Annotated in this window: 46 protein-coding genes, 2 tRNA genes, 1 pseudogene and 1 riboswitch (1 of these 50 running past the window's edge); of the genes and pseudogenes, 24 read left to right on the top strand and 25 right to left on the bottom strand. The window is 57.0% G+C overall.

Features of this window, described 5'->3' with window-relative positions; translation table 11 throughout:
- The 3 genes from AC2FEE_RS18530 to AC2FEE_RS18520 form a co-directional block, all read left to right on the top strand.
- On the top strand, positions 1 to 1,355 hold the 3' portion of the coding sequence (locus AC2FEE_RS18530; RefSeq protein WP_496866816.1) for a dehydrogenase E1 component subunit alpha/beta. The gene continues 838 nt to the left of window position 1, outside the view; 1,355 of the gene's 2,193 nt are visible here — the last part of the coding sequence; its start codon lies beyond the left edge, outside the window; the stop codon is at positions 1,353 to 1,355.
- Positions 1,352 to 2,386, top strand: coding sequence for an ACP S-malonyltransferase (locus AC2FEE_RS18525; RefSeq protein ID WP_496866815.1), 1,035 nt, complete (start codon positions 1,352 to 1,354; stop codon positions 2,384 to 2,386). The genes AC2FEE_RS18530 and AC2FEE_RS18525 overlap by 4 nt, the downstream gene beginning before the upstream one ends.
- A 78-nt stretch (positions 2,387 to 2,464) precedes the next feature.
- Positions 2,465 to 3,697 carry an NAD(P)/FAD-dependent oxidoreductase gene (locus AC2FEE_RS18520; protein ID WP_496866843.1) on the top strand — a complete coding sequence of 411 codons (1,233 nt, stop codon included), beginning with the start codon at positions 2,465 to 2,467 and terminating at the stop codon, positions 3,695 to 3,697.
- A gap of 10 nt (positions 3,698 to 3,707) precedes the next feature.
- Here the strand turns inward: AC2FEE_RS18520 and AC2FEE_RS18515 are convergent, their stop codons facing one another.
- Positions 3,708 to 4,610, bottom strand: coding sequence for a LysR family transcriptional regulator (locus tag AC2FEE_RS18515; protein WP_496866814.1), 903 nt, complete (start codon positions 4,608 to 4,610; stop codon positions 3,708 to 3,710).
- A 75-nt stretch (positions 4,611 to 4,685) separates the two neighbouring features.
- Here AC2FEE_RS18515 and AC2FEE_RS18510 point away from each other — a divergent pair, with 75 nt between their 5' ends.
- The 5 genes from AC2FEE_RS18510 to AC2FEE_RS18490 all read left to right on the top strand — a co-directional run bounded on the left by AC2FEE_RS18510 (position 4,686) and on the right by AC2FEE_RS18490 (position 11,862).
- Positions 4,686 to 7,898: a reductive dehalogenase gene (locus tag AC2FEE_RS18510; protein WP_496866813.1), complete on the top strand. Its 3,213-nt coding sequence runs from the start codon at positions 4,686 to 4,688 to the stop codon at positions 7,896 to 7,898.
- 128 nt (positions 7,899 to 8,026) lie between these two features.
- On the top strand, positions 8,027 to 8,893 hold the full coding sequence (locus AC2FEE_RS18505; protein ID WP_496866812.1) for an FAD binding domain-containing protein: 867 nt from the start codon (positions 8,027 to 8,029) through the stop codon (positions 8,891 to 8,893).
- Complete coding sequence (locus AC2FEE_RS18500) at positions 8,890 to 9,369, top strand: (2Fe-2S)-binding protein (RefSeq protein WP_496866811.1); 480 nt, start codon at positions 8,890 to 8,892, stop codon at positions 9,367 to 9,369. The genes AC2FEE_RS18505 and AC2FEE_RS18500 overlap by 4 nt, the downstream gene beginning before the upstream one ends.
- On the top strand, positions 9,369 to 11,624 hold the full coding sequence (locus tag AC2FEE_RS18495) for a xanthine dehydrogenase family protein molybdopterin-binding subunit (RefSeq protein ID WP_496866810.1): 2,256 nt from the start codon (positions 9,369 to 9,371) through the stop codon (positions 11,622 to 11,624). The genes AC2FEE_RS18500 and AC2FEE_RS18495 overlap by 1 nt, the downstream gene beginning before the upstream one ends.
- Positions 11,617 to 11,862, top strand: coding sequence for a MoaD/ThiS family protein (locus tag AC2FEE_RS18490; RefSeq protein WP_496866809.1), 246 nt, complete (start codon positions 11,617 to 11,619; stop codon positions 11,860 to 11,862). Before AC2FEE_RS18495 ends, AC2FEE_RS18490 begins: the two co-directional genes overlap by 8 nt.
- On the opposite strand, the gene AC2FEE_RS18485 is transcribed toward AC2FEE_RS18490, so the two are convergent.
- Positions 11,859 to 12,566 carry a lysophospholipid acyltransferase family protein gene (locus tag AC2FEE_RS18485; RefSeq protein WP_496866808.1) on the bottom strand — a complete coding sequence of 236 codons (708 nt, stop codon included), beginning with the start codon at positions 12,564 to 12,566 and terminating at the stop codon, positions 11,859 to 11,861. The genes AC2FEE_RS18490 and AC2FEE_RS18485 overlap by 4 nt on opposite strands.
- Positions 12,567 to 12,709: 143 nt before the next feature.
- On the opposite strand from AC2FEE_RS18485, the gene AC2FEE_RS18480 reads away from it, so the two are divergent.
- Positions 12,710 to 12,785: transfer RNA gene (locus AC2FEE_RS18480), tRNA-Trp, on the top strand.
- 696 nt (positions 12,786 to 13,481) lie between these two features.
- A complete protein-coding gene (locus AC2FEE_RS18475) occupies positions 13,482 to 14,210 on the top strand; it encodes a hypothetical protein (RefSeq protein WP_496866807.1) in 729 nt (242 codons plus the stop codon).
- Between the two features lie 2,978 nt (positions 14,211 to 17,188).
- On the opposite strand, the gene AC2FEE_RS18470 is transcribed toward AC2FEE_RS18475, so the two are convergent.
- Positions 17,189 to 17,356, bottom strand: a complete 168-nt coding sequence (locus tag AC2FEE_RS18470) for a hypothetical protein (protein ID WP_496866806.1) — start codon at positions 17,354 to 17,356, stop codon at positions 17,189 to 17,191.
- A gap of 259 nt (positions 17,357 to 17,615) precedes the next feature.
- Positions 17,616 to 17,960, bottom strand: coding sequence for a hypothetical protein (locus tag AC2FEE_RS18465; RefSeq protein ID WP_496866805.1), 345 nt, complete (start codon positions 17,958 to 17,960; stop codon positions 17,616 to 17,618).
- A gap of 137 nt (positions 17,961 to 18,097) precedes the next feature.
- Here AC2FEE_RS18465 and lptF point away from each other — a divergent pair, with 137 nt between their 5' ends.
- Complete coding sequence (lptF, locus tag AC2FEE_RS18460; protein WP_496866804.1) at positions 18,098 to 19,237, top strand: LPS export ABC transporter permease LptF; 1,140 nt, start codon at positions 18,098 to 18,100, stop codon at positions 19,235 to 19,237.
- Here the strand turns inward: lptF and AC2FEE_RS18455 are convergent.
- A complete protein-coding gene (locus AC2FEE_RS18455) occupies positions 19,234 to 20,061 on the bottom strand; it encodes a LysR family transcriptional regulator (RefSeq protein ID WP_496866803.1) in 828 nt (275 codons plus the stop codon). The two genes, lptF and AC2FEE_RS18455, sit on opposite strands and share 4 nt — an antisense overlap.
- 101 nt (positions 20,062 to 20,162) lie before the next feature.
- Between AC2FEE_RS18455 and AC2FEE_RS18450 the strand changes: the two genes are divergently transcribed.
- Positions 20,163 to 20,753, top strand: a complete 591-nt coding sequence (locus AC2FEE_RS18450; protein ID WP_496866802.1) for an HD domain-containing protein — start codon at positions 20,163 to 20,165, stop codon at positions 20,751 to 20,753.
- Here AC2FEE_RS18450 and speB read toward each other — a convergent pair.
- The 10 genes from speB to AC2FEE_RS18400 all read right to left on the bottom strand — a co-directional run bounded on the left by speB (position 20,750) and on the right by AC2FEE_RS18400 (position 31,788).
- Complete coding sequence (speB, locus tag AC2FEE_RS18445) at positions 20,750 to 21,592, bottom strand: agmatinase (RefSeq protein WP_496866801.1); 843 nt, start codon at positions 21,590 to 21,592, stop codon at positions 20,750 to 20,752. The genes AC2FEE_RS18450 and speB overlap by 4 nt on opposite strands.
- Positions 21,589 to 22,758, bottom strand: a complete 1,170-nt coding sequence (gene nspC / locus AC2FEE_RS18440; protein ID WP_496866800.1) for a carboxynorspermidine decarboxylase — start codon at positions 22,756 to 22,758, stop codon at positions 21,589 to 21,591. Before nspC ends, speB begins: the two co-directional genes overlap by 4 nt.
- Positions 22,759 to 22,837: 79 nt before the next feature.
- On the bottom strand, positions 22,838 to 24,049 hold the full coding sequence (locus tag AC2FEE_RS18435) for a saccharopine dehydrogenase family protein (RefSeq protein WP_496866799.1): 1,212 nt from the start codon (positions 24,047 to 24,049) through the stop codon (positions 22,838 to 22,840).
- Between the two features lie 22 nt (positions 24,050 to 24,071).
- Positions 24,072 to 25,961, bottom strand: coding sequence for a biosynthetic arginine decarboxylase (gene speA, locus AC2FEE_RS18430; RefSeq protein ID WP_496866798.1), 1,890 nt, complete (start codon positions 25,959 to 25,961; stop codon positions 24,072 to 24,074).
- Positions 25,962 to 26,061: 100 nt separating this feature from the next.
- A complete protein-coding gene (locus AC2FEE_RS18425; protein ID WP_496866797.1) occupies positions 26,062 to 27,144 on the bottom strand; it encodes a DUF1513 domain-containing protein in 1,083 nt (360 codons plus the stop codon).
- A 3-nt stretch (positions 27,145 to 27,147) separates the two neighbouring features.
- On the bottom strand, positions 27,148 to 28,158 hold the full coding sequence (locus AC2FEE_RS18420) for an imelysin family protein (protein WP_496866796.1): 1,011 nt from the start codon (positions 28,156 to 28,158) through the stop codon (positions 27,148 to 27,150).
- Between the two features lie 3 nt (positions 28,159 to 28,161).
- Positions 28,162 to 29,646, bottom strand: a complete 1,485-nt coding sequence (locus AC2FEE_RS18415; RefSeq protein WP_496866795.1) for a di-heme oxidoreductase family protein — start codon at positions 29,644 to 29,646, stop codon at positions 28,162 to 28,164.
- A gap of 16 nt (positions 29,647 to 29,662) precedes the next feature.
- Complete coding sequence (gene bfr, locus AC2FEE_RS18410) at positions 29,663 to 30,148, bottom strand: bacterioferritin (RefSeq protein ID WP_496866794.1); 486 nt, start codon at positions 30,146 to 30,148, stop codon at positions 29,663 to 29,665.
- A complete protein-coding gene (locus tag AC2FEE_RS18405; protein WP_496866793.1) occupies positions 30,096 to 30,389 on the bottom strand; it encodes a (2Fe-2S)-binding protein in 294 nt (97 codons plus the stop codon). Before AC2FEE_RS18405 ends, bfr begins: the two co-directional genes overlap by 53 nt.
- Before the next feature lie 127 nt (positions 30,390 to 30,516).
- The gene (locus AC2FEE_RS18400; protein WP_496866792.1) at positions 30,517 to 31,788 is read right to left on the bottom strand and encodes an imelysin family protein; all 1,272 of its coding nucleotides are present in this window, start codon (positions 31,786 to 31,788) and stop codon (positions 30,517 to 30,519) included.
- Positions 31,789 to 32,019: 231 nt separating this feature from the next.
- On the opposite strand from AC2FEE_RS18400, the gene AC2FEE_RS18395 reads away from it, so the two are divergent.
- Positions 32,020 to 32,553: a ZrgA family zinc uptake protein gene (locus tag AC2FEE_RS18395; protein ID WP_496866791.1), complete on the top strand. Its 534-nt coding sequence runs from the start codon at positions 32,020 to 32,022 to the stop codon at positions 32,551 to 32,553.
- A gap of 367 nt (positions 32,554 to 32,920) precedes the next feature.
- On the opposite strand, the gene AC2FEE_RS18390 is transcribed toward AC2FEE_RS18395, so the two are convergent.
- A complete protein-coding gene (locus AC2FEE_RS18390; protein ID WP_496866790.1) occupies positions 32,921 to 34,378 on the bottom strand; it encodes a pyridoxal phosphate-dependent decarboxylase family protein in 1,458 nt (485 codons plus the stop codon).
- 923 nt (positions 34,379 to 35,301) lie between these two features.
- Positions 35,302 to 35,505, top strand: a riboswitch (cobalamin riboswitch).
- A gap of 112 nt (positions 35,506 to 35,617) precedes the next feature.
- Between AC2FEE_RS18390 and AC2FEE_RS18385 the strand changes: the two genes are divergently transcribed.
- Both AC2FEE_RS18385 and AC2FEE_RS18380 read left to right on the top strand, forming a co-directional pair.
- The gene (locus AC2FEE_RS18385; protein WP_496866789.1) at positions 35,618 to 36,841 is read left to right on the top strand and encodes an aromatic ring-hydroxylating oxygenase subunit alpha; all 1,224 of its coding nucleotides are present in this window, start codon (positions 35,618 to 35,620) and stop codon (positions 36,839 to 36,841) included.
- A gap of 5 nt (positions 36,842 to 36,846) precedes the next feature.
- The gene (locus tag AC2FEE_RS18380; RefSeq protein WP_496866788.1) at positions 36,847 to 37,929 is read left to right on the top strand and encodes an FAD-binding oxidoreductase; all 1,083 of its coding nucleotides are present in this window, start codon (positions 36,847 to 36,849) and stop codon (positions 37,927 to 37,929) included.
- 42 nt (positions 37,930 to 37,971) lie between these two features.
- Here the strand turns inward: AC2FEE_RS18380 and AC2FEE_RS18375 are convergent.
- Both AC2FEE_RS18375 and AC2FEE_RS18370 read right to left on the bottom strand, forming a co-directional pair.
- Positions 37,972 to 38,743, bottom strand: a pseudogene (locus tag AC2FEE_RS18375) (ribonucleotide-diphosphate reductase subunit beta); the annotation flags it as partial.
- Between the two features lie 75 nt (positions 38,744 to 38,818).
- Positions 38,819 to 40,234 carry an MFS transporter gene (locus AC2FEE_RS18370; RefSeq protein ID WP_496866787.1) on the bottom strand — a complete coding sequence of 472 codons (1,416 nt, stop codon included), beginning with the start codon at positions 40,232 to 40,234 and terminating at the stop codon, positions 38,819 to 38,821.
- A 69-nt stretch (positions 40,235 to 40,303) separates the two neighbouring features.
- Between AC2FEE_RS18370 and AC2FEE_RS18365 the strand changes: the two genes are divergently transcribed.
- Positions 40,304 to 40,711, top strand: a complete 408-nt coding sequence (locus tag AC2FEE_RS18365) for a helix-turn-helix domain-containing protein (RefSeq protein WP_496866786.1) — start codon at positions 40,304 to 40,306, stop codon at positions 40,709 to 40,711.
- Positions 40,712 to 41,006: 295 nt separating this feature from the next.
- Here AC2FEE_RS18365 and AC2FEE_RS18360 read toward each other — a convergent pair whose 3' ends face one another.
- Both AC2FEE_RS18360 and AC2FEE_RS18355 read right to left on the bottom strand, forming a co-directional pair.
- Positions 41,007 to 41,762 (bottom strand): SDR family oxidoreductase, encoded by a 756-nt coding sequence (locus tag AC2FEE_RS18360; protein WP_496866842.1) that lies wholly within the window; start codon positions 41,760 to 41,762, stop codon positions 41,007 to 41,009.
- Positions 41,763 to 42,132: 370 nt separating this feature from the next.
- Complete coding sequence (locus AC2FEE_RS18355; protein WP_496866785.1) at positions 42,133 to 43,056, bottom strand: LysR family transcriptional regulator; 924 nt, start codon at positions 43,054 to 43,056, stop codon at positions 42,133 to 42,135.
- 112 nt (positions 43,057 to 43,168) lie between these two features.
- On the opposite strand from AC2FEE_RS18355, the gene AC2FEE_RS18350 reads away from it, so the two are divergent.
- The 5 genes from AC2FEE_RS18350 (at position 43,169) to AC2FEE_RS18330 (ending at position 48,387) form a co-directional block, all read left to right on the top strand.
- Positions 43,169 to 44,119 carry a glutathione S-transferase family protein gene (locus AC2FEE_RS18350; protein WP_496866784.1) on the top strand — a complete coding sequence of 317 codons (951 nt, stop codon included), beginning with the start codon at positions 43,169 to 43,171 and terminating at the stop codon, positions 44,117 to 44,119.
- Entirely contained in the window at positions 44,119 to 45,105 is a 987-nt protein-coding gene (locus tag AC2FEE_RS18345) for a DMT family transporter (protein ID WP_496866783.1), read from the top strand. Before AC2FEE_RS18350 ends, AC2FEE_RS18345 begins: the two co-directional genes overlap by 1 nt.
- Positions 45,096 to 45,473, top strand: a complete 378-nt coding sequence (locus AC2FEE_RS18340) for a nuclear transport factor 2 family protein (protein ID WP_496866782.1) — start codon at positions 45,096 to 45,098, stop codon at positions 45,471 to 45,473. Before AC2FEE_RS18345 ends, AC2FEE_RS18340 begins: the two co-directional genes overlap by 10 nt.
- A 260-nt stretch (positions 45,474 to 45,733) precedes the next feature.
- Positions 45,734 to 46,267: a hypothetical protein gene (locus tag AC2FEE_RS18335; protein ID WP_496866781.1), complete on the top strand. Its 534-nt coding sequence runs from the start codon at positions 45,734 to 45,736 to the stop codon at positions 46,265 to 46,267.
- Between the two features lie 248 nt (positions 46,268 to 46,515).
- Positions 46,516 to 48,387: an adenylate/guanylate cyclase domain-containing protein gene (locus tag AC2FEE_RS18330; RefSeq protein ID WP_496866780.1), complete on the top strand. Its 1,872-nt coding sequence runs from the start codon at positions 46,516 to 46,518 to the stop codon at positions 48,385 to 48,387.
- Between the two features lie 1,437 nt (positions 48,388 to 49,824).
- On the opposite strand, the gene AC2FEE_RS18325 is transcribed toward AC2FEE_RS18330, so the two are convergent.
- Together AC2FEE_RS18325 and AC2FEE_RS18320 are read right to left on the bottom strand one after the other, a co-directional pair.
- Positions 49,825 to 49,968: a hypothetical protein gene (locus AC2FEE_RS18325; protein ID WP_496866779.1), complete on the bottom strand. Its 144-nt coding sequence runs from the start codon at positions 49,966 to 49,968 to the stop codon at positions 49,825 to 49,827.
- 53 nt (positions 49,969 to 50,021) lie between these two features.
- Positions 50,022 to 50,195 (bottom strand): hypothetical protein, encoded by a 174-nt coding sequence (locus AC2FEE_RS18320; RefSeq protein WP_496866778.1) that lies wholly within the window; start codon positions 50,193 to 50,195, stop codon positions 50,022 to 50,024.
- Positions 50,196 to 50,321: 126 nt separating this feature from the next.
- Between AC2FEE_RS18320 and AC2FEE_RS18315 the strand changes: the two genes are divergently transcribed.
- Together AC2FEE_RS18315 and thpR are read left to right on the top strand one after the other, a co-directional pair.
- Positions 50,322 to 50,786, top strand: a complete 465-nt coding sequence (locus AC2FEE_RS18315; RefSeq protein ID WP_496866777.1) for a GNAT family N-acetyltransferase — start codon at positions 50,322 to 50,324, stop codon at positions 50,784 to 50,786.
- Positions 50,787 to 51,730: 944 nt separating this feature from the next.
- The gene (gene thpR, locus AC2FEE_RS18310; protein ID WP_496866776.1) at positions 51,731 to 52,249 is read left to right on the top strand and encodes an RNA 2',3'-cyclic phosphodiesterase; all 519 of its coding nucleotides are present in this window, start codon (positions 51,731 to 51,733) and stop codon (positions 52,247 to 52,249) included.
- 264 nt (positions 52,250 to 52,513) lie between these two features.
- Here the strand turns inward: thpR and AC2FEE_RS18305 are convergent.
- From AC2FEE_RS18305 to AC2FEE_RS18295, 3 genes are all read right to left on the bottom strand, one after another.
- Positions 52,514 to 52,590 (bottom strand) — tRNA-Met (locus tag AC2FEE_RS18305).
- Between the two features lie 83 nt (positions 52,591 to 52,673).
- The gene (locus AC2FEE_RS18300) at positions 52,674 to 53,636 is read right to left on the bottom strand and encodes an alpha/beta fold hydrolase (RefSeq protein ID WP_496866775.1); all 963 of its coding nucleotides are present in this window, start codon (positions 53,634 to 53,636) and stop codon (positions 52,674 to 52,676) included.
- A gap of 1 nt (position 53,637) precedes the next feature.
- The gene (locus tag AC2FEE_RS18295; RefSeq protein WP_496866774.1) at positions 53,638 to 55,110 is read right to left on the bottom strand and encodes a flavin-containing monooxygenase; all 1,473 of its coding nucleotides are present in this window, start codon (positions 55,108 to 55,110) and stop codon (positions 53,638 to 53,640) included.
- Between the two features lie 595 nt (positions 55,111 to 55,705).
- Between AC2FEE_RS18295 and AC2FEE_RS18290 the strand changes: the two genes are divergently transcribed.
- Positions 55,706 to 57,529, top strand: coding sequence for a BCCT family transporter (locus tag AC2FEE_RS18290; protein WP_496866773.1), 1,824 nt, complete (start codon positions 55,706 to 55,708; stop codon positions 57,527 to 57,529).
- The last annotated feature ends 142 nt before the right edge of the window (positions 57,530 to 57,671 follow it).

Here is a 57,671-nt window from a genome sequence, read left to right as displayed (position 1 = left end):
TACGCCTTTACGGCCATGCCGGTGCGGATGTGCCGACCACTTACCTGTCGAAGGTCGAAGTTGAGTCTGACGAGGCCAATGACCCTCTGCTTCATAGCGTGAGCTTGCTGGATCAGGCGGGTGCCTTGTCGCCTGCGGAAGCGCTGAAAATTTATGAGGATACCTGCGCCCGCACGGATCGTATCGCGACCGAAGCGGCCACACGCCCGCACCTGGTCAATGCCGCTGAGGTGATGGCCAGCCTGATCCCGCCAAAACGTGCCTGCAAACCTACCAATGGCCCCAGCGCCGAGGCCCGGGCCAAGGTCTTTGGCGGAGATATGCGCGCGATGGAAGACCCTCAACCCATGAGTCGCCTGATCAATTGGGCACTGACCGATCTGATGCTAGAGCATGGTCAGATTGTCTGTATGGGTGAAGATGTTGGCCGCAAGGGAGGCGTCTACGGTGTGACCCAGAAATTGCAGCAAAGGTTTGGGCCGGACCGAGTGATTGACACGCTATTGGACGAACAGTCCATTCTGGGGCTTGCCATCGGCATGGGGCATAACGGGTTCATTCCGATCCCCGAGATTCAGTTCCTCGCCTATCTGCACAATGCCGAGGATCAGATCCGGGGCGAGGCCGCGACCCTGCCGTTTTTCTCGAACGGGCAATTCACCAATCCGATGGTGCTGCGGATTGCCGGGCTGGGGTATCAGAAAGGCTTCGGTGGGCATTTCCACAACGACAATTCTCTGGCGGTGCTGCGGGACATTCCGGGTGTGATCATTGCCTGCCCCTCCAACGGCACGGACGCGGTGCAGATGCTACGCGAATGCGTGCGACTGGCGCGCGAGGAGCAGCGGGTGGTGGTATTTCTGGAGCCAATTGCCCTCTATCCGATGCGGGATTTGCATGATGCGCAGGATGGCGGGTGGATGACCACTTATCCCTCGCCAGACCAATGCATCCCGCTGGGTGAGGTTGGTGTGCACGGGGACGGTACCGATCTGGCCGTCGTGACCTACGGCAACGGACACTATCTGTCTCAGCAAGCACTGCCCGTACTGGAGGCCGCTGGCGTCAAGACGCGCATTATCGACATGCGCTGGCTGGCGCCTTTGCCAGTCAATGCCCTGCGCGAGGCCACCAAATCCTGCGCGCATGTTTTGGTGGTTGATGAATGTCGCCGCACCGGCAGCCAATCCGAGGCGCTGATGACGTTCTTCGCCGAAGAAAACCCCGATATCCCAACCGCTCGCGTCGTGGCCGAAGATAGCTTTATTGCCACTGGCCCGGCCTATGCCGCTCCGTTGCCGTCGAAGGATGGCATTATTGCCGTCGCGCTGGCCCTGACCGGAGGCCGCTCATGACACGCACTGCCGTTGTGATCTGCCCGGGGCGGGGGACCTATAACAAGCCCGAACTGGGCTATCTGCGCCGCCATCACGTGCAACGGACAGACCTGTTCCACAGCTTTGACGCCATCCGCGCCGAGGCGGGACAGGAGGCTGTGACAACACTGGATGGCGCAAGCCGTTACACCGTCAGCAAGTATTCTCGCGGTGATGTGGCATCACCCCTGATCTATGCGGCTTCTCTAGCCGACGCACAGGCTGTAGCCGAAGACATCGAAGTGGTCGCGGTCACAGGCAATTCTATGGGTTGGTATATCGCCTTGGCCGCAGGTGGTGCCTTGTCATCGCAGGACGGGTTCCGCGTGGTGAACACGATGGGCACGCTGATGCAGGACCAGTTGATCGGCGGTCAACTGGTTTATCCGTTCGTGGGTGAAAACTGGGAAAACGACACCGCCCGCAAGGCAAAATTTTTGGCCGATGTCGTACGGATCAACGCGTCTGACGGGTGTGATCTCGCGCTGTCCATCGATCTGGGCGGGATGCTGGTTTTGGCGGGAAATGAGGCGGGTCTTCAGGCCTTTGAGGCCGCGTGCCCCACAATTGAGGACCGCTTTCCGATGCGGCTTCCAAATCACGCGGCCTTTCACACCGCGTGGCAGGCCCCGGTTGCGGCTGAGGGACGGGCTCGATTGGGCGTCGGTATGTTTGGCCAACCCAAATACCCCATGATCGACGGGCGCGGCAAAATCTGGTGGCCGGGTGCGACAGACACACAGGCGCTGTGGGATTATACGCTGGGACATCAGGTGACAGAGGCCTATGACTTTACTCGCGCGATCCAGACCGCGGCGCGCGAGTTCGCACCTGACCTGTTCATTGTAACAGGCCCCGGTGCGACTCTGGGTGGGGCCGTGGCGCAATCGCTGGTCCTGGCCGACTGGCGCGGCATGTCCGACAAGGCATCATTTCAGAAACAACAGGACGCGCAGCCTTTCTTAATTGCGATGGGCCGCGACGATCAGAGGACGCTTGCAACCGGCTGATCCAGCCCTGATGATCCGCGCACATTCAAGGAGCCCCGCGTGAGCGACCACAACCAGTCCCTCTGGCAGAACACCTGTATGGAGCAGTTCGATAGCCTTCCCCTGACCGACGACCTGACCGTTGATCTGGCGGTGATTGGCGGAGGCTATACAGGTTGTTCCGCAGCGCTGACGGCGGCGCAGGCCGGGGCATCGGTGTGCCTGCTGGAGGCGGAGGAGATCGGTCATGGCGGCTCGGGCCGCAATGTCGGGCTTGCGAACGCGGGGCTGTGGCTGCCGCCCGACGACATTCGTCAGCGTCTTGGGGACGATGCGGGGGTAAGACTGATTGAATTTCTGGCCGCCGCGCCCGGTGAAGTGTTTGATCTGATCGATAGGCACGACATCAATTGCGAACCCGTGCGCAACGGAACGTTGCACTGCGCGCATTCCGCCAAAGGTCTGCGGGATCTGCAGACCCGACACGCGCAGCTATCCGTTGCGGGTGCGCCAGTTGAACTGCTGTCTGTCGAACAGACGACGCATCGCGCGGGCAGTACTGCGTTCCATGGTGCTTTGTTCGATCCCCGCGCAGGTACCATCCAACCACTAAGTTACGTCCGGGGCCTTGCCCGCGCCGCTGCGAAAAACGGGGCGCAAATCGCGACCCAAAGCCCGGTGGTGTCCATGCAGCACAGCGATTGCGTTTGGACGCTGAAAACCCCTCGGGGTTTGGTGCGTGCGAAATCGGTGATTCAGGCCACCAATGCCTATCATCAGGGGCTGCAGGCATCGGCACCAGAATATGTGCCGGTTTACTACTTCCAGTTCTCCACCGCGCCGCTGTCGGACAATCTGCGCGCCAGTATTCTGCCGGGGGGAGAGGGGTGCTGGGATACCGGCCTGATCATGACCTCGTTTCGGATGGACGCCGCGGGCCGCTTGATCATCGGCGCCATGGGCGATCTGGGTCAGGTCGGCCGCGTCGCTCATACCGCCTGGATCAGGCGCAAACTGGCTGAGCTTTTCCCGCAACTGTCCGGCCAGCCGCTAATCGAGGGGTGGCACGCTCGGATTGCCATGACCGCGGACCATATTCCCAAGATCACACAGATAGGGCCCAACGCCCTGTCGGTGCATGGGTATTCCGGGCGTGGCATCGGGCCGGGCACGGTGTTTGGTCGCCTTGTGGCGGAAAGCCTGCTGCAGGATGATGCGTCGCTGTTGCCGGTTCCAGCGGTCGCAGATTACCACGAAAGCTGGCCCGGCCTGCGCCGTGCTTATTTCGAAACCGGTGCGGCACTGACCCATTTCATAAAGGCGCGGTTTTGATCGCGGTGACTCAGCCCTGCAACTTCGCGGCAACTGCAGCGATCCGGTCACGCAGCCAGCGATGGGCCGGATCGTTTGCCGAGCGCTGGTGCCAGACCATGTAGATCGAGACCGGTTCGCAGTCGAACGGCAACGGCGCGCAATCCAGCGCCGCCAAGGGCCCATGTTTCATCAGCAAAGTGTCGGTCGAGATCAGGTCGCTGCCCTTCACGAAGGACGGGATGGCATTGAAATGCGGCAAGGTGACGGTGGGAGGTCGGATCTGGCTCTGATCCACGCCCCGCATCACCGCGCGGGAATTGCGCCCGTCGGCAAAGCGCACCTCGACATGCTCGGTTTCGCAATAGCTTTGCCAACTGTCCGGCGGAGTGCGCCGCGCGGCGTCGTAGAAGATCATTAGCGGGCTGATCAGCACGCGTTTCTGGAAAATGTCCGGCCCATCGGGGGGCAGGGGGGTCAGCATCAACTGGCATCGGTCACCGCGCAGCAAGTCCGGGTCGGGGACGCCTGACGGGATGAATCCCAGCCTCAGCCTGACGCCTTCGGCCCGGAGCGTGTGCAGCAGCTGTGGAAAGATCAACTCTCGCGGCATATCGTTGGTGGCAATCTGGATGCTGATCTCTTCGGCCAGAGGGTCAAACGGGCGGTCATCGGTCAGCGACCGCATCCCGTCCAGCACTTGTTGAACTGGCTCTTTCAGGGACAGGGCGCGTTCGGTTGGCATCAGCCCCTGACCCGAGCGCACGAAAAGCGGATCACCCAGCACCTGCCGCAGCTTGGCCAGCGTATGGCTGATCGCCGACTGCGTCACGCCCAGACGGTCAGCGGCTTTCGAGACAGAGCTTTCCTCGAGGATGGTCAGAAAAGTGCGCAGGACCTTGCCGTCCAGATCGGTGAAATCAGTTTTGCTCATACCATCTATGACTAGTCATGAATCGATTTGCAGTCCACCGCGCATTAGGTGACAGTTATCATCAGGAGGCACGCGATGGGAATCCGCTTTTTCTCGGACAAAAACCGGCCGGTCCATATGGGCTCTTATCCGCTTGAGCGGTTGGCGCGGCAGGCGGTTCTGCCTGACCTATCTGCTGTGAAGCAGATGCAGACGCTCGGCTTTCATCGTGCGGATCAGCCAGAAAGCATTGTTAACGCGATGGGTGAATTCCAGGCGATGATGGACACGATCCGCGACGGGTTTGTGAACCCGGTGGTCTCAGAAATCCCTGACGATCCTTCACAGCGTGCCAATCACCTCAAGGCGTTTGGCTATTTCAATGATGCGTCCATGATGGGTTGTGGTCCCCTGCCTCCCGAAGCGATGCTATCCGAACCCCGCCGTAATCCCGATATCGACCGTTTGGCCCACGCCTTGAAAACGCGGCAGACCAAGACGCTGGCCTCGGGGATCGACCTGATCATGGCCGATCTGAAAGACAGCATGGAGGCCGCCCCCAAGCCGATGGACACGCATCGCCACGCCATCGTCTTCCTCTATGAACACAACCGCGACCCTGATCCGCATGAACCCGGCGCGGAGTGGATCATCGACGCGCAGGATCATCGCGCCTGCCTGCTCGCGACCGAGAACGCGGTGGTCATCGCCAACTATATCCGCCTGCTGGGCTTTGACGCGCGGGCGCATACGGCAATGTCATCCGAGGTTGATCTGGGCAAGCTGGCGGTGGCGGCGGGTTTAGCTTCGGTTGAGGACGGCGACATCGTGGTCCCCTGGCTGGGTAAGCGGTTCGGTCTGGCCGCCGTGACCACCGAGATGGAGATCGCCCATGACCATCCCCTGCAGCCGATGGCGCAGCAGCCGTGGTTCCGTACAGAAGGGCCCGCTTGGTGGCTGGGCGCTGGGTTTGCCAAGAATGCGCTGAACCGTGACCCCTATGCCAAACGGCGTTATGAGGACGGGGCGCATCCGTTCGAGAACCTCAGGCGGGTTGATGCGCCGACCACCTATATCGACGAGGAAAACGTCGCCCGTGTGCCGAAACGCGCCGACATGTTCGCGCGGGCGCAGTTTGGCGATATGGGCAAGCCCCTGCAGGATGCGGCGAAGGGTGGATATTACGTGCGCAAGTCCGCCCCAAGTTGTGCACAACGCCGGGCGCTGGGCGCGTTTGTATTGCTGCAGGACGGTGAGAGTGCAGATGCCGCGCGCCCCACTGATGCGGCGCGCAATGCTGCCAATATCAAGGCAGCGACGTATTTCCTTGGCGTTGATGCGGTCGGCCTCAGCCGGTGCCCGGACTGGGCATGGTATTCCCATGATGCAACGGGCGAGGAGGTTACCCCTCCTCACCATCAGGCCATCAGCATGATCATTGATCAGGGTTATGAAACGATGGAGGGCGCCAGCGGTGACGACTGGATCAGCGTTGCCCAGTCGATGCGCGCCTATCTGCGGTTCTCGCTGTTGGGTGGCGTGATTGCGCAGCAGATCCGCAACCTCGGCTACAAGGCCAAGGCGCATACTGTAATGGATGGCGAAGTACTGCAGCCTCCGCTGTTGCTGTTGTCCGGGTTGGGCGAAGTCAGCCGGATTGGAGAGGTGATCCTGAACCCCTATCTCGGTCCGCGCCTGAAATCCGGTGCGGTGACGACGGATATGCCATTGGTGCACGACAAGCCGATCGATTTCGGGCTGCAAACGTTCTGTGAAAGCTGCAACAAATGTGCGCGTGAATGTCCTTCGGGGGCGATCACCGCCGGGCCAAAACTGATGTTCAACGGCTATGAGATCTGGAAATCCGACAGCCAGAAATGCGCCACCTACCGGGTGACCACTCCAGGTGGAGCAATGTGCGGGCGGTGCATGAAGACCTGCCCGTGGAACCTCGAAGGCATATTCAAGGAACGCGCATTCCGCTGGGCCGCGATGAACATCCCTCAGGCCGCGTCTGCGCTGGCGAAACTGGATGATGCGGTTGGCAATGGTGGCCTGAACGACGTCAAGAAATGGTGGTGGGATATCGAATTGCAGTCGGATGGCGCTTATCGCCCCACCGAACACCCGCTGAACCGGCGCGGTTTGCAAACCGATCTGGACCTGAAATACGAAGATCAGACGCTGGCCGTCTACCCCGCTTATCTGGCGCCGCACCCCTGGCCCTATCCGTTTGCCATGGACCGTGAGGCCGGGATCGCTGCCTATCAGGCAATGGTCACGGCCGAAGAATACAAGACCCGAAAGGCGGCGGGCGATCTGTCTGTAATTCACTGCTATACCATCGCCGGGGATGCCCCCGTCATGCGGGTTGAGCTGACCAAGGTCGACAAGATGACGGCGGATGTGACCAAGTACGAATTCTCGGCACTTAACGGAGCGCCGCTTCCGGAATGGACTGCGGGTGCGCATCTGGACGTGCTGGTCGCTCCGGAATTCCTGCGGCAGTATTCCATGTCAGGCGATCCGTCTGACCGGACGACCTATCAAATAGGTGTGCTGCGTGAGGATGAAGGGCGCGGCGGCTCAGCGCTGTTGCATCGTATCTTCAACGAGGGGCGCAAGGTCTTCGTCTCGAAGCCGATAAACCATTTCGAACTGGATGAGACGGCGACCAAGACATTCCTGATGGGCGGTGGTATTGGCATCACTCCCATGATCGCCTTCGCCCACCGCCTTCACGCGCTGGGCAAGCCATTCGCATTGCACTATTCCGCCAGTACCTGCGACGCGGCGGGGTATATGGACGATCTGGCCGCGATGCCTTGGGCGGATCGCGTGCACTTTCATTTCTCGGATGAAGGCACGCGCGCCGATTTGGATGCGGTTTTGTCCGGCTATCAACCGGGCTGGCACGTTTATACCTGTGGGCCGGATCGCTATATGGACAGTGTGATGCAAGCCGCCAAGACGCAGGGCTTCCCCGAGGACGCGCGGCATCTGGAGTATTTCTCGGTTCCCGAACAGCCCGAATATGAAAACCATCCGTTCACGCTGCGGTTGGCTAAGTCGGGCCAGGAGTTGATCGTTCCCGCGGAGAAGGACGCTGCGCAAGTGTTGACCGACGCGGGGATTCACGTGGACGTCAAATGCTCGGACGGCATTTGCGGGGTCTGCAAATGCGGCGTGGTTTCCGGCGAAATCGAACATCGCGATTTCGTTCTGTCAAACAAACAACGCGAGAGCGCTATCATCCTGTGCCAAAGCCGGGCCGCTCGACCGGGTGGCGTGATCGAACTCGACCTCTGACACAAGGTCTGGAAACGACATCCGATAACAGAAGAATTGGTCGCTCCTGCCATGGACGCCGGGGGGTTGCTGCACTAACGTCCCCTGCGAACCCCAGTGAATCCTGATCAACAGGTACGAGGTATTTCATGGATTATCACAGCCCCGCCAGCTTTGCCGAGGCGTCGGCTCTGGCTGCAAACGCGACGGGCACCACACGGTTTCTGGCAGGCGGCACCGATGTTCTGGTGCAGCTGCGCTCGGAATTGGTGACGCCCGATACGCTGATCGACATCAAGAAAATTGACGGGGTGCGCGACATCACCCACAACGCCGACGGCAGCTGGACGCTGGGCGTCGCCGCCACGGGGGCCGAGATGAGCGAGCATCCCGATCTGGGCCGCGATTGGCCAGGCGTGGTCGAGGCGATGGACCTGATCGGCTCGACACAGGTGCAGGGACGCGCGACGTTGACGGGTAATCTGTGCAATGGCTCTCCGGCAGCGGATTCAGTGCCAGCGATGGTGGCGGCTGGCGTGACCGTCGTTGTGATCGGCCCCGAAGGGACCCGCGAGGTCGCCGTAGAAGACATTCCATCCGGCCCCGGCAAGACCATTCTTGCGAAGGGAGAGGTGATCTCGGCGGTGAATATTCCGGCCCGGGGCGAGAACGGCGGTGACGCCTATCTGCGCTTCATCCCGCGTACCGAGATGGACATTGCTGTTGTCGGCGTGGGCGTCAGCCTACGTCTGGATGGCGACACCATCACCGAGGCGCGTGTGTCTTTGGGCGCTGTCGCCCCGACCGTTTTGCTTGTTGAAGACTGCGCCAAGGCCATCATCGGCAGCACGCTGAACGAAACCGCACTGGACGCCCTGGCCGCTGCAGCATCCGCCGCCTGCAACCCGATCGATGACAAGCGCGGCACCATCGCATTCCGCACCGAGGTCGCTGGCGTTCTGGCCAAGCGCACCGCGAAAATCGCCTATGCCCGCGCCAAGGGAGAGCAAGCATGAGCAAGTTCCACGTATCCAGCACTGTGAACGGGGACGCGGTCGAATACCTGTGTGACCCGCGAGAAACCCTGCTGGATTGTCTGCGCGACAAGCTTAACCTGACCGGCTCGAAAGAGGGCTGCGGTACCGGCGATTGCGGCGCGTGCTCGGTCACCGTCGATGGCCGTCTGGTCTGTTCCTGCCTGATGCTGGGCGTTGAGGCTGATGGCAAAACCATCGAGACCGTTGAAGGCATCGCGGATGGGGACGTTCTGCATCCATTGCAGAAGAAGTTCATCGAACATGCTGCCCTTCAGTGCGGTATCTGTACTCCGGGCATTCTTGTGGCGGCCAAGTCGCTGCTGGAGAAGAACCCAAACCCGACCGAAGAGGAAACCCGTTACTGGCTGGCAGGCAATCTCTGCCGCTGTACCGGTTACGACAAGATCATTCGCGCCGTCATGGAAACGGCCGAAGAACTGCGGGAGGCTTCGTAATGGCGCTCGACAATCGTAAGTCTGAATTCACTTTTGTTGGCACCCGTCCGGACCGCCCGGATGGGCTGGAAAAGGTCACAGGCCGTGCCAAGTTCGGTGCCGACGCCTATGCGCCGGGCATGCTGCACGGTGCTATCCTGCGGTCTCCGCACGCCCATGCGCGGATCGTGAAAATCGACACCTCGAAGGCCGAGGCCATGAAGGACGTCAAAGCCGTTGTGACTCGTGCGGATTTCGCCGATGTACCGTTCAAGCCTGGATTGGAAGGCGAGTTCTGGAACGTGCTGGAAAATGTCATGGCGGGCGAAAAAGCTTTGTATGACGGGCATGCAGTCGCTGCGGTCGCAGCCACGTCAGCATTGGCGGCGCGCGACGCACTCAAGCTGATCGAGGTTGAGTACGAGGTCCTGCCTCACGTTACCGATGTGGACAAGGCGATGGCGTCGGACGCGCCCGTGATCCGAGAAGGGGCCGCGGATTATTCCGTGCCCGATGGGATGCATCCGAACGTGGTCCGTTATCATGAAAGCGGCCATGGAGATGTTGAGATTGGTTTTGCCGAGGCGGATCTGGTCATCGAAGACAGCTTTGTCACCGAGGCAACCCATCAGGGCTATATCGAACCGCACGCCTGTCTGGGCATGTTGGGCAATGATGGTAAGGGTGAGCTGTGGTGCACCACCCAAGGCCACTGGATCGCACAGAAGACCTGTGCGGCGCTGTTGGGGATCGAAACATCGCAGCTGCGCGTGACCGCGTCTGAGATCGGCGGCGGCTTCGGTGGCAAAACCACGGTGTTCATTGAGCCCGTCGCACTGGCGCTGAGCCGCAAGGCGAACCGCCCGGTCAAACTTGTCATGTCCCGGTCCGAAGTATTCCGAGCCACTGGTCCGACCGCCTCGGCCTCGATGGATATCAAGATCGGGATGAAGAAGGACGGCACCATCTCGGCAGCGCAGGGCGTGTTCCGCCTGCAGGGTGGGGCGTTTCCGGGCGCGCCGGGCGATATGACCGCCATGTGTGCGTTTGCGCCCTATAACCTGACCAATGTCAGCCAGATTGGCTATGACGTGATGGCGAACCGGCCTAAACAGGCCGCCTATCGCGCGCCGGGTGCGCCGATGGGGGCGTTTGCGGTCGAGTCGGTGATTGACGAGCTGTGCAAAAAGCTGGATCTCGACCCTATCGAAGTGCGCCTGAAAAACGCGGCATACGAAGGCACTAAGGCCAGCTATGGCCCGCGTTACGAACGCATCGGTCTGGTCGAAACGCTCGAGGCCGCCAAGGCGCATCCGCATTACTCGGCCCCGCTTAAGCCGGGGCAGGGGCGCGGGATCTCCTGCGGGTTCTGGTTCAACCACGGCGGCGAGACCTCGGTGTCGCTGGCCCTGTCCGAGGACGGCTCGGCACAGTTGATGGTCGGCACACCCGATATCGGCGGCTCGCGCGCGTCAATGGCGCTGATGGCGGCCGAAGTTCTGGGTATTCCGTACGAAAACATCCGCGTCACCGTCGCCGATACGGCGACACTGGGCTATAACGATGTCTCGCACGGATCACGGGTGACTTATGCCAGCGGATTGGCGACCATCAAGGCGGCGCGTCACGCGGTCGAAAAGCTGTGCGAACGGGCCGCAGCCAGCTGGGGTATTCCGGCTGACGCGGTGAAATGGGAAAACGGTTGCGCGGTACCATCAGGTCCCAATGCAGGTGATTTTGACCCGCGCCCGCTGGCCGATATCACCGCCCATATGGGCCAGACCGGCGGCCCGATTTCGGGCCATTTCGAAGCCACGCCCGAAGGCGCGGGCGTGTCCTTTGGAACCCATATCGTTGATGCCGAGGTCGACCCGGAAACCGGAAAAACCAGCGTCACCCGATATACGGTCATTCAGGACGCCGGTAAGGCGATTCATCCGACCTATGTGGAAGGTCAGTATCAGGGCGGTGCTGCGCAAGGCATCGGCTGGGCGCTGAACGAGGAATATGTCTATGGCGACGATGGTCGCCTGCAGAACTCGATCTTCCTCGATTACCGTATCCCGGTCGCCAGTGATCTGCCGATGATCGACACGGTGATTGTCGAAGTGCCCAACCCCGGCCACCCGTTTGGCGTGCGTGGTGTGGGTGAGACCGGCATCGTGCCGCCCCTGGCCGCCATAGCAAATGCGGTGTCGCACGCGGCGGGTGTTCGGATGCGGCAACTGCCGATGTCGCCGCCCCGCATTCTGGCGGCGCTCAAGGACAATGGCTGAGGTCCACCTCTGGTCCGGCCTCCGGTCTTTGACCGGGGGCCAGCAGGTGGTGGAGGTTGAGGCCAAAACGACCGGCGAGCTGTTGCGGGAACTGGTAAAGCTACACCCGCAGCTTCAGGGACCGATTGATGCGGGCGTGTCCATCGCCATCGACGGACGCGTCATCGCCAGCGGATTGACCGAGCCGATCCCTGCGGGCAGCGAGATTTACCTGATGCAACGTTTGCGGGGCGGTTAAGCCTCGGGCGACCACGGCTCACGTCCGACCATGCGGTCGGCCTCTGCGGTGATGTCGTTCATGTGCTGCTCAAGGCTTTGGCGCAGCTCTTCGATTTGCTCTTCGGATGCTTTTCGTGGCACGGTTTCGGTCCACTCGCGGCACAGAAATACGCCCTTGTTCCGCCAGGGACGGGGCATCAACAGGCGATCCCATGTACCCGCTTCGCTGCCATATTGCGCGGAAAAGGTGATGCCGAAAATCCGTTTTCCCGAGGTGCGGGCCCATACCAGTGGCACCGTGGAAAGCACACGCTCCGGGCCACGTGGTCCGTCGGCGGCGATGCCGATGGAAATCCCTTGCTTCATCTTGCCAAGCACTTCTCGCGAAACGGCAACGTTGCTCTTGTGTTTGCTGGCCATGGCAATCGTGTCCATACCGAACAGTTTCTGCACCCGACCCACCATGCTGCCTGCTCGTGCAGACGAAGTGATCGAGCAGATGTGTCCTTTGTCCAGCGGGAAGAAATACGGCGACTGCGCCAGCCGCTGATGCCACAGCACAACGATGACCGGTTCACCCTGTTCGGCCAGTTGGTCCAATTCCTCGTACCCGATGCGCTGCCATTTGGTGTTGCGGTTGACCATTCGGATATAGCTCGCAATCCGTCGAGCAGCCCAGTTCAGGACGGCTTCGCTGTCGGCGATCTTTTTGCGAATGCTCACGGTTGGGGTCCTTTGTTCTGACCAAACCGTGTCTTATAGAACTCGACGCCGCACGCAACTTGTTTGTCGGGGGCATTAGTCGTGCGAAATCTGAAAAAGCCTCTTGAGTCCATCGCGCGGCTGGCATATCTGAGGCGCACCTTAGGGGTATAGCTCAGTTGGTAGAGCGACGGTCTCCAAAACCGTAGGTCGCGGGTTCGAACCCTGCTGCCCCTGCCATTAAAATCAACCGCTTACATGAAGATAAGGCGCCCAGAGCGCAAAACTTTGTGCGGTTTTTTGTGCGTTATTCGAGAAAGTCCAAGAACCTGATTCCTGTGGCGGGGCGCGATCTTCGGTACAAAAAGACGCGATCTTCGGGACAACTTGACGTGGCTATTAGGAGCGTTGGGGCCACGCAGCGGACCTTCGCTGCATCCGCAGTTGTTCTTAAAACCATCGGCAAGTTGCGCGCGAAAGCTGACTTTGAAAACCGGATGAATTGTTAATTCACTGTTTGGTGCGGTTCGCACTGTTTCTACTGTTGGAATCCGGCGCCTTATACTTTTGCTAGGCTGCGAAACAGGCCGGCCTAACTACTCTCGACAAAGAGGTTTTTGTACTCTTTTGATTTAGCAATCAGGCTCGTGGCGATGATCCGCTAGAGCCGCTACGAGTTTTTTGACAAGACAGGTTGACCACATCGAACCTAAGTTCTTTATCGTGATTTATCATTCATTCGAGGCAAGTTAACTGGGAACCTCTGTCTCTTCGGAAACTAACCCGAGGAAATAATAGTGCGTCTGGATAAACCTCTAAGTGCATGTGACGTCACTGATTTTGATTGACTGCCCTGGATGTCTGCGACACCCTTTGGCGAAAATAGTAACAGATATTCTCCTCAAAATTGCAACTTAGGTCAGCGGAGTGGCTTTTATGAAGTCTTTGGTTTTCGCAATCGCAGGACTGTTGCCGACATTTGTGTCGGCAGAATACAACGGCACTGTTGCGCGTGTGCAGAACTACCTGTCGGAGTGCTTGGGTGAGCAGCATTTGACTGTTCCGCTGGTGCCGCAGTTGATGATCACACAACCCGACAAATCACTGGTGGATTTCCGTCCAATGCGAAGAATGGATGAGACAGAGATTGAGGAACTCATTGAAGCCAGCCCTTACCAAGCTCGAAGCATTCAGTATTCCACGCCTGGTTCGCGTAGTCCGGAACCACCTCTATTGGAAATTCTGACCGGCCACCGCACACCGTACAATATCACCAATATCCGGCTCTATTCGGGCTCTTGGTCCAGACTGGATGAGTGGATGCGATACTTCCCAGAAAACAGAACAACCCAATCGGAAACCCATCTTTTCGTTCCAAAAGCCGTTAGCTTTTTTGGCCAACCGATCAAAGCGACATGTTATCGAAACATACCGCAAAGCGATGATCCAAAAGCGAGATTTTGTGTACTTTCCGGACTGAGTAAAAACAACAGCATGGTCAGCTTTAGAATCAATACAGGTCACGACCTGAACGGGCATTGGCCCACAGCCGACAGCGATTGGAAAACACTCGACATGTCGGAATGGGCGGAGCCGCTGGCTGTGGTGGAACAGGCCATCACAAACCTAATCAAAAAAGGCGAAAACAAAACAAAGTGCAATTGAAGCAAGAGCAGTTCACATTTCTAAAAGCAGTGATCTACGGTGAGTTTACCAACAACATTATGTTTGAAAGTACGCCCGACGAAATTTTGCGAACAGATTGCGTCGCGCAATTTTCGCCTGACTGTCTGACATCAGCACGCATGGAACAGACTGGGTTGATTGCGTAGCGGCGCCGAAGGCAGCGTCATCCAGCGTGCTGATTGATTGACGCAGTAACTTCCTCAAACCTCGAGTTCTCGTGTGGTTTCTCATGTGCATCGACCATCGAACGAGGGGCGTTACCTGTCAAAAGCGCCAGTGGCGCTGTCGCCAGGTTGGCTTGAGGAATTTAGTTGAAAGTCTTCCTCGTTGTTTTCTCCGCAAGTGTGACACGCTTCACTGACGGCCCCGCCAAATCAGCCAAAACTGAGTACATTTAACGAGTTGGTGTACATGGTATTTTAAGAGCGCAGTATTTTTCATTATCCGCCGTGCGGACTGGGCGCGCTGAAACTATGCGCGCCCCTTCTATTTTGTGTTCAATCCATCAAGCAGGCAACACGCCCGCTGATACAGTGCGGCTACACGTCAAGCATCTGATGCCGGAACGAACGTCGCGCGTAGCTCCCGCTTCACTGGCATGGGCAAATATGTGCCGCCGGCGTAGCAAGTTTTCGCTACGTAAGCACTTGGCGACTATGCATCGCGCGAAGTTTGTTCTACTCCGAGGAAACCATTTTGATGGGGGTCAAAATGAAGCTCAACGCACTTGAAATTTGTTGCATCTTACTGGCCAGCGCAGTGGCCGTGGCCGGGTTTGTCGAAGCGGCAAACGTTGTGATTTCTGCCATTTGAACTTTTCAAACCCTAAGACCCCTGATGACGTCCCGAGGGTCAGGACCCGTTTATTTCTGTCTGGTGGCGTGATTCACCGTTCAAAAAACGAGCGGTGAACTTGCCTGATCTTTTCTGGCCGACGGATGCGCAGATGGCACGTCAGGCTAAAGCATTACGGGCTCTGGTTGAAGCTGCAATGGTGGCGCCCGTTAGAGGGTACCACCGACGGTTTGCATTCGAGAAGATACAGCGCCGGGACCTAGGATCATTGGGCGGCGACTCATGAATGGTTGGTAGGCAATATCGTTCTGCGTCGGAAAAACTGTCTGGATGACCTCAACAAAAATAGGGGCTGGACGAGGGGGTAAAGCCAGCCCCTATCTTTTTCTCAAGGGGGTGTGTGGTATTTGTGGCTCCAAAATACCCAGTTTATGCAAGGCCCGATATTGGGGGTTTCCCGTAGGGACGAGAATTCTGGCGAAACGAGTTGTTTCCGGGGTGCGAACGGTGAGTTTCACAATGAACCGTGGACACAATTTAGACACAATGCGATCTTGGTGACGTGGGCGGCGTGTCTTTATTTTAGAACGTTCTGGTTTTTCGAACTGGATTAGAGGGGGTTAGTTAGTTCGGCATGCCGCCCCACGAACGCTGTGGCTTTCTGAAGTTTGATCGAATTGCGGGTCAAAATGTTGGGGCGTCGCTGCATTCTTAATCTAAGCGTCGCAATTGGAACAATTAGCTCTGGCATCAGTTTCGAGCGGCGCGCCCGATAGGGGTTTGCGATTTCAACGAGGGGGTACGAGTTCGGCGTGTCGCACCCCAAACACGTTCAATCAAATCCAGTTGGTATCCCAGAAGAAGGTCACTCGCGCCCACTTCTGGTCCCGACTTGCGCACCCATTCGACCAAAACGGCGCATGAACTCAACGTCGGTCTCACCTTCATTTCGAGCCAAAGGGGCAGTCTAATTGGGATCTGAATGCGCGTCAGTTCATAGGACCGGGAGGGATGGTTTCCGGTTGAGTGTTCCTTGGCAATACCAAGCAAACCTGCCGAGCGCTGTGTTTTGACGGCGGTGCCAAATCGGCAGAGGTTCAAGCTGGTGTGCCAAGAGTTGGCTATTGCGGCATGGCCGAAGGGAATGTCTGGCTGCGAATGTGCCCGCGATTGGACTGACGGGCTATGAATGGACCGATGCCGTCTGCTATAAGTGGACAGCCCAGAATACTCGCAAGAGGTCGGTTAATCGCAGCCTGTTCATCGGTGGATGGAATCCGGTCTCAATTCCTCTTTTTTACACCAACCTTGAGCCTTTCCAAAGGATTGCTCCTTGTCCTTTGCTCTTCAGCACACCACGCCAAGAATGGGCGCAGCTAACTGACCGCAGCACCGGCCCGGATAGGCGACGACTTGTTGGTGACGTAAGTTCCCAGGTCTTGACCGAGATAGAAAGAAAGGTCGGGCGCCCGAGTGCCCAATGTCATTCTTTGCCCAAAACATCCCAAACAGATTGTATGTCATGCCCAGTCTGCAACTCATCCTCAAGCGCTGATTTGTTGGCGTCGAGCGAGTCTGAAACGGTTATGGTGCTATTGTCCGAGCGCATGGTATGAATTTGTTCTTTGGCTTTCTCAGGCAACTTGCGGGGTTTCTTCTCGCTGATATCCGGGAACGTGCCGAGGTGTTTACGATGGCGGCGCTAACCGGGCGGAATAACGAATTCCCAGATCTTTTGGTCGCGCTTGCCAAGCCTCAGGACCAGCCCGCGCACAGTTTTGTCCCGAACTTCGTAACCCTTGTCCTTGGATTTCAGGCCCTCTGCTTTGCTCTCGTTCAGACGGAGTTCAATATTTTTGTGCGGATTGTGCGTTAAACAGGTATGCCCTCGAACAAATCGAAATTGCCAAATCCTGCAATTCCGTACCTTTAGGTATGGGTAGATCTCTAGCGGTATTAAATTCCTGCGAACTCCAAAACCGTAGATCGCGGGTTCGAACCCCGCCGCCCCTGCCTATTCACCAATTCCATGAAAGAGCGTTGTCTGCAAGGGCGGGCCGTTGTGCTGTGCACCAAGGATCTGTGTAAATCAGCACCGGCTCGGCGTTGAGAAAACTCAAATTCAGCAACCATCACTACCAAGAGGCTGGCCAGCTTTATCCTCAGGCCAGCAATACCTGATCCCTGACGGTTGTGTCATGACGGATGGGCATTGTTTTTGCGTCCCGACCATCGATTGTCAGAGCGAGGTCCTCGCAGACAACCTTTCTGTCGATCCACCAGCGATGGGATGTGGTTCTGCTGTGTTTTTTCAGCGCAAGATCCCCCATGACCCTTTTTCCAGTCAGGCCGCCTCGGAGTCGCCCGAAGCGAATAGGATCTGATTTGCAATCCAGGCCTTTTCCCCGGTCGGGCGGAGCCACCGAGTTCTGAAAAAGCACGCAGTACGACCAGAACTTCCATCGAATGCGCGATAACATGGACCCTGGGCTTGGGAGACATCACCGACAGCGGTAATATACCTTCGCCAACGAAATGGGGTTCAACCGTTTTGGCATCGGCCCGGTTCCGGTCGTGGGGGTGAAGTGATCAATCGCTGGGCCAGTCAAACGCAATGACCGCGGCCTTGTAGCCATTGGACCTGACGCCGGATTCTGTTTTCTCCAAACGATCCCGCATGTCCTTCTGGCTTGTGTTGAAGCCGTGAACATAGATCAGGATTGCTGTGTCTCCGCCATGTTGGCGCACAAGGTCCAGCCATTTCGCTTTTTGACTATGCTGCCGCTGCGAATGCTTCCATCTGCGTTCTTCTTCGTAATGTTGACGTATCTCGTTATAGCCGCTGGCTTCAGGGTGAATATTTTCTTCTTGGAACTGTAAGTGCGGCGGGAAAAACAGTGGTATGTCAAAAAACTCATTCTGTAAAATCCCCAAATTCAGGCAAGAAATGACGTTTCCGCAAAACTCTAGGCGTTTAGAGCACCGGTTGGCGCGATCCGGCCAATCCCGGTTTCCTCCGCCCCCGGAATGGCATAAAGTCCCGTCCATTACGAACCGGCGGATGAGGATACATGTCGCGCTTTGATGGATACTTCCTGCGGCAATTGCTGATTCTGTTCGGCTTTTTCACCCTGGTTCTGGTTGGCGTGTTCTGGATCACCCGATCCGTCAGCCTGTTTGACCGCGTCATCAGCGGCGGGCAATCAGCCATGGTGTTTCTGGAATTCACCGCCTTGACCTTGCCGACGCTGATCCGGACGGTGATGCCGATGGCAGTGTTCGCCGCAGCTGTATATGCCACCAACCGCCTCAGCCGCGAAAGCGAGATGACGGTGATGTTGGCCACCGGCTCAAGCCCGTGGCGTTTGGCGCGTGCCGTCTTTCTGTTTGGTCTGGTGGCCGGGTTGATGATGGCCGTCATCAGCGTTTTTCTTCGCCCGGCCTCGGTCGAGCAGCTTGAACAGCGCCAGGCCGAGGTTGCTGGCGACGTTACGGCGCAGTTGCTAAACGAGGGCGAGTTTCTGCACCCGGCCTACGGTGTCACGGTCTATATCGGCAAGATCGATCTGGATGGCACCTTGTCCGAAGTATTCGTCTCGGATCGGCGTGATCCGCTGAACCCGGTCAGCTATTCATCAAAGACGGCGTACCTGGTTAACAACGATACCGGCATTCACCTTGTGATGCTGGACGGGATTGCACTGCGTTTGGATCAGCAGGGACTGAGCTTGTCTTCGACCCTGTTCGAGGACGCCTCGTACGACATTTCCGAGCTAACCAATACCACCAATATGGCCAAGCGCAGCCTTGAAGCCATTCCAACGATCGAGCTTTTGGAGGACCGAGATACCATCAGCGCGGCAGAAGAGTTCACCAAGGGTGAGCTTATCGATGAATTGCACCAACGGTTTTCCTGGATTGCCATCTGTATTGCCGTTGCGCTCGCCGGGTACGCAACCCTTATGCTGGGCAGTTTTTCACGCTTTGGGCTGTGGCCACAGATTCTGGGCGCTTTTACCATTCTGGTCTTGCTTGAGGGCGTGCGCGGCTTTGTTTCGCCTGTTGTGATTAACGATCCGAACCTTTGGGGCTTGCTGTATCTGCCGGCGGTTATTGGCATCGCCATCTCGTGCCTGTTTCTGCTGATCGCGGGGCGACCTTTGATGCGCAGACGGTACAAGGATTCGCCGGGCGCGCTGTCCCGGGCTTAGTTTGTAGCGCGCAGTTCGGTTAGGCAGCTCAGGATGTCCTCGCAAGTGGCGCTGCCGTTGCGGGTCACCAAGTATAGCGGCAGCATCAGGTCGATGGCTCCGGTCACCGGGATCAACTCACCGGCCGACAGGTGTTCCCTTATGACATATTCCGGGAAATACCCGGTCCCACCCCGCCGCAGGACATAGCGCAAGGCCATCAGGCAATTGCCCAGAAACACGGTTTGCCCCGCAGCTTGCCGCGCCGCCGAGCGTACGTGATCTTGATAAACCTCGCCCAGCTCGAGATTGATGAAGACCGGATCGCCCGTGGCCGGGGTTTCAACCAGCATCAGGCGTTCGGGGGTCAACTCGTGCGCCTGTATGCGCGGGTCAGTGGGCTGTTCATGGGTCAGCGCTGCGTCCAGAACCTGGGTGGCGACCGCGTTTATCATGTTCAGGTCGTGATCATAGTTCAGCGTCAGCAACAGACGCCCAAGACGCTTTTCGAACCGCACGGCCAAATCAACCAGTAACGGGTCCCAGATGCTCAGCTGCGCTCCAAGGCGCAGGGCGACCCGGTTCTGCGTTTGCGCGGGCAGATCATGAGAGGCAAAGGACCACAGCGACAGCATCTGTTCCGCATAGGGCCGGAACTGTCGCCCGAAATCGGTCAGACTGGTGCCACCGGCGCCGCGCGTGAACAGCGGCTTGCCGGTTTCCTCTTCGATAAGCCGAATGCGGGCGCTGACGGCCGTCTGGGTCACGTTCAGCTTGCGGGCCGCGGCGTGAAACCCACCGGTCTGGGCCACGCACAGAAAGGTCTCGATTGCCTTGAGTTGCATATCGAAAGTATTTTTTCATCAAGCTGATAAAATCAATTCATTTTTTTGAGTATCAGATACGAGCTAATCTGTCGCCAACAGATTAGCCAAAGGAACGCGCCATGCTGGACAAAAGCCACAAACCCACCTGGACTAGTTTTGAAGAGGCCACAAAGGCCGATTGGGACGCCGTTATGGAGTATGAAGAGAGCTTCAACGCCGCCCTGCCAGACCGGATTCTGGACGCGATCCGCTCGCTGGATGAGGAATGGACGCCCTATCCGGTCAATCGTTACCAGCACAGTTTACAGGCCGCGACCCGTGCTTATGAAGACGGAGCGGATGAGGAACTGGTGGTTGCGGCCCTGATCCATGACACCGGAGATATCCTGTCACCCTATAATCACGGTGAGCTGTCAGCGGCGATGATGAAGCCCTATGTCAGCGAGAAGACCTATTGGATTCTCAAGCATCACTGCGTTTTCCAGGGCTACTACTACAACCACCACCTTGGCGGTGACCGCAACGCCCGCGACAAGTACCGCGACAGCCCCTATTGGGAGGACTGCCGCTATTTCTGCCACGAATACGATCAGAAGGCGTTCGACCCGGATTACCCGACCAAACCGCTGGAGTTCTTCGAGCCCATGCTGCGCCGAATCTTGCACAAGGGTGAGGGCCACATGGAACTAAATGAGACCGCCGAGGACTAACAGGCGGCCATCAGCCGGTAGACAATCTGCGCGGCAGTGAAATCCCAGGCGGCATTGCCGTCCGGGGCCAGTTCGACCACGTCGAAGCCCACGCATTTGCGGCCTTTCAGAGCGTGCTCGACCAGCCGCAGCGCCTGATAATAGCCCAGGCCGCCGGGGACCGGCGTGCCGGTGGCAGGCATTTGTGAGGGGTCCAGCCCGTCGACATCAAAGCTGACGTAGACCAGGTCCGGGAAATCGGCGGGTAGATCGACGGCGTGGATATTGCCTGTGACCAGTTCCTCGGCGTCCACGTGGAAGACGTGGTTTTTCAAGCGGCTCTGGGCCTCTTCGGTGGAAAATGCCCGCACGCCGAACTGGGCCAGCCGGATGCCTTCCTCGGCCAGCAGGTGCATGACCGAGGCGTGGGAGTGTTTCTCGCCCTGATAGGCGTTGCGCAGGTCGGCATGGGCGTCGACCTGGACGATGCCGATGGGCTGGTTCAGTGCTCGCGCAACCCCAATCACCGCGCCGTAGCTGAGCGAATGCTCACCGCCCAAGGTCACCGGTACTTTACCCGCGCGGATGGCGGCCTCGGTGCGCTGGGCGAGGCGGTCCATGATCTCGGACAGGGCGGCGTCGCAATCGACAGGCTCTTCGGTAAAGATGCCCTCGACGCAGGGCTCGGCATGGCCGGTGATGCGTTCCAATTCATTGCTGGCCTCAATGATCGCCTCTGGACCCTTGGCAGTGCCGGACCCATAGGACACCGTGCGTTCCAGCGGCACTGGGATCACGCGGAATCGGGCGTCTTCGGTGCGTTCGGATGCGGTCAGTTCACTGTCGAGGAAAATGCTCATGAGAGTCGGTCCTTAAAGTCGTCATAGCCGAACTGTTTGATGATTTTCAGCTCATCCGTTTCGCTGTTCCACAGCGCAATAGTGGGCAGGGGTACGCCATTGAATGTGTTGGTCTTGACCATCGAGTAATGGGCTTGATCGAGGAAAGCAAAGCGCTGGCCGATCTCCAGCGGTTGATCCCACGTGAAATCACCGATCACGTCACCGGCCAGACAGGACGGCCCGCCCAAACGATAGGTATGGCCCGCCTCGGCCTCGTCCATCAGGGCGGGTCGATAAGGGGCTTCGATCACGTCGGGCATGTGGCAGGTGGCCGAGATATCGGTGATCGCGAGGTTCATGCCGTTGGTGGGTAGGTCGAGAATTTCCCCGACCAGAATGCCTGTGTCCAATGCGACGGCCTCGCCGGGTTCGAGATAAACGTCGATGCCATATGTTTCGCGGATGGTTTTGATGAACGCCACCAGCCCTTCGCGGTCATAATCGTCGCGGGTGATGTGATGACCGCCGCCAAAGTTCAGCCATTTGAGCTGGCCGAGGAAGGGTTTGAGTTTCGGCTCGACGGCGGCCCATGTGCGTTGCAGAGGCTCAAACCCCTGTTCGCAGAGCGTGTGCATGTGCAGGCCGTCCACGCTGGTCAAGGCTTCGGCGGTCAGTTGACTGACTGGCGTACCCAGGCGCGAGCAGGGCGCGCAGGGATCGTATTTCGGTATTTCCCCCTCGGAGTGTTCCGGGTTGATTCGCAGGCCGACCTGAACACCCGCACTTTGGGCCCTGGCGAGGAACCGGTTTTTTTGCGCCGGAGAATTGAAGATGACGTGGTCGGACAGAGACAGGATCTCGTCCATGTCAGCGTCTTTGTAACCCGCACAGAAGGTTGCGACCTCACCGCCGTATTCCTCACGGCCCAGACGCGCCTCGTAGATGCCGGACGCACAGGTGCCGCCAAGGTATTGGCGGACCAGCGGGGCCAGTGAGAACATCGAGAACGCCTTGAGCGCGCTCAGCACATGCGCGCCGGAGCGGTTACCGACATCGGAGAGGATCGTCAGATTCTGTTCAACAGCAATTTCGTCGACCACAAAGCACGGGGTGGGCACACGGCTGAGGTCGAAGTTGCGGAAAGCTCCGGCGTCGCCGGCCTGTGTGGTCATCATGTCGGACATAACCGGCGTCTCCTTCAGGTGAAGAGGCCGAGGGCATTGCCCCCGACCTTCGGAATTTTACCAGATAAAAAAGAGCAGATTAGAACTCAACCGGGCCGTCGAGTTCGTGGACCTGCCACGGCAGGCCGTGTTCGTTCAGCATGTCCATGAAGTCATCGGGGTCGAGCTGTTCCATGTTCCAAACGCCCGGCTCGGTCCAGTTGCCCTTCAGGACTTGGGCTGCACCGATCATGGCGGGGACGCCAGTGGTGTAACTGACGGCCTGTGAGCCGACCTCACGATAGCACTCTTCGTGGTCGCAGATGTTGTAGATGTAATAGGTCTTCTCACCCGAGCCGTCCTTGGCCTGACCCGTGGCGATATCACCGATGCAGGCTTTGCCCTTGGTTTCCGCGCCCAGATCGCCGGGATCGGGCAGCAGGGTTTTCAGGAACTGGATCGGGATGATTTCCTTACCGTCATGCATCACCGGGTCGATGCGGGTCATGCCGACATTTTCCAGCACCTTGGCGTGGGTGATGTAGGCGTCGCCGAAGGTCATCCAGAAGCGGGCGCGTTCGATCTCGGGGAAGTGGGTCGAGAGCGACTCCAGTTCCTCGTGATACATCAGGTACATGTTCTTGGGACCGATGGCGGGGAAGTCGAACTCCACCTTATGGGTCATGGCAGGGGAGTGTTTCCATTCGCCACCTTCCCAGTGACGCACTTCGGCCAGCACTTCGCGCAGGTTAATCTCCGGGTTGAAGTTGGTGGCGAACTCCTGATCGTTGCTGCCGCCATTGGCGTCCAGCACGTCGATCTGGCGGATCGTGTCCAGCTTGTGTTTCTTCAGCCATGTGGCGAACACACTGGTCACGCCCGGATCGAAGCCGGAACCGAGGATGGCTGTCAGGCCAGCATCTTTGAACCGCTCCTGATAGGCCCATTGCCAGTGGTATTCGAACTTGGCCTCATCCTCGGGCTCATAGTTTGCTGTGTCGAGATAATTGATGCCGGCCTCAAGACACGCATCCATCAGCACCAGATCCTGATAGGGCAAGGCGAGGTTCACGAGGATCTCGGCGCCGGTTTCCTTGATCAGCTTGACCGTATCGTCGACCTTGTAGGCGTCCAGTTCCGCGGTTGCGATATCGACGCCAACACGCTCTTTCACCGCTTTGGCGATGGCGTCGCATTTTGACTTAGTCCGGCTGGCAAGCGTGATCTCGGTGAAGATATCCGAATTCATCGCCATCTTATGCACCGCTGCGTGGGATACGCCGCCTGCGCCGACAACCAGTGTTTTGCCCATGGGATAGTCTCCTCTCAAGGGGTTATTCGTAATAGGTGTAGCCGTTGATCGAGTCGCGATAGGCGCTCATCAGGGTTTTGCGGTCCTTGGCTTTCAGAGTACCGGTCGAGATTGCCTCGTCCACCATTTTGCGGAAGGCGGCGACACAGTCCTGCGGGTCAAACTCGACATAGGACAGGACCTCGGAAATCGTGTCGCCTTCCTGTTCGTGCAGCAGGTCGAAACCGCCATCGGCACGCAGGTCGATTGTGACGACGTTGGTATCCCCAAACAGGTTGTGCAGATCGCCCAGTGTCTCCTGATAAGCGCCGACGAAGAAGACACCCATGAAATACTCGTCGTCATCGGGCAGGGAGTGCACCGGCAAGCTGGGTGAAACGCCATCTGCCAGAATGAACCGATCGATCTTGCCGTCGCTGTCGCAAGTTATATCGGAAAGAACTGCGCGACGGTCCGGCGTCTGCTTCAGGTTTTGCAGCGGCACTATCGGGTGCAACTGGTCGATAGCCCAGACGTCCGGCAGGGATTGAAACAGCGAGAAGTTGCAATGGTAGATATCGGCCACTTTCTCAAGCTGGTCGTCCACATCGGTTTCCAGTTCGTCGCTTGCCGCCAATGCTTTGATCCGGGCCATCAGCGACAGGTAGATGCGCTCGCCCCGGGCCATCTGGCGCAGATCGACATAACCGCGACGGAACAAGGCGCGCAGCTCGTTGCGATAGAAGTTCGCGTCGTTCCAGCATTCCTGCAGCCGCTCAAAGGAGAGATAGCCATGCACAGCCGCCAAATCCGAGAGGATATGGTGATCATCAGGTTCGACCGCCGGGGCAGTTGCTGCATCGTAAAGAGTGCTTTCCAGCACGTTGAACACCAGCATGGACGACGTCGCAACCACCGCGCGCCCGCTTTCGGTGACCAACGTCGGGTGCGCGACTTCGGCCTCATCCATGGCATAGGCCACTGTTTCCACCACATTGGCGCAATATTCCTCGACCGTGTAGTTGATCGAGTTCTCGGCGGCTTTTTTCTCGCCGGTATAGTCAACGCCCATGCCACCGCCGAGGTCCAGATGGGTCAGCGGTACGCCTTCACGCGTCAGTTCGGTGTAGTACCGGCAGGCCTCACCCACCGCGCGGCGTACGTCGTTGACGTCCTGCACCTGCGATCCCAGATGCGAATGCTGCAGCTTCAGACAATGCAGCAGTCCGGCGTTTTTCAGCTTGTCCACCGTCGCGACCAACTGGTCGGTGTTCATACCAAAGGCCGAGCGGTCGCCCGAGCTTTCCTCCCACTTGCCGCTGATCTGGTTGGTCAGTTTGACACGCACACCGATCAGCGGTTCGATGCCCAGTTCGTTATAGACCTCGATGACCGTATCGGCCTCTTTCGGGCTTTCCAGAACGATGACGGTGTTGAACCCGATCTTGCGGCTGAGGATTGCCAGTTGGATGAACTCGGCATCCTTCACGCCATTGCAGACGATCAGTGCCTCACTGGCCAGACGGTGGGCGAGGGCGATCACCAGTTCGGGCTTCGATCCGGCCTCAAGCCCATAGTTGTATTTCTGGCCAAATTCGACGATGCGGTCGATTACTTGCGCCTGCTGGTTCACCTTGATCGGGAACACACCGCGATAGCTGCCCTTGTAACCGGTCCGAGCAATCGCATCGCGAAAGCTTTCGTTGATATGGGCGATCTCATTTTCCAGATAGGAACTGATGCGCAGCAACATCGGCGCCTTGATGCCACGTTCGTCCAGATCGTGCAGGATGCCGGGCAGGCTGATCGCTGCCGCCTCGGGTGCCATTGGATTGCGCAGACCGATCTCGCCATCCTCTGTCACCTCGATGAGGCCCTTCCCCCATTTTTCAACCCCGTAGATGGAATGCGGTGCGTCGGGCGTCTGTTTCAATCAAGTTGGTCCTTAACGTAGGAGTGCCAGTTTAGCGCCCGCCAATACGGCAGCAGTTCGATTCGTCCAAGTGTAATCTATGTGACGGGGTTTGCCGAATTTATCCGGTCGTGCGAATGGGGATCAGGTGATTGTCCCATTGGCAGTCCGGTCGCGCGGAAATTTGGACCTTGGCGTTCAGTTCGCCAACAATTCCGGTACCTGTGGTGAAGACAAAACCTTTGGGTCCGGGGCCCAAACCGCAGACGTCCTCCAGCGGAAATGCACCTGATAGCTGGCTGGTCGCCACGTCGAACTGATGCAGGGCGTTGCCGCGGGGGCAGGTTATGGCAACAGTTTTGCCGTCGCCGGAAAAAGAGATGCTACCGGCATAACCTTGCAGGGTGCCTTGTTTTGTGTCGGGGGCCGACAACAGGCGTGTTGCCTCCCCGCGGCGGTGCAGGCCCAGCAGCGGCGGGTGTTTCGCCTTGTCTCCCTGCCATTGCATCGCGAACGCCACCAGCCCGTCCCGGCGCACGGCCAGGTGCCGGATCGAGTTCTTGTGCAAGGCGTGAGGCAGTTCCACCTGCTCCTGAATAGCGCCGTTCAGGTCCAGATAGGACAGGCGCGGTTGCATCGTTGGCAGGTTCAATTTGGTGCGGCCGGTTTCGGGGTGGGTTTCGATGCCGCCATTGGCGATGACCAAGGTCTCCCCGTCGGGCATCAGCCGCATGTCATGCGGGCCAACGCCGCCTGACGGAATTTCGCCCAAGCGTCTGTATTCGACAGTGTCCCAGATGCCGATCACGCCGTCCCCGGCTTCATAGTCATTCTCGGTTGTGAAAAGCCGCGTGCCATCGGCTGAGAAAACGCCGTGGCCAAAGAAATGGCGGCCTTTTGGGGCGGTTAGCCGTGTGAGTTCGGTGCCCGTGGCGCAATCAATGACCAGCGCGAAGGTGCCGGGGCGGCGCGCAAACGCCACTGCTTGCGCGCGGTAAGGATGGGCTGCAGCCGCATGGCCGCGCGCGGGTAGGGGAAGAGAGAACAGGATATCTCCGCCCGCCTCCAGCCCGGCCAGACGGTAGCCGCCATCCGGAAACAATGCAGCGGCCAGATAATCCGGTGCCCCGACCGAGGCCCAGCCGCGCAGGGGGGGCAGGCTGCTTGCGGCCAGTCCGGCCAGAAAATGTCGGCGGTTTGGCATGGGTCAGTCCCCGTCCAGCGAATTGAACCCGGCGCGGATGCCCAGCGTCGGACCAAGTTCGGACGAGGCGATCTCACGGATGTCGTCGATCGACTGCTGCAGCGCCTCGACCCGGAACCGACCCTGCGGATCGGCCACGCCTGCAAGAGTCGGATCATCCAGTGCCTGCGCGCGGGTGATGGCTTTGTCGAATGCGCTATCCAGATCGCCCTTGATCTCGGGGTGATCGGCCGACAGGTGCGCGGCCAAATCACGCAGCGCAATCAGGGACAGTTCCACATGGCGCAGCGATCGCTCGGATCGACGCGCCTCGGCCCGCTTGGGGCGGGGGCGGTCGAAGGTACCCATCGGGCGGCCAAGCCGGGTGTCGCCGGTGAACTCCAAGCCGGTGACCAGCGCCTTGTACAGCTCTTGCATCGCTTCATCGCCGGATCGGTAGAACCTGTTTTCGCCCGGTTGCGTCAGCGCTGTTGCAAAACGCGCCCAATCCTCATCCATCGCGCGTGCGTTCAGGTCGATATCGGTAGCAATGGCCTGAATCAGCGCGCACCGATAGGCGTCGGTGCCCTGATCTGCAAAGCGGGGATCGTAAAGTATCTGTTCCAACGCAAAGAACCCTCTCCCGGCGATCGAGGTTTCGGCAAAGGCCCCCGGGTTTTTGACGGCGTCGTCTTCGGTGGCGATCAGACCGGACAGGGCCTTGGGCGTGAAGCCCTTTGTGTCAGGCCAGAAGGCCAGCGCAAAGGCCCGGTCGCCGACTTCCGAAGGGCCAAATCGCATGTGGCTGACCGAAACCCAATTGTCAAAGGCGGTGTGATAGGCCGCGCGCAATTCGGGCGACGTTGCGGTGCAATCGGCCTGCGCCGCTTGCGCCAGCGCTTCGGTCGCGCCGGAAAGCGCCGCAAAGCCGGGCAGGATATGTTCCTCGACCGCAGCATTCAGGATCGGACCGCGATCCTGCGCCAGCGCCGGGAAGGGCAGCGTCAGGGCAAGGGCAAAAGCTAGGAAACGCATGAGTCAGAGGCTTTCGAGGAAACGGATCAGGGCATCACGGTCGGGCTTGGGCATTGCCACAACCGTATCGCGGGCGGCCTGAGCTTCGCCTCCATGCCACAGGATGGCCTCCAGCAAGGTTTGCGCGCGTCCGTCATGCAGGAACTGAGTGTGGCCGGAGACCGTTCGGGTCAGACCAATCCCCCACAGCGGTGGCGTGCGCCACTCGCGCCCGGTGGCGCGGGCCTCGGGGCGGTTATCGGCCAGCCCTTCGCCCATGTCATGCAACAGCAGGTCGGAATAGGGCCAGATCAGCTGAAAACTGTGTTCGGGCCGGTCTTCCATGCGGTGGGTGACAAAGGCAGGTGTATGACAGGACGTGCAACCGGTGTCGTAAAACACTTCTTTGCCGCGCAATACCTGCGGATCATCCACATCCCGCCGATCCGGAACGCCAAGATTGCGGCTGTAGAAGGTCACCAGATCCATGCCGATCTGATCGATTTCAAACACACGGTTGTCACCATCGCCATGCGGGGCGCTCACGCAATCCACCTGGGCATCGGTGCAATCACCATGACCCGCAGGGTAGAGCGGACTGGATATACCGATATCGCCGGAAAAGGCCGCTGCCGATTGCTCCATGATCGTCGGCATCCCCGCTTTGAGGCCGAACCGGCCCAGCATAGGTGCACGAAATTCCTTCGACCAGACGATGTTCGGTCGCCCGGAGATGCCGTTCCCGTCGGCGTCATCGGGATCGGCGTTGGCCAGCAGGTCCTCGACCGGGATCGCCTCGAGCAGACCCAGACCGATCATCTGTGGTGCTACGCGCGGGCTGATCATGGCCTCGGAGTGCAGTGGGCCGTATCCCAAATCCGCCGCCTGATAATTCGGCTTGCGCAGGGTGACGGTTTCACCATCGGAAAGGCTTACGGGGACCTCATCATAGGTAATGTCCAGCCGGTACTCCGCCGCGTGGCCGGGCAAGGCCAGGTCCTGCATCTGACCACCATAGTTAGGGTCGGGCTGCGTGGCGATATAGTCCTCGATCTCTTCGTGGCCGTCGCCGCCCGGGATCGAGACGCGCAGAAACATGGAGGTCGCATTGTCGCCTGGCCCGGCGGGCGTGTGGCCGCGCCCGTCCTTGATGTGGCAGCGCTGGCACGAGCGCGCGTTGTACAGCGGGCCCAAGCCGTCCGACGCCAGGGTCGACGCGGGCGAAGACACCCAGATTTTCTTGAACAACCCGTTGCCGATCCTGAAGTCCAGCTCCTGCTCAAAACTCAGATTGCCAGAGGGTTGCGAGAACGCATCCGCATCGGTGCGGGCGCGGACCGTGGCGGCCCCGGCGGGCAGGTTCTCGAACCGTTGTGGGGCGCTGAAATCCTCGGGCGCAACGATGACGTTGGCGATCCGGGCGCGCTCATCTTCGGTTCTGGGTTCGAAGTTTAAATGGAGATCCTGCAGTTCGGCTGCGACGGGCTGGGTGGCCGCTAGGGCGGCCACCGACAGGACAACGAGGCTATTCGCTCTCGTCCATCTTCGATGCGTTAAGTTGCGCATAATTGGCTTCGCCAATCCTTTCGTACAGGTCGAGCTGCGTCTCGAGGAAGTCGATATGCCCTTCTTCATCCCTGAGCAATCCCTCGAACAGTGACATAGAGACGTAGTCGCCCGCCTCGCGGCAGTATTCGCGTGCCTCGGCATAAAGCGCACGGGCGTCAAGCTCCGCGGCGAGGTCGCATTCCAGTGTTTCCTTTGGTGTCTGACCGATCCTCAGCGGGTCGAGTTTCTGCAGGTTGGGGTGGCCTTCCAGAAAAATGATCCGTTCGATCAGCTTGTCCGCGTGCTCCATTTCCTCGATGGATTCTTCGCGGCTTTTCTTGGCCATACTGCCAAGACCCCAATCCTCTTGCAGGCGGTAGTGCAACCAATACTGGCTGACGGCCGTCAACTCATGCCGCAGAGATTTGTTTAGGTATTCTATGACCTTGGCGTCGCCCTTCATCAATATTCTCCTGTGTGGCACCAGTGCGTAACGCACGGAGTTGCATGGGTACTTCCAAATTATCGTTCGATCGCATGGTGTCTAGAAAAAGCGGCATGCAGCCGCCACAATCTGCGGATTTACCGAGGGCGTGATAGACTTTTCCGGGAGTAATAATTGCCTGAGCGTCTGACGCCCGCATCCAGTCAATCGCAGCGCGGATTTCGTGGTCAGTGATGTTGGTGCAGTGACAAACGATCATGGCGATTCTAAGCTCGATAAGTTTCTTACTGATTTAGTAAGTTATATTCTTCGCGTCCAGTGACAAACTTGCGTGATCAGAGTGGCCGAAAGCATGAGGTCTATCATGCTTCCGACCAGGGGTAAGTTTACTGGAAGACCGCGTCCGGGTTATCCAGGCTATCCGAACCTTCAAAATTGATCTGGTCCAGTTCCAACACATTCACGATGCGCTCGATGGTCTTGGTCTGATCGACCAGACCGTCAACACCGCGCATGATCAGCAGCTCGCCGCCCTCGTTGCCGCGTTCCAGCATCTGGTCATAGGCAAAACCAGCTTCGGCGGTCGATTTCAGACGACCCAGCGCCTGCATGGTGTTAGCCAGCTTGACCTTCATCTCGGCGTCCAGCGACGGATCTGAGGCGATCACCAGTTCCGACAGCGATGCGCCGGAAACCGGGGTGCCGTCGATGCGGGTGTAACTGCCTAGATAGACGTTCTGAATTCCCAACCCATCATAGTAGTGGCTGTTATGGGTGTTGTCCGAGAAACAATCATGCTCTTCCTCGGGATCGTTTAGCATCAGGCCCAGACGCATCCGTTCACCCGCCTGCTCACCATAGGACAGCGAGCCCATTCCGGTCAGAATGGCACTGACGCCTGCGGTTTCATCTGCGTTCAGAGCAGCGCGCGCTTCGCCGCCTTCGGCCCATTGCGCCGCCATCCATTCCAGATCGCTGACCAGCAGCTCTGTTGCGGCGCTCAGGTACTGAGCACGACGGTCGCAATTGCCGCCGGTGCAGTCGTCCCCCTGGGCATAATCGGTATACGGGCGGTTGCCCGCACCGGCACCGTGGCCGTTCATGTCCTGGCCCCAAAGCAGGAATTCGATGGCATGGTAGCCGGTGGCAACGTTTGCCTCGATCCCGTCGGCTTCGTGCAGGGTTTCGGCCAGCAGCTCGGGGGTGATTTCACTGGCGTCGATGGTCGCGCCTGACAGCTCAAAGCTGGTGTTGGCGATCACGTTCAATGCGGCGAACTCGTTTTCGTCGGTCGGGCCGCCGTAATTTGCGTCGACATAGTCAATCAGGCCTTCATCCAAAGGCCATGCGTTCACCTTACCTTCCCAGTCGTCAACGATGGCGTTGCCGAAACGGTAAACCTCGGTCTGCTGGTAGGGCACGCGCGCGGCAACCCAAGCGGCCCGTGCCGCATTCAGGGTGGCGTCGGACGGTTCGGCGATCAGGGCGTTCACGGCCTCTTGCAGGGCTTTGGCCGCGATGAGGCTGTCATCATATTTGGCTTCGGCAATGTTCGCGTAGGTGGTCAGAACATCAGCTTTCGACGGTGCGTCGGCTGCAACGGCTGCGGATGCGATGCCAAGGGTCAGGGCGCTGGTGGCAGCAAAAAATCGGCTCATGGGGGTGACACTTTCCTGTCAGGTACAATTTCACAGACGCCGCCTGTGCGACGCATACGGCGCAAAAACTGAGTGATTTAGTCAGCTATGTCAACCTGAGTTTTAAACTCGGATTAGCTGATCTTTGCCCTCCCCATATTTGGCGGGGCCGCTGGCCCCGAGCCTAGATTGCGCCGCTTTTGAAAAATACTAAGATAAAACCGGTGATTCCCTGGTAGGTGGTGCCTGTTTATGAGATGCGCAGCTCTCGCCCTGACTCTGGTTCCTGCGGTCGTTCTGTCGCAGACGCAAGCCGGGATTGAGCACGAACATGGCACGGGGCATCTGGATATCGTGGTCTCAGAGGCTGAGTTGTCCTTGTCGCTTGCGGTGCCTGCTGCGGATATCATCGGCTTTGAGCGCCCGGCGCAAACCGATGAAGATCGGGCCTTGGTCGCCGGTGCGATTTCCGATCTGTCCAAACCGTTGGAACTGTTTGTCCTGCCGGAAGTCGCAGCCTGTTTCACGGCAACGGCCAATGTCACACTGCTGGCAGAAGGGCTTGGTCCCGAGGCCGACGTCGCCGCGGCAGCAGATCAGGAACAGCACACCGAGTTTCAGGCCGACTACCAGATACAATGCCAGGCGATCGACCTGATCGATGCTATCAGCTTCTTGTATTTCGAGCGGTTTCCGAACGCCCTGAAACTGACTGTAGAGGTTGATCGGTCAGGCGAAATCCAGGTGCACGAGGTTACGCGATCCATGTCGAACCTGCCCTTGTAGGCAAACGCTGCAGCTTGGAAGTGGCGGTCAAGGTTTCCATCGCCATATTGGTCAGACTGAGCTCACTCATCTGGAAATCCCGGGTTAACGATCAGATTGCAGAGTTTCTGATCAACAATGTTGTCACCGCTACATTCATTGAGAAGACTTATTGCTTTTCTATGTCCCAAGCACTGTCATCAGCGGCGGGCTGACGAATAGGCGCTATCGTGGTGGCGGCGGTCATCTGAACGGTGCCTTGGGCTCAAGCCGTGGACTGGGGGGGGGCGAAACCGACCAGTCGGCTTTTGTTGCGTCGTCCTCAACGTCAACGAAGAGTCCGATGCGGTCACTGACCATACAACCCATCCACGGCCTGCGGAGCCCCCTAGAGAGCTTTCTCTGCTACGATCTCTTCACCGACACGCACCACGTCGCGCAAAAAGCCGTCAATATCCTCGTGCCTTGTTCGGTGGTTGTTAAAGGCGCAACGAAGCCCATGCTTGCCCTGCACAGTCGTATCTGATGGGACAGCAAGGCCGCGTTCCTGAAGCCGCAGCATGATCTCAGTGTTGAGAGCCTTGGCCGCATCCTCATCCGCCGCCATATAGCGGAAGCAAACGATGTTGAGGTCTACCGGGGCAATCAGCTCCAGCATCGGATGAGCTTCGATCCGACGCGCCATGTAACGTGCAAAAGCGATGTCCTGAGAAATAAGGCGCCCGAACTTGGCGGCACCTTGCTCCTTGAAAGCCATCCAGATTTTCAACGCTCGGAAACCACGGCTGAGTTCCAGACCATAGTCTGCAAGGAACTTACCTGTGAGCGTCCCACGTTCCTGAAGTTGAAGATAGGCGCCATGCATTTCGAAGGTTGCGAAATGCGCCTCGGGATCCTTGATCAGAACGGCTCCTGCCTCAAACGGCGCGTGTAGCCATTTATGTGGATCGATTGCGACGGAACCGGCCCGCTCCATGCCGGACACAAGATGCGCGTGGTCTGGGGAAAGGCGCAGAACACCGCCGATACACCCATCCACATGAAACCAAAGCCGTTCTTGTTCGCAAAGATCGGCAAGCGCGGTCAGGTCATCTATTGCGCCGGTGTTTGTGGTTCCTGCCGTCCCGATGACGCAAGCTGGCTGCAATCCCTGCGCGCGGTCTTTGGAAATCGCTGCCGCCAGCGCATCGAGTCTGATCCGCTGGCGGTCATCGCTCGGGACCTCCACCAGCGCTTTTGAGCCAAGACCAAGGGTCTCCAACGCCTTTTGGTGGCAACTATGGACCTGGTCGGAAGCATAATACCGCAGCGGCCTTTCTAATGCTGCGATGCCTTCCGCGCGCACATCATAGCCGGCGGCGAGGTTCCGGATGACCGTATGCGCAACGAGGTTCGCCATGGACCCGCCGCTGGTCAGGGTTCCACTGGCATTTTCAGGAAAGCCTGCGATTTCCTTCAACCAATCGACAACCTGCTGCTCGACCTGCGCCGCACCTGTGTTCCCGCCCCCAAGATTACTTCCCTCAACAGCGGCAAGGAAATCACCCAATGCTCCTGTAAAGTTGCTGGCTCCCATGTACCACCCCCAGAAACGGGGATGGATGTTTCCCATGGGATAGGCGCGTACGAGCGCACGATAGTCGCTATAGACCTGTTCCAATGAGCTGGGGTCTTCAGGCAATCCAGCCTTGAGTCGAGAGCGAACGTCGTCGGGCATTGGGCGCCAAACGGGACGTTCGCGCACTTGCTCCAAATGATCGATGGCTTCATCCACCACGATATGCGCGAGCGCGCGGGCCGCCTCCCAATCGTCAGGGTCGAGCGTTTCCTCTTTGATGTTTCCCATGTGCCGCGCCCTCTCTTCTCAAGTGGAGAGTGCGGGAGGATTGCCTTCAAAGCAATCTCTGCGTGGCCTTGGCCTTCCGCAGGGACGACTCTGGCCTGATACAACAGTGTCGGAAAAGCCAGAGAGGTCATCGAACCGAATGAACCGCATTGTGACGGCCATCACAAGAAGAACTCTGCCCGTGGACCGCCTTCTTGTTTTGTCGCCGCCGTCAGAAAAGAAAGACAAATATGCGTAAGTTGCGAGGGCTCCTGCCAATGAGGCCTTAAGGCTGGCTCCGGATCAGGTCGGGGGTCAACCAGCCCAAAGCTGTGCCTATTTCGCCGAATTGGAACAAAAGGCAGCCATGACACCGGGCCAGCCCACGTCACAACTGGATCCTGCCGACTGAGCGGTTTTGGCCTTTTTCGGTGCGGTGGCGCTTTTCACTGGTGCATTTGACGAGGCTGTCGAAATAGCCGACCGCCACAAAACGAATGAACGATTTGAAGAAGCCAAACAGCTAGGTGATCCCCTGTGCGCTTGATCGAACGCACCGGTCGATGTGGTGCTCAGGAGCGTTTTCAGCAAAGAGCAATATGCAGATTCAGTTGTCGGTGAGTTGACCAGATTGGGTTGGGCAACTCCAACAAAACCGCACCTTATGAAACGAAAACCTGTCAGGTCCGCTTGTGGTGAAACCACACCGAGATTTCTCAGCACTCTTCAAAGGCCGGTCATTCAAACACATTGAAAAGTGGTCACTTCGATATCGTTGAATTTGGTGTTGCGACCATTGTGGGTTGGAGATTTCAGCCGAGTGCATCGCCCGAAAATAGTTGAAATGTAGCGATTTTGTGCATTTTTAAACTCCATTTATACACCTCAATGTCTGTTTTGCCTCGGGAAATGTCGCAAGCATTTCAGCGCCAAGATGGGTCAAAACTATCCTGCGATTGTGAGGTGCCGCTGCTTGATTCTCAGGCGGCGGAGAATTGGGAAGCCGGTGTAAATCCGGCACTGCCCCCGCAACGGTAAGGAAGGTCAGGTTCGATAATCAACCACTGGGACGAGGATCCCGGGAAGGTGTCGAAACCGGGTGAAAACCCCTTTCAAGTCCGGAAACCAGCCTCAAAGATATGTCAAACCGCGGGTGGCGGTGGGGGCACAGGTTTCGGACGTGATCCTCGCGCACCTCCGGACTGTTCCTCCTTGTCATCTGCCCAAGCAACGCCGCGGGGCGCGGCAGGAGAGCCAGAAGTGAACAACATTCAAAGCCTATTGGCGCGTCGAAATCCAGGTTGCGCTCTGGAGCAGGCGTTTTACACCGATCCCGAAGTTTTTCAGACCGACCTTGAAACCATCCATTATCGCGACTGGTTGTTTGCCATTCCGGCATGTGAACTGGTGAAAGCAGGCGACTACGTGACCTATAGCATAGGCGCCTATCGTGTGGTCATTGTTCGCGGGGCCGACAATCAGATCCGGGCGTTTCACAACACCTGCCGCCATCGCGGCTCGATCATTTGCAAGGCCGCTAAAGGTAATGCGCCCAAGCTGGTGTGCCCTTATCACCAGTGGACCTATGAGCTTGATGGCTCCTTGCTGTGGGCCCGCGACATGGGGCCGGATTTCGATCCGAAACAGCATGGTTTGAAGACCGTCCATTGCCGGGAGCTTGCCGGGCTGGTCTATATCTGTCTGGCGGATGACGCCCCCGATTTCGATACGTTCGCCAATATCGCGCGCCCGTATCTCGAGCCGCATGATCTGAAAAATGCCAAGGTCGCCTTTGAAAGCTCGATCATCGAAAACGGCAATTGGAAGCTGGTTTGGGAAAACAACCGCGAGTGCTATCACTGCGGCGGCAACCATCCTGCGCTGTGCCGGACCTTCCCGGATGATCCGGGGGTGACAGGAATCGAAGGCGGCGAAACGCCAGCATACATGCAGGCCCATTTCGACCGGTGCCATGCTGCGGGCATGCCATCACAGTTCTATCTGCACGATGATGGCCAGTATCGTCTGGCACGTATGCCCCTGAAAGAGGGGGCCGAGAGCTATACGATGGATGGCAAATCCGCCGTGCGTCGCTGGTTGGGCCGATCGCCCTTTGCGGATGCGGGATCGCTGTTGAAGTTCCACTATCCGACCACGTGGAACCACTTTCTGGCTGACCACTCCATCGTTTTCCGCGTCGCCCCGATCAGCCCGACCGAGACCGAGGTCACAACCAAATGGTTGGTCAACAAGGACGCAGTTGAGGGCGTTGACTACGATGTGAAACGTCTGACCGAAGTCTGGGTCGCCACGAATGACGAAGACCGTCAGGTGGTTGAGGACAACCAGCAAGGCATCAACAGCCCGGCCTATATGCCCGGCCCGTACTCGGCCATTCAGGAATCCGGCGTGCTGCAGTTTGTGGACTGGTATTGCAACACACTGTCGGCCCGTCTGGTGCCGGACACCATGGCGGCGGAGTAAGGCCGATGAAAGACATGAACACGCCCTCTTCCACCATCTGGCAGGATGGCGAGATGCTGGAATGTGTCTCGGTCGTGCCCGAGATGCCGAATACCGCCAGCTTTTCGTTCCGCGCCCCTTCGGGGGCGCAGTTTTCATATCATCCCGGTCAGTTTCTGACGCTCGAAATTCCTGCGCCCGGCCAACCCGGTGGAGTCGTACATCGCACCTACACGATCTCATCTTCGCCGTCGCGGCCTCGGTCGATTACCATCACCGCCAAAGCGCAACCCGACAGTATTGGCACGCGCTGGATGCTGGACAACCTGAGGCCCGGTATGCGGATCAAGGCCATTGGACCTGCTGGCCTGTTTACCAATGCAGAAAGCGCGGCGCGTAAATACCTGTTTATCTCAGCGGGCTCGGGCGTCACCCCGATGATGTCGATGACAACCTGCATGTGGGATGAGGGGCGCGATCTGGATGTTGTCTTCATCAACTGCGCCAAACGCCCGTCCGAGATCATCTTCCGCCAACGATTGGAGCAGATGGCCAGTCGCACCGATGGGTTGGATCTGAAATTTGTTGTGGAAGAGCCGGACCGTTACAGCCCCTGGACCGGATTTCAGGGACAGTTCAATCAGCTGATGTTGGGCCTGATGGCGCCGGACTATCTGGAGCGTGAGGTCTATTGCTGCGGTCCTGAGCCTTTCATGCAGGCCGTGCGCGATGCGCTGGCTGGTCTTGGCTTTGACATGGACAACTACCATCAGGAAAGCTTCGGCGCACCTGTGGAGACCGAGGCGGATCAGCCGGAACTGGGTGACGTTGTTCTCGACGATGACAGCAGCGCCGAGATTCTGTTCTCAAGCTCGGGTGTGACTGCCAAGGTTGCCGAGACCGACACGGTTCTGGCCGCCGCGCGCTCGGTTGGTCTGATCATACCGTCGGGCTGTACCTTCGGTGTGTGCGGAACTTGCAAGGTCAAGAAAACCGCCGGTGAAGTTCACATGGTCCACAATGGCGGGATATCAGAAGACGATATCGAGGCAGGCTACATCCTGGCCTGTTGTTCGAACCCAATGGGCAAGGTCGAAGTCGAAGTATGACACACAAGAGGAAGCGCAGGCCCTGCGCTTCCCGTGTCCAATTCAGAAGTCCCAGTCTTTGTCTTCGGTCGCAACGGCTTTACCGATGACATAAGACGAGCCCGACCCCGTGAAGAAGTCATGGTTTTCGCTGTCCGGGCTCAACGCTGCCAAGATCGCCGGATTCTCCTCAGAGGCTTCCGGTGGGAACAAATCTGCGAACCCGAGGTTTTCAGCGCCTTGTTGGTCTTGCAGTGCAGGAAGCCTTCACGTCTTGCGTCGGACCGATTTAGTCATAAAGCTCTTCGGTATATTGGTTTTCGATCCCGTCGAGTTAGAACATCAGGCCGACGGTAAGATATTTCAGTTCCTGTTGTTCCGCCTCAGACAGCACTTCATAGCCCTGCTGGAACTTGCAGCCTTTGAAATTGCCATGCTCGGCCTCATCGCTGATGATCAGACGGATTAGGTCGGCGGTGTTGGTTAGCTTGGCGCGGCTGGACCAGTTCATCGGCAGGTAGAAGCCGGAATAGAACAGGAAGCTTTCCAGAAATTCCGAAGCGATCTTGCGTTTCATCTCCTCGGCCTTGGCCAGCAGATGCGGGTTTTCGCCGGGCCAGCGAATGGCTTAGTTAATCTCTTTGGTCGAACAAAGCGTTGAGAAGATCGAGGAATAGCTGCGTGCATGCACCGCCTCCGTGAAGGCGATGTTGGTCGGATCGGCTTCTTCATGTGGTGTCACGGCGTCTGGCATCAGGGTAGGGGCGCCGACGGTGTACTGGATTATGTCCAGCAGGGTCAGGCCGGTTAGCCGTAGTAGTTTCAATGGCTTTTTCGATCCGAGAGCGTGATTTTCGTCTCTGCCAAAATTGCTCCACATCAAGCGGCCCGATCTCCTCAGCCGCTTTATTCAAACGGGATTGGGCGCTTCGCGGGTGATCCGGACTTGGCAGTAAATCGCCAGCCCGAGAGTGATCAGGGCTAAACCTGCAGTGATCGTAAAGGTCATCGAAAATGCACGAGCAATATCCGCAACCGGAGCATTTGCGGTATCTCCTGTCCCGACAATAGCAACAAACAACGCAGGCATAGCAGAGGCACCCGTCATCAGGCCCAAATTCCGCGAGAGCCCGAGAAGGCCAGAGAGGCGGCCGCGCTGTTCCTTGGAAGCTTTGATCAGAACGGCTGTGTTGTTGGCGGCAAGAAACAACTGAAAGCCAGGCGTCAGCATGATGAGTGAGGCTAAATATCCGCCAACTCCAAAACTTAGCGGCAGATACGCCAGGAACAGCAAGCCAATCGTGGTCTGCACGAGGCCCATTATCATCGCACGATCCGAGCCAAGCCGATCCGTCACCCAACCGGCTGGAACGCCAAAGAACGCGGCGACCAGTGGCCCTACGGCCATAACCAAACCGATGAGCGCCTCACTCAATTCCAAGGAATAGGCGAGGAAGAATGGGCCAATAACCAAAGTGGACATCATGATTGAGCTGACCATCAGGTTCATCAAAAACGCTATACTTGTCCTCTGGTCGCGGAGCAATTTCATAGGCACCAGCGGTGAGGTTACACGGGCTTCGACAATCGCAAATAAGAGGATCGCGATCAAAACAGCAAAAAGCAGTGCGCCCGATGACACGGGAATACTCGAGGCCGCGCCGCTGGTGGCCAAAGCGTAGGCTGCGAGGGCGATCACCAACACAGAGGTTCCTGGAATATCCAACTCTCGAAAGGATATGGTCCTTCGTCCGGAATCGCGTGCGATGGAAGTGGCGGACAGAAAAAGCGTGATACCGGCGAAGCAGGCAAGGAACCAAAATGCCATGCGCCAGTTGCCCATGGCCAGCAACACACCGCCCAGCGATGGCCCCAATGCAGTCCCGGCAGCGGATGTCGTCCCGAGTAACCCCATCGCCGTGCCCAGCCTCTCTATCGGGACGAGGTCACGTGCGATAGACATCGGAAGCGCGATCAGGATCGCTCCACCAAGCCCCTGCAACGCGCGTCCGGCAATTAATAAGCCAAGGTTCGGAGCCATCGCGCTTAGAACCGACGCTGCAATAAAGATGATTAGACCAGAATTCAGCAAACGGCGGTGTCCGAATAAGTCACCAAGCCGCCCGGCGGACACGATCGTGACGGTAACGGATGTGAGGTAGGCCAGTACGACCCATTGCACCTCCAACACTGTCGCAGAGAAGCTGCGCGTCAGTGTCGGAAGCAGTACCGTTGCGATACTGATACCCAATGAGGCGGTCAATGTCGCTGCCGCGAGGGCAATAAGGATGGGAATGGATGATTGCGCCTGTACCGTATTGGCCATCGTAAATTCTCTTGTCTCATGTGTCCGTAAGAAGGTACCCTGCCACTTCAAGCCAACTTGAGGTCAAGTATGAAACTCCTTGATATCGGTGTCCTGTCCAAAAAGAGCGGCGTCCCTCCCTCAACACTGCGCTATTATGAGGAAATCGGGCTGATCCAGTCGGTTGGACGGAACGGGCTGCGGCGGCAATTTGAGATACGGGTAGCAACGCAGCTTGCTTTGATCTCTTTAGGAAAAATGGCGGGTTTCTCGCTTGTTGAGATCAAGGACATGTTCGCCAAAGATGGAACGCCGCAATTACCGCGCTCTGAGTTACACCTGCGCGCAGATGCCCTCGACGAACAGATCCGAGGCCTCACCCGGCTACGCGATGCGTTGCGTCATGTAGCCGATTGCCCGGCTGAGACCCATATGGACTGCCCGAAGTTCAGGCGCCTCATGGAGTTTGCGTCGCGTTCCGTCGCCACTCGAAAGTGATGAAAGCGCCTGTGTAGACTGGCGGCAGACAGCAAGCAACAGGCAGGTCTTTTGCTGCAAACTGACAAATTGAATAGATGGGCTCGGAGTTGTCATGCGGTGGCGTACATTTGATCTTGTCCACCCGAAAGGTCGACGTTTCGGACTGCCAATTGCCGACAAAGACCTCATCGGCGAGTGCTGCGGTGCAGGTCCCTGAAGCTGAATTTGATCGACGGCGCTGAATCTCGGAGAAACTAAGGACCAAGACGCTGACGAAGCTGCCGTTGGCCACAAAGCGACCAACAGCAGTTTTTCAAAGCAGGCGTGTCGCTATTCCACCATCAACAGCTAGCGGAGAGCCTGTCACGAAGCTTGCTCGGTCCGACAACAAAAACACGGCTGATTGAGCAATCTCGTTTGGTTCGGCCATCCGTTTAAGGGGATGCAAGCCAGCGATCAAATCGTGCGTCGCCGGATCATCACCGGCCATATCGGTCTTTGTGCCGCCGGGCAAAATCGTATTGATGCGAATACTTTGCGCCGCATGATCCGAAGCCAACGATTGTGTAAATCCGATCAGCCCAGCTTTCGAAGCTGCGTAGGCCGCCATGCCCGGCATACCGCCGTTACTGAAGCCAACAAACGTTCCCGTAAAGACGATCGACCCACCGCCGCGTCTTTGCATAGCCGGAATCTGGGCTTTTGCTGCGAAAAATGCGCTGGTTAGGTTTGTCGCGAGGACGGACTGCCAGTTGATTGATTCCATTTCTGGAATTGGTCCCATGTCGCCTACTATGCCTGCATTGTTGAATGCGCCATCGAGACCGCCAAACCGTTGTTCTGCCAGCTCAACAAGATCCTTGGCAAAAGCCTCATCACGGACATCACCCGCCAGGCAAGCAGCGCACCCATCGCTTTGCTCAATCTGCCTTACTATTTCTTTCAGTCGTGCCTCTCTGCGCGCACCCAACACGACATTCGCTCCCTCTGAAGCGAACAACATTGCTGCTGCTGCACCGATTCCACTGCTCGCACCGCTGATGATGATTGTTTTGTCTTTCAGTTCCATGATCATGCCTTTCAGTTTCTGCATGCCAGTCAGTTAAGAAAAAACATCCGCACGGAGCGATCCGTTTCCCGCGCTTGTTGGGCAGTCAAAATCGAATGAGCAAGAACTGGGTCGGCATACCGCCTTCAGATAGAGACCACTATTTGCGGATACGGCAGCATTAGGCGTTTCGGTCTCAACGATGCCAACTCCCGAACCGGTGCAATCTGCGGGCCTCATCAGTGTAAGCCGGCGACGCGCTTGCCCTCTCACTGTTTGACCCAATTCACTGGCAGTTGTCGCGTGACCCGCAAGTATAGTTAATCGCCGCGAGAGCGAAATCGCTTTTGACGCCAAACGTAACAAGCAAGATCATCAACGGCGGCAACGGTTAGGCATCGAGCCCCGCTTCGACATCCCAAAATGGCCTGTCCTTCCCTATCTGTTCTGCAAGGAAATCCACAAAGGCGCGCACTTTCTTTGGCATATGGCGGCGCTCGGGGAACACTGCATAAAGCGCTTGTTCGGGCAAGGCGTATTCCGGCAACACCCGGACCAGACGACCGGTGGCCAAATGGGCACCCGCCACAAATGTCGGCAACCGCCCTATACCAAGCCCATCAAGCAAGGCGGTGCAAAGCGTTTCGCTATTGTTTATCCGCAGAGTGCCTTTGGAGCGTACCCGCAACTCGCCGTTTGGCCCATGGAGCACCCATTCCATCGGATCGCGTGAATAGGCGTAATGCAGACAGTTATGCGCCAATAGATCTTCCGGGTGCTGCGGGTAGCCCTGCCGCGAGAGATAATCCGGTGCGGTGACAAGGACGCTGTGGATTGGTGCCAACCGACGCGCGATCAGGGCAGAGTCGGGCAAAGTTCCGGCCCGGATGGCCAAATCCAGCCCGGCATCGACCAGATCGACAACTCGGTCGTCCATTGTCAGGTCCATTGTGATATCTGGATAGGCGGTCAGAAACTGGGTAAGTAACGGTGCAATATGCAGCCGCCCGAAGGACATGGGCGCGCTTATCCTCAGATGCCCGACCGGGTGCCCTTGTAGGGCCGAAACCGCGTCTTCCGCCTCCTGCGCCGATCCCAGCGCCTGAACGGCATGTGTCAGGTAGATTTCCCCGGCTTCAGTCAGCGAAATGTTTCGTGTCGAGCGATGAAACAGTTGGGTACCAAGATGTGCTTCCAGTGTGCCTATCCGTTTGCTGACGGCTGATTTCGTGATCCCCAATCGCCGCGCAGCCGCGGCAAAGCCGCCGCTTTCTGCCACAGCGACAAATATGGGGATGGCGCCAATTTCGATCATTATTTCCTCTCATCGTCAACTTTTTCTCACCCTTGAGTGCTCAAGTTAGATAATTATCACGACCTAGGAAACACGTTAGGTCGTCTTCAACACAAATTGGATGGAGGTGGCCATGCCCAAAATGCTCATCAACGGAATTCTGCGCGACAAGCCAAAGCAATCTGATGGGCGTTTTCACCGGTTGCCCAACTCTTTTCATGGTCGGATCAGTTCAGAGGCCCAGGCGGATTTTCCGGCGGCTTCTGGACGTTACCACCTCTATATGTCCAAGGCTTGCCCGTGGTGTCACGGCGTCGACCTGGTGTTGTCGCTTAAGGGGTTGCGCAATACCATCGGCATCACCTGGATGGACCCGGTTATGTCCGACGACGGCTGGGTCATCGACCAATCCAACTTTGACGATGCGGTCGGCGTTCTGCGTGACTGGTACCTCTATCAGGTCTATCAACGCGCCGCACCTGCCCATACCGGCGCGATTACCGTCCCGGTACTGATAGACAAGCTCAGCGGTCAGATCATCAGCACTGAATCGGCAGATATCATGCGGATGCTCAACGCCGCCTTCGTGGACACGACCAGCCCAGACCTCTACCCGCCTGAACTCGCCGTTGAAATCGACCGGCTGGCGGAAATTATCCAGACACCCATTCGCAATGGCGTCTATCGGGCTGGTTTTGCCACGACGCAGGAAGCCTATGACGAGGCGATCCATCAGCTTTATGCGGGTCTGGACGTTGTCGAAACCGTGCTGAACACGCGGTGTTTTCTGGCTGGCGCAATTCCGACAGAAGTTGATCTGAAGCTGTTCCCAACGCTCCTGCGGTTCGATCCTGTCTATGTAACGCATTTCAAGATCGACCGGAATCGGATCTCGGATTACCCAGCCCTTTCACGCTATCTTACGGATATTGCACAACTGCCTGGCGTGGTTGAAACGATCGATATGCAGCATATACGCGCGCATTACTTTCTCAGCCATCGTCACATCAACCCGAGCGGCATCATCCCAATCGGACCGGAACCACAAAATTTCGTTGCGAATCTAACAAAGGGAGCCGCGTGATGCCCCGCTTTGTCAGAGACCTTCCACCGACAGCCCTGATCATTGCCATCGGCGCGCTCGTCGGTGTCAGTTTTACCTTAACCAAACTCGTAGCCATTGCGGGCATAGCACCGCTGCAGGCGCTATTCTGGCAGCTCTCGATCGCAAGCCTGGTTCTGTTCGTCATTGGGGCGATTTCCGGCAAGCGTCCACCGCTGCATCGCAGGTATCTGACCTATTATCTGGGGGCAGGCATCCTCGGCATCAGTGGTCCCGCCCTGATTGGTTATACAGTGTTGGGACACGTTTCGACCGGCTTCTACTCCGCCCTCGTCACGCTCTCACCGCTCTTCACATTTGCGATCACGGCTTTGGTTGAAAAGCGAATGTTGCCCGCATACCGGCTGATCGGGATTTTGATCGGGTTGGCTGGCATCAGCTTTGCTACTCATAGCGGCTTTGACCTGTCAGACGTTGCTTCGTACTGGATCGCTGTTGCGATGGCCGGCCCGCTTCTGCTGGCAATGGGAAATGTGTTTCGCAGCCGGGCCTACCCGCTGGACGGTGATCCCATGGCGCTGGCGACCGGAACTCTTGGGTTGCAATTGCTGGTAATCGGCCTCCCGGTCCTTGCCATCGGTCAGTTCTCGCACGGTTCGATACACGGTTATGGCTCAATCGCCGCGATGATCGGAATTGGGTTTATCACCGCTCTCAGCTACGTGCTGACATTCGAGGTTCAGCGGCGCACGGATGGCGTCGGATTTGCCCAGGTCGGATACTTCGCCACTCTTTTCGGCATCGGCTTCGGGGCCTTGATCTTTGGTGAGCCGATCCGCATCTCACTGGTGATGTCGCTCGTGGTGTTGTTCTTCGGGCTGGCCGTCTCCAATGGGCACATCCGCCTGAATTGCCTCTGGAAAGCCTTGCGTCCAAACGCGGTTCCAACTGCCGCTGACGGGCACGTCTCTTCAACCATCTGTAACGGAGAATCAGAATGCAGATAGCCTCACAAGACAATTCACCCCATGCATCGCTGATCGCCGGACTATATACTGCGGTGGACGCGTTGAACGCAGACGACATCGTCGGATTTGTGACAGAGGGCGTCAGGTTTCGCCTCGGGAACTTCGATCCGATCCACGGGCGCCAACTCGTCCATCAGGCCAATGAAGCGTTTTTTCAGACCATCGCTGCCATGCGCCATACTATCACCGGCATCTGGTCGAGTGGCGACACGGTGTTCTGCGACGGGACAGTCCACTACACACGCAAGGACAACAGCGAGCTTGAAGTCCCGTTTGCTACGCGCCTTCGCCTGCAAGGGGGCAAAGTGGCTGACTACGTAGTCTATGCGGACATCTCGGCGCTGTAGGACTTCATGAGGGGACAAATAGGCTGCTTCGAAGGTCTCGAAGCAGCCATGATCCTCCTAACCGAACCCGGCGCGGTAAGTGCTCATTGCCTATATTCCCTGCTTTTGACGCACGTTGGGAACGGCCCGCTCCTGCTGTTTAGAAACTGAGCGTATGCGGCACTGCAGCTTCAGCAAAGCGTTCATTGATTGTTGCAGTTCTGGACGCATTGCAACACGCTATTCGCAACATCTGAATTGTGATTTGGGAAACGGTGCCTATGGAACAGAGTGTGTCCATCGATCAGATTAAGGGATCGATCGGGTCGTTATTGTTATTGTGGTCGAAGGTCGAGCGCGCGATAAAAGAAGAAGTCGCTCACGCCCATGGAGGAAAACTTCCCAAGTCAGCACATGGCATTGCCGCTGTCTTGAAGGTTTGGGAATCCACAATGGCGAGCGGGCCACTCGCATCACCGTTTCGCACGTCACTCGCTTCCACCCTTTGTGAAGAACTCCGAGAGAAGCTCGTCATTCGAAATGGTGTTTGCCGTGGCCTGGTCGGATACTCGGCCGAGTATGCTGGCAAGCCTGCAACTCTAACTTGGGAGCTCAACGACGAAAAACGTAGCATCACTTGGGATGATCTACAGGTTTCATTCAGTTGGCTTTCGAAAGTGCCAATCGCAGTTGAAATCATCTCAAACGATTGCAACAAACGTGCAGGATGCCGAATGACTGATAGTGAAGACAACCGTGAATGGTGGAGCGCTGAGTTCGCTATCAGTTTGTCTGGTTCGAAGAAAACGTATTGAAATGATAGTCGACCCAAAGCCGCCATCCAACGGCGTTCTCGGATGATGCGGTGCGCTTGTCAGACCGGATTTCAGCTGCAGACGCAAAATCTGGCGATGCTCGAATTCACAGTCTACGCAACAAACCAGCCGTTCTCGATCAAAACTGCCAGGGCGGCTTTCGCTGACAATATGCGATGAGTCACCTCGTATCTGGATTAGGTTCGCCGTATTGGCTAACCTGTTAGTCGAGCTAGGGAGGTTGGGCATTGGAACGACGCCTCACGGCGATAATTGCTGCAGATGTTGTAGGCTACAGCCGCCTCATTCGAGAGAATGAAGCTGGAACTTTGGCGACCATTAAGGCACATCGTGAAGATCTGATAGAACCTATCGTTTCCGCCCGAAAAGGACGCATCGTCAAATTGATGGGCGATGGTCTGCTGATCGACTTTGCCAGCGCCGTTGAGGCGGTGCAATGCGCGATAGAGTTTCAGCATTTTATCGGGTTGAAAAACAAGGACGTCCCTGAAGAAAACCAGATACACTACCGAATTGGGATCAACGTCGGCGACATCGTTGTGGAGAACGATGATATTTATGGGGACGGTGTAAACATTGCTGCGCGGCTGGAAGGTTTGGCTGTGCCTGATGGCATCTATATGGCCGCCAGCGTATTTGATCAGGTAAAGGACAAACTCGACCTCAACATCGAAGACCTCGGGCTGCACGAGGTCAGGAACATTGCAGAACCTATACGTGTTTTCAGCCTGTTGCTTGATGACAGAGCATTGGCTCTCGTTTCCACTATTTCCCGACCCGTAGCACCCGCACGTAAAACAAGGTTGGTCGCTGTTGGGGTCGCGGTTGCAGTCTTGGTCGGGGGGATGGTCTTGTGGCAGACTTGGATCGCTTCGAACCAATCGCCCGATCCCACCGCTGTCTCTCTAACCGGCAAACCATCCATTGCCGTACTGGCGTTCGACAATTTGAACAGCGATCCGGAAAAAGACTATCTCAGCGACAGCTTCAGCGAAAACATCATCACCGCGCTCTCTCGATTTGTCGACTTTTTCGTAATCTCCCGCAATTCGACATTTACCTACAAGGATCAACCGGTAAAGGCGCAACAGGTGGCCGAGGAATTGGGTGTTCGCTACGTCGTCGAGGGCAGTGTCCAAATATCGGGAGAAAAGTTGCGTGTCACAGCGCAGTTGATCGACGCAACAAACGGCAAACATCTTTGGGCGGAAAGCTATGACCGCAGTCTTGAGGATATTTTTGCTGTTCAAGATGAAGTTACGCGCACCATCGCCCTGACTCTCAACGAGAACATCGACCTGGCCGAGTATGACCGGCTAGAGCATCAACCCACTGATAATTTGAATGCATACGAACTTTTTAAGCGTGCGCAGGAACAGTCGTTCACCTTCACGAAAGAAGGCAACATTCTTGCGATGGAGTTGAGCAGGAAGGCAATCGAGCTCGACCCAAATTTTGCCAGCGCATACATCGAACTCGCTTGGGCCCATAACTTCGGTTACCGCTGGGGGTGGACTGAAGTCACGCCACGAGAAGACTCTTTGGCTCTCGCGTTTGAAATGGCCAGAAAAGCGATAGAACTAGAGCCATTCAATTTCAAAGCTCATCAGGTTTTAGCAAGTATTACAGTTCAAAGTGGCGATCTTGAGAAAGCCGCATCTATTTTCGAAAAAGCGATATCTTTAAACCCGAACTCCGCTCAGGTACTCGCCGATTCCATTGACCCTCTGGTCTATAGTGGCCGGGCAGATGAAGCCGTAGACCGGATGAAGGCTGCAATACGCCTCAATCCACATCATCCTGATTGGTATCTGTGGAATCTGGGTTGGGCCCAGTACTTTGCCGAGGACTACGAAGGAGCGCTCGCTTCAATCGAAAAGATGAACGAGGTCCCGGATCGCCTCAGACGTACCCTTGCACCGATTCTGCTCCGATTAGGACGGGATGACGAAGCGCGCACCATGATGGGCGAGTTCCTAATAGACAATCCCGAATACGATATTGAGGAAGCGAAAGCTGCCCCGTTTACCGACAAAGAGTTCCACAACCGCTGGTTAGCCGATTTGCGAGCATTGGGAGTTCCGGAAACCGCGTCTTAGTGGTTTGAAATGGCCCTCGTGAAACGGATAATAAAGCCAAAAACTGACATAGAGGTTTTCGCGACAAACTCACATTTTGCGTTCCCTGCGGCAGCGCAAATCGGAGCTTAGAATTCCCGCTACCTGAATATCCGATTCCAACTTGTCAGCATGACTGCCTTACGAATGCGGAGAAATTCCGGACTCCGCCCTCTTCACAAAAAGTCGCTGAATTTGGCGTGACCAGCGCCGTAGTAAAACGCTTTTGTGCGGTATTCAGGCCATTCGTTTCTGAGGTTATTGTTACTCTGGCAAAGAACGATGGCTTTGCAGAACGCCCACCGGATCGCACAGAGAGCAACAAGTTGGCAAAAAACTACTCGAAGGGCTGGCACTGCGCCTATTGCGGGATCCTCATGCCCGAGTGGAAACGAGTTGACGTCAAGTATTGCAAGGAAGGCTGTTGCAAGATGGTTGCGCGGAAACGGCGTCTAAAGCTTAGCGAAATAGAGGGCGCTATTACACTAGCTGTTTCGGCGTCTACGCGCCACCAGACCAAGACCTGTCATACCAATCAGGAAAACCGAGAGCGAAGACGGAAGCGGAACTGGAGCAATTTGACTACCTTCCAAACGGAACAATAGGTCCTCACTCCGATTGTATGTAGTGAAGGTCGGGAAGGTTCGCTCCTGGATTGACCCACTACCCGGGTTTCGGCCTGACCAAGTTGGTATATCCGTTGCCAACCAATAGTTTCCAGTCTGAATTGCTTGATCAACCAGATCAAATGTTGCTTCCCAAGCGTAAGCGCTTCCCGATATCGGACTAGAACCATATATAACGCTGGATGTCAGTGAGCCAGTCAGTCGGTAGAGTTCTGTAGTTCGGGTTGAGTCAAATATTGCAATGGTAATGTTCTGATGTAGAGAGCCACCCGAGCTATTGGAACGTGCCAAGACGGTTATAGATTCGATTAGACTATCGTTCGAAACATTAAAGTCGTCGTAGACTTGCCAACCGCCATTTCCAATAATGTAACCTCCACTTGACCAACCTCTAAAATTTGTGGCCGTAGTCCAATCATTCTCGTGAATGGTTAAAGAATTCGCCTCAGTTGCAAAAACTATCGCAGCAGCTATTGCAAAAATCTTCCTCATAACGTCCCCCACCAGAAACCAAACTAGAAAAACTTTGACTGGAATTGTGGCGACAGTACCAGAAAACGCGCGATTCCGCAAAATAAGGGGTGTAAAACGCGGGTCAACCTTCCATCCGCCATTAGCGGACGTGCCTCGTCAGCAGCGTAACAAATAAGGAATTATCCCGCATTTCACCGCGATCACCTGCTACAGTAATCCCAGTGTTTAGCCGCTGAGGCCTCAAAGTCGGCCGTCAGGCACAAAACAGGGTTCAGAATTTCTCGGCGTTGTCTCACGCATTCACAGCTCTCTTTGGCGCTTATTCCGTGGCGGGCGCGGTTTCCGTATCAGCAGCCGGTGCAGTTTCTTCGGTAGCCCCATCCTCGCCGCCTGACCTCATCATGGAAAAGACCAGCACAAGCGCCAGGATCGCAACCGCGATTATCACGTAGTTTCTGTTCATATCTATTCTCCCAAAGTGGTGAACGGATCGAACAGCGGCTGACACCTATGGCTTCAAGCCATCCTAAGCTTCACAGGTGTCGGATTAGAAAGCTGTTCGTATTGATCGACCGCCGACAGGTATTCTTCGAGTCGCTTGCCTTCCTCGGTATCCGGTTCAGATCCCCACAGGTATTCAATTTCGCGAAGTGCGGCGCGGTACTCGGTCGGAGTGCGGACAATGGTCATGGCAAAGCCTCAAATAAGAAATCAATTCTGAGTGCATACCTGAAAATGCGCGATTCTGATAGATGGTTCGAAGCTGGCGGCGATCCATGGCTTCTCGGTCTCGAGAAACCCTGTTAGAGATTGCCCATGCCTGAGTTCCGCCCTTTTTCAAGTGATACACTCCGGCCCTTGGCTGGGTTAAAAGTGCGCGATGAGCAGACCACGTTTGTTGCATCAAACCTAATGACGATGGCACAATCTATCTTTGAACCTGGGTCGGAAATTTACGGTATATGGGAAGAAGCCACTCCGGTCGGGTTGTTGGCGGTGGTCGACATGTATCACCCGGAAGCGGATCTTGACGATGGTGATGACCCGAACGGGATTTATATCTGGCGATTAATGGTCGACCAGGAACACCAAGGTTGCGGACATGGTAGAGCGGCATTGGAGTTCGCAAAATCACTGGCGCGCGAAAGAGGGCGTTCAAACTTGGTAATCAGCGTTGTGGATGAGCCGGGAGGCGCGCTACCGCTCTACAAAGAGTTTGGTTTTCAGCCAACGGGAAGAATTGTTGATGGGGAGGTTGAACTGGTCATGCGGCTAGTTTGAGCTACCGAAATAGCGGAACTAACTCCGACGCAGATAGCCAGGCATCTAGCGAAGCGGAAAGAGCTATGGGAAGACACGGAGGGTTTCGGAACAAATTGTTCCAAAACCTGACAGAGGTAGGCCTGTAGGATTTGCCACGAATACAGCAAAATCGACAGGCGTAGCACGCCAACAGGTTAATCGGGTCGTTTCCCGCGCTGAGGGTGTCACACAGGAAGCCAGAGACGCCATCAGGGGCACGTAGCACGATAAGGGTGTGGTGCTTTACGGAATAAGGGCGCGCTCACCACAAGCACGCCCCAGTCCCAGGGAGGAAAATGAAAAAACTGCGCTCTCTAAACACCATGAGCGCCAACTCTTTAACTTCTCTCAGATTACACGGTTCGGTTAAGGAGTTCAGTGACGTGGATTACACAAGCGGCATACATGGGCGACATGCGCAACGTGGACGGAACTTGTTTCATACGGTTTGATATTCGATCATTTCCAAAGGAGCCACCTTTGGTGGTGGCTAAAAATAACCCTATAGATCCGCCAAGACGGCGCGATTGACGATGAGTTCAATAGGCTGATCCGGGAGGGCACGGAAAGACTGCCGGGGTACGTGAACGTCTGAAACAGCCCACCATACCGCCCCACTGAGGTTGCCCCTTGGAAAGGGCGGTTTCTTCGCGCTCCTACGATCGGGTTCCGTTTGTCCTCACGTACAATCCATGTGGTGGCAGTGGCTTTTTCGCGATTTAGGCCGAAGCCAGGCGAATTGGCGGCTTTGAGGCCTTATTCGAATTCGGTGGCCCCGGTGTCTTCGTAATCGGTCGGTTCTTTTGCCCAATGCAGCAATATCAATGCCGACTGCCCTTCAAATACTACACATAGCAAGCGAATTCGGGTTCCTCGTGGCAGGCGTGTTGCATTTGATGCTATAGGGAAAAAAGGAGGACACTATGCGGTCTTTCGTTGCCATATCTCTCAGCGACGAAACTAAAGCTGCTTTTGTATCGTTGCAGCGCGAGTTGCCAGTAGGTCGGCCAGTCACGCCGGAAAACATGCATCTGACGCTAGTTTTTCTTGACGATCAACCTGAAGAGAAATTGGAGGAATTTCATGAAGAGGTTCTGAAGCTTTCATCCTCACCCTTTGCCCTGAACTTTTCAGGGATCGAATGCTATGGGCAAGTGCTGGCTGTCGGAGTAGTTGATTGTCCGGCGCTCACAGCTTTGCAACGAAAAATCAAATCAGCCGCGCGGCGAACCGGAATCATGCTGCCACGTCGGCGTTTTCGCCCACATGTAACAATCGCCCGTTTGAAGCCGAAACAACGCGAGGAAGTTCAGCACTCCCAGTGCCCTCGCGCAAAAAAACCGTTACCGGAAATGCTGGTCACCGGATTTACCCTATATCAATCCACCTTACGTCCAGAAGGTGCCCGGCACGACGCCCTAGCATATTATTGTCTCAGTTGACCGGCTGCCGTAACAACCGAAAAACTATCACTTCCTTTCAGCAATGACGGAAAGAACCGGGCTTTTTTGATGGTTTTTGTTGGGTGCCGGTATGGGGTAGAAGTTCATCCTCATAATGAGAACGTGTAGGGTCAAAGCGCCGCATTCTTGGCCTGAATCGCGCACTTTTTCCGAAAACGCACAAAAAACCGCGCAGTATTCCGAACTGCGTCAAATCTGGGTGGCGCGATTGGCGCGCAATCATCTGATATTGTGAAGGGATCTTGGTAGCGGAGGAGGGACTTGAACCCCCGACACGCGGATTATGATTCCGCTGCTCTAACCAACTGAGCTACTCCGCCATGAGTGAGAGGCGATTTAAGGGAGGGGCTGCATAGGGTCAAGAGGGAAATGATGGTCAAAGCCGGATTCTTTTCCACGCCGATCAAACCGCCTCGGACTCGCTGCGTGCAGCTTCGGCGATCCGTCGGATGAACTTGGCGCAGGTCTCTGGTTTGGTGATCAGGATCATGTGACCCGCCCCGTCGATCCGTTCGTTGCTCAGGCCAAACTGCGCCATCGGATCGCCCTGTGTCTGAGCCGGCAGGATCGCGTCCTGTGTGCCGTACAAAATCCCGCCGGGCACGCTCAGCTCACTGTACCGAGCCATCTGCGCCTCAAGGCTGGCATTAATGCCCGCAATATCCTGCGAACCGGTGATGAAGGCCGAGGGTCGCAGACCCAGCGCACCGCCCGCACGGTCGAGGAAGTCGGCAGGCGCAGGTTCAGGGGCGAATACGACGTCTAATGTGTGCGGCGCGGTTTTGGCGGCCAGCGGTACGGCCAGAGTATTGCCGATCAGACTCCGAAGCCACTCGGCGCGAATTTTCAGCGGTTTAAAGACCTGCGGCGTGGACGGCAGTTTTTGCGTCAGAGGGGCCAGCAGGGCCAAAGCTCCGGTTTTTTGAGGGTTGTCGAGCGCCATCGCCAAGGATACCGCCCCGCCCAGAGAATGGCCAACCAGGATTGCACCGGTGATGCCCTTGGCGTCCAAAAGCTCCTGTATCATTCGCCCCTGTTCGGGCAGGCGCCCCAGATCGGCGGTATCCCGGGTCGAATACCCGCAACCCGGCCGGTCAACCGCGATGACGTGATAGTCGTCGGCCAGCATATCGACTAGCGCATAGGTGAAATGTTGCAACTGTCCGGTCAGGCCATGGATCATGACAATTGTTTGCTTCGACGGATCGCCCCGTTCGACGTAATGAATGCTGCCGCCGTTTACAGGAATGATATCACCCAGTTGCGGGACCCGCTTCTGCCCATCGGCAGTCAGCTTCCGGGTCCACAGGTTCATGCCAGTGACAAACACAACGATCAACAGAAGGATAATCAGGAACGTGTTCATCTCAGCGGTCTCCGCTTTGGGGTGGGGCAGGGTGGTATTGTTCCAGCCCGGACCGGGCCATACGCTTTTCATACTCGGCAACGGTGCCCGGCCAAAGCGTTGTGTTGCGGCCCTGTCCGTCCTGATACCAAGATGTACAACCGCCGGCCTGCCAGACGCTGTTGAGGTGACGGTCCCGCATCTCCTGCGTAAAGGCCGCCTGCTTCGCTGGGTCGGGAGAGATGGTGCGCAGCCCTTTTCGGTTCATCTGATCCAGTACGCGGCCGATATGAGCGACCTGAGCCTCGATCATCAGTACAACCGAGTTATGACCCAGCCCCGTGTGCGGTCCCAGCAGGATAAAGAAGTTCGGAAACCCCGCGATGGCTGTGCCCAGATTGGCCTGCATTCCTTCGGCCCATGCCGCGCGCAAGGTCATCCCCTCCGCGCCAGTGATGTCCAGGCGTTCACCCATGTCGGTCACATGAAAGCCGGTGCCCCAGATCAGAACATCTGCCTGGGTCCGGCTGCCATCAGAGGCGGTGATCTGGTTGCCGTCGATCTTGGTCACCCCGTGTGAAATCACCGTTACGTTCTTTTGCGCTAACGTTGGGTACCAGTCATTCGAACTGAGGATACGTTTGCACCCGATCCGGTAGTCCGGGGTCAGGCGTTGGCGCTCTTCGGGGTCGGTGATCGCCTTCTCAAGCGCTTGGCGCCACATCTTCATGGCAAAGTTAACCATCCGTTCTTCGCCGCGAAAGACGCGATGGCGGTACTCGAAGATCATGTAGATCAGTTTGCGTCTGAGCCGGGGTAGGGCTGGTACGCGTCGATAGAGGTTACGAACCCACGGTGCTATTGGCCCATCCGGGCGGGGCAGGACGTAGGGCGCAGTGCGCTGGAAGATGGTGATATGATCTGCCGACTTCGCGATCTCCGGTACGAACTGAACCGCCGAGGCGCCGGTGCCGACTACCGCGATGCGCTTGCCGGTAAGGTCTGTGCCGTGATCCCATTGGGCTGAGTGGAACTTGGGGCCGGGAAAACTATCGGCCCCCGGAATGTCTGGAATGCTGGGCAAGTGTAGCGCGCCAACGGCCGAAACCAGAAACCGAGCCGACCAGTGCTGCCCGTCCTCGGTTTCCACTTGCCAGCGTGTGCCGTCCCAGCGGGCAGATTTGAGCTGCTGGTGAAAATGGCATAGGTGATACAGGTCCTCGTCACGGCAGACTTTCTGCAGATAAGCCTGAATTTCGGCCCCATCTGCATAGGCGCGGCTCCAGTCCGGGTTCAGATGAGTCGCCATCGAATAGAGATGCGAAGGGATATCGCAGGCCACGCCCGGATACGTGTTTTCACGCCATGTTCCGCCGATATCATCCGCTTTCTCAATCATCGCAATGTCGGTGATCCCGCGTTTGCGGGCCTCAAGCGCCATGATCAGCCCCGAGAACCCGGCCCCAATGATCAGCAAGTCCGTGCTGTGTTCCATGCGTCCGCACCTCCCAAAGCGACCGAGATGGTTGGTACAGACTATAAGCTGGAAAGTGATCGTGCACAGCCTCTCATAAGGTCAGGGGGGATTGTCGTTCAGGGATTTGTCTATCGGCTCCAAGTGGCTACATCCTGACGGCGGTCCAGAGCCCAAGGTGTGGCGCGGTGTCTATAGTGGACGGATCATCAGTCTCGGCAGGATTTTGATGCGCCCGGCAACCATGATCTTGGTGCAGTCATCAAACATAACATGAGCTGAGCTAAATTCTGCGTTAGTTTTTTGTTGGGTAAAGGCCTGAGCTCAGTGCGTCAAAGGTGTATTTTTTGATCACGTCTAAGAGTATATGTCGCAAAACTACAGAATATGTCGGTTCCAGCCCAATCGTCTGGAAAGCGGCAATATAGGCAAGAAAACCAACAATTGCCGCGTTTGGACAGCGGCTTGGGCATTCTGCCCAAATAGAACTTTCAATGACCTGCCCGATGGAGGAGTGGAGAAAACCCACAGGGAATCGGGTCGAGGAAGAGACCAAGATTGGAGGCCCATCTTTAGGTGGGTTCAATCCAACTATACCGTCAACACGGAGGAAATTATGTCGGTACCCGAACCATTTACGGATGTTGAGATAGAAACGGCAGATGCCGGTTTCTACGAGAATTACAGCGTCCCCATCGCACTGATCAGCAAGGCCATCATGGTTGGGCTGGTTCTGTGGGCCCTTGTGTTTCCTGCCAATGCCAATAGCACGCTGGGCAGCCTGAACGGCAAGCTGCTTGAGGTTTTCAACAGCTTCTACGTCGTCATCGTGGGTCTGTTTTTCTTTTTTCTGGCCGTTGTCGCCATCATTCCGGCCACCGGTCGCCGGATCATGGGAACGCCGGGTGAAAAGCCCGAATTCTCGAACTTTTCCTGGTTTTCGATGATGTTTGGTGCCGGTCTGGGTGTCGGCCTGATGGTGTTTGCGACGGCTGAACCGCTTGGTCTGTGGGGGTCGAATCCCGTTGTGGTTTCCGGCGCCATCGAGGGCAACTCGCCTGAAGCTCTGCAATCGGCCTATCGCTTCACATACCTGCACTACGGCTTCCACGCCTGGGCGATCTATGTCGTCACCGGCCTGTCGCTGGCCTACTATGCCTATACCCGCAACATGCCGCTGACCATCCGTTCGGCGCTGACGCCTTTGTTCGGTCGTTTCGTCAACGGCTTTTTCGGCCATGTGGTTGATGTTCTGGGCGTTGTTGCAACCATCCTCGGCGTCTCCGTGACCATCGGTTATGGCGTCAGCCAGTTCATCGACGGTCTTTATGCCATCACCGGGATGGGGTGGATCATGGATCTGGGCGGCGAGGTTCCCACCCCCAGCAAAGTGGGCCTGATCTCCGGTCTGGTTGTGATCATGGCGCTGTCGATCATCTCGGCTGTGTCGGGCGTTGGACGGGGCGTGAAATATCTGTCGAACCTGAACCTGGTGCTGTCGATCATCCTGCTGGGCACCTTCGTGATCTTCGGTTCGTTTGTCTTTGCCATGACCACCTATGGCACGGCGATGGTGGATTACATCATTCACTTCATCTCGCTGAGCTTTGGCGCTTATGGCCCGCTGTCAGCCGAGGCCTTTGCGGCGGCTCTGCCTGCGGAAGCTCAGGCGCATGCGGATGCCCTGATGGGTGGCGCGACCAACGCATGGGGCAGCTTTGACGGCTTCAAGAGCGGTCTTGAAGGTGCTGCGGCAGAACTGGACGAGGCCACGCTGGCTGCGGCCTATGCAGCGGGTGAGCAGGGCCGTCAGTTCGGCTGGCAGGCAGGCTGGACCACTTTCTACTGGGCGTGGTGGATTGCGTTCTCGCCGTTTGTGGGCCTGTTCCTGGCGCGCATCTCGAAGGGTCGCACTGTGCGTGAGTTCATCTTGGGCTGTGTCTTCGCACCGGCGCTGGTGTGCTTTGCGTGGATGACGGTTCTGGGTGGCACCGCGATCGATCTGGAGCTGGCGGGTGCAGCCGAAGGCGCGATCATTGGGGCTTCGAACACCAACAAGCTGTTCGTGACACTGTCCTACATGATCGATGGCGGGCTGCTGTCTATGCTGAACGTGATGTGCGTGATCCTGATCATGACCTTCCTTGTAACGTCTGCTGACTCGGGCATTCTGGTGATGAACACCATCATGTCCGGCGGGAGCCAGGAAACTGGTATCAAGCACCGCATCATCTGGGGTGTGATCCTGACGGCTGTGATCGGTGCGCTGATCCTGGCAGCGGGTGAAAACAACCCGATGGACGCGCTGCGCAATGCAATGATCATCGGTGCGCTGCCCTTTACCATGGTGATGGGCCTGATGTGTATCGCGTTGGGCAAGGCGCTGTTCCGCGACAGCCAGCGCGACAAGCACGGGGTCGCGACACAGGCCGCCGAGTAAGAATCGACCAAAGGCAAAATCAGGCGCCGCCCCGTCAGGGGCGGCGTTCTTCGTTTCGTTAGCGGTGTCGTTTTCTGCAATCAGATATCGCAATCAGTGAGGTTTGAGTTTGGCGAATCCTTCAGTTTTGGCGACAAGATTG

It is taken from the genome of Ruegeria sp. YTSC199, assembly GCF_059609725.1.
Note: the sequence above shows the minus strand (reverse complement) of the source record. Positions and strands in the feature narration are given on the sequence as shown.

Bases quoted from the DNA above. Each gene is read 5' to 3' on its own strand.
- AC2FEE_RS18525 (WP_496866815.1), top strand. From the start codon at position 1,352: ATGACACGCACTGCCGTTGTGATCTGCCCGGGGCGGGGGACCTATAAC.
- AC2FEE_RS18520 (WP_496866843.1), top strand. From the start codon at position 2,465: ATGGAGCAGTTCGATAGCCTTCCCCTGACCGACGACCTGACCGTTGAT.
- AC2FEE_RS18515 (WP_496866814.1), bottom strand. From the start codon at position 4,610: ATGAGCAAAACTGATTTCACCGATCTGGACGGCAAGGTCCTGCGCACT.
- AC2FEE_RS18510 (WP_496866813.1), top strand. From the start codon at position 4,686: ATGGGAATCCGCTTTTTCTCGGACAAAAACCGGCCGGTCCATATGGGC.
- AC2FEE_RS18505 (WP_496866812.1), top strand. From the start codon at position 8,027: ATGGATTATCACAGCCCCGCCAGCTTTGCCGAGGCGTCGGCTCTGGCT.
- AC2FEE_RS18500 (WP_496866811.1), top strand. From the start codon at position 8,890: ATGAGCAAGTTCCACGTATCCAGCACTGTGAACGGGGACGCGGTCGAA.
- AC2FEE_RS18495 (WP_496866810.1), top strand. From the start codon at position 9,369: ATGGCGCTCGACAATCGTAAGTCTGAATTCACTTTTGTTGGCACCCGT.
- AC2FEE_RS18490 (WP_496866809.1), top strand. From the start codon at position 11,617: ATGGCTGAGGTCCACCTCTGGTCCGGCCTCCGGTCTTTGACCGGGGGC.
- AC2FEE_RS18475 (WP_496866807.1), top strand. From the start codon at position 13,482: ATGAAGTCTTTGGTTTTCGCAATCGCAGGACTGTTGCCGACATTTGTG.
- AC2FEE_RS18470 (WP_496866806.1), bottom strand. From the start codon at position 17,356: ATGGGGGATCTTGCGCTGAAAAAACACAGCAGAACCACATCCCATCGC.
- lptF (WP_496866804.1), top strand. From the start codon at position 18,098: ATGTCGCGCTTTGATGGATACTTCCTGCGGCAATTGCTGATTCTGTTC.
- AC2FEE_RS18455 (WP_496866803.1), bottom strand. From the start codon at position 20,061: ATGCAACTCAAGGCAATCGAGACCTTTCTGTGCGTGGCCCAGACCGGT.
- AC2FEE_RS18450 (WP_496866802.1), top strand. From the start codon at position 20,163: ATGCTGGACAAAAGCCACAAACCCACCTGGACTAGTTTTGAAGAGGCC.
- speB (WP_496866801.1), bottom strand. From the start codon at position 21,592: ATGAGCATTTTCCTCGACAGTGAACTGACCGCATCCGAACGCACCGAA.
- nspC (WP_496866800.1), bottom strand. From the start codon at position 22,758: ATGTCCGACATGATGACCACACAGGCCGGCGACGCCGGAGCTTTCCGC.
- AC2FEE_RS18435 (WP_496866799.1), bottom strand. From the start codon at position 24,049: ATGGGCAAAACACTGGTTGTCGGCGCAGGCGGCGTATCCCACGCAGCG.
- AC2FEE_RS18425 (WP_496866797.1), bottom strand. From the start codon at position 27,144: ATGCCAAACCGCCGACATTTTCTGGCCGGACTGGCCGCAAGCAGCCTG.
- AC2FEE_RS18420 (WP_496866796.1), bottom strand. From the start codon at position 28,158: ATGCGTTTCCTAGCTTTTGCCCTTGCCCTGACGCTGCCCTTCCCGGCG.
- bfr (WP_496866794.1), bottom strand. From the start codon at position 30,148: ATGAAGGGCGACGCCAAGGTCATAGAATACCTAAACAAATCTCTGCGG.
- AC2FEE_RS18405 (WP_496866793.1), bottom strand. From the start codon at position 30,389: ATGATCGTTTGTCACTGCACCAACATCACTGACCACGAAATCCGCGCT.
- AC2FEE_RS18400 (WP_496866792.1), bottom strand. From the start codon at position 31,788: ATGAGCCGATTTTTTGCTGCCACCAGCGCCCTGACCCTTGGCATCGCA.
- AC2FEE_RS18395 (WP_496866791.1), top strand. From the start codon at position 32,020: ATGAGATGCGCAGCTCTCGCCCTGACTCTGGTTCCTGCGGTCGTTCTG.
- AC2FEE_RS18390 (WP_496866790.1), bottom strand. From the start codon at position 34,378: ATGGGAAACATCAAAGAGGAAACGCTCGACCCTGACGATTGGGAGGCG.
- AC2FEE_RS18380 (WP_496866788.1), top strand. From the start codon at position 36,847: ATGAAAGACATGAACACGCCCTCTTCCACCATCTGGCAGGATGGCGAG.
- AC2FEE_RS18370 (WP_496866787.1), bottom strand. From the start codon at position 40,234: ATGGCCAATACGGTACAGGCGCAATCATCCATTCCCATCCTTATTGCC.
- AC2FEE_RS18365 (WP_496866786.1), top strand. From the start codon at position 40,304: ATGAAACTCCTTGATATCGGTGTCCTGTCCAAAAAGAGCGGCGTCCCT.
- AC2FEE_RS18360 (WP_496866842.1), bottom strand. From the start codon at position 41,762: ATGGAACTGAAAGACAAAACAATCATCATCAGCGGTGCGAGCAGTGGA.
- AC2FEE_RS18355 (WP_496866785.1), bottom strand. From the start codon at position 43,056: ATGATCGAAATTGGCGCCATCCCCATATTTGTCGCTGTGGCAGAAAGC.
- AC2FEE_RS18350 (WP_496866784.1), top strand. From the start codon at position 43,169: ATGCCCAAAATGCTCATCAACGGAATTCTGCGCGACAAGCCAAAGCAA.
- AC2FEE_RS18345 (WP_496866783.1), top strand. From the start codon at position 44,119: ATGCCCCGCTTTGTCAGAGACCTTCCACCGACAGCCCTGATCATTGCC.
- AC2FEE_RS18340 (WP_496866782.1), top strand. From the start codon at position 45,096: ATGCAGATAGCCTCACAAGACAATTCACCCCATGCATCGCTGATCGCC.
- AC2FEE_RS18335 (WP_496866781.1), top strand. From the start codon at position 45,734: ATGGAACAGAGTGTGTCCATCGATCAGATTAAGGGATCGATCGGGTCG.
- AC2FEE_RS18325 (WP_496866779.1), bottom strand. From the start codon at position 49,968: ATGAACAGAAACTACGTGATAATCGCGGTTGCGATCCTGGCGCTTGTG.
- AC2FEE_RS18320 (WP_496866778.1), bottom strand. From the start codon at position 50,195: ATGACCATTGTCCGCACTCCGACCGAGTACCGCGCCGCACTTCGCGAA.
- AC2FEE_RS18315 (WP_496866777.1), top strand. From the start codon at position 50,322: ATGCCTGAGTTCCGCCCTTTTTCAAGTGATACACTCCGGCCCTTGGCT.
- thpR (WP_496866776.1), top strand. From the start codon at position 51,731: ATGCGGTCTTTCGTTGCCATATCTCTCAGCGACGAAACTAAAGCTGCT.
- AC2FEE_RS18300 (WP_496866775.1), bottom strand. From the start codon at position 53,636: ATGAACACGTTCCTGATTATCCTTCTGTTGATCGTTGTGTTTGTCACT.
- AC2FEE_RS18295 (WP_496866774.1), bottom strand. From the start codon at position 55,110: ATGGAACACAGCACGGACTTGCTGATCATTGGGGCCGGGTTCTCGGGG.
- AC2FEE_RS18290 (WP_496866773.1), top strand. From the start codon at position 55,706: ATGTCGGTACCCGAACCATTTACGGATGTTGAGATAGAAACGGCAGAT.